Source organism: Mesorhizobium sp. B2-3-7, assembly GCF_006442695.1.
GTDB lineage: Bacteria > Pseudomonadota > Alphaproteobacteria > Rhizobiales > Rhizobiaceae > Mesorhizobium.
The window spans coordinates 55013-110662 of sequence record NZ_VFVV01000017.1 but is presented as its reverse complement, the minus strand read 5'-3'; the positions used below and the strand labels follow the sequence as shown (position 1 = coordinate 110662).

Sequence of the window (55650 nt, the reverse complement as noted above, 5' to 3'; positions counted from 1 at the left end):
AGCATCAGCGCGACATAGAGCAGTGCCACGGCCGCACGCTCGCCGGCATCAGGCGTGCGTCCGACCAGCCGGCCCGAACGGCCTGGCATCGGCCCGCCCGGCGCGAAGCTCGGTAATGCCATCATGCCGGCATCGATCGCCCGCTGCACCGCCGCGCCTTCGACCGGGCCTTGCCAGCCGTCGCTGATGGCGGCGAATTCGCGCCCGCCCATGAAGCGGATGGTCGGCACCGGGCCGCCGTCCACATCGACATTGACCAGCATGTCGCGATCGCGGTCGAGCGCCTCGAGCGGACAGTCGGGATTGAGCACGATGACCCAGGTGCCGGTCGAAACCACTGTCACCGAGCCCAGCCCCTGCCGCCGATAGGCATGGAGCGCGGCATTCGAGTCGTGGACGCCGTTGTGGATGGCGAGCGGCCGCGACGCGCTGCCGAAGTCCTGTTCGCCGATGACAGTACCGGCACGCGCGAAGGCCGGCATCTGGTGGCGCCACCCCTCGGCGTCGACCAGTGAGGAAAAATCGTGACGACGCGGCGCCCACAGATGCGAATGGCAGCCGAGATAGGACACTTCGCAAACCGGCCTGCCGCCAAGGCGCCAGCTCCAATATTGCGGATAGCCGAGAATCCATTTCGCCGTCGCGAAAGCGTCGGATGCGGCCTCCTGCAGCCACAGCATGTGGCGGCCGTAGTTGAAACCGAGCGGCAGCCGCGGCGAGAACGTCTCGGCGTAGTCCGGAATGCGGCGATCGATCCGCGCGGCGATTTCGGCCGGCGGCTCCTGCTCATAGTCGAGGATCGGATGCGTCAGCGCCGCGTCGTCCACGAGGGCGAAGGTGCAGCCATGGCCCGACACCATCACCCCTTCCACGCCATGGTTTTCGATCACAGCGGTGACGGCGCCGAGCGCCCAATCGTGGAGGTCGGCCTCATCGAGCACGCTGAAGCCGCCTTGGCGCGCCCATTTCGGCTGGGTCCGGCGCTCGTCGAGAATGCGTCCGTCCTGGCCGAAGACGAACAGCTTCGAATTGGTCTTGCCGAAGTCGAGCACCGCGACCTTCATGCGATGGCTCCCATGGTCGAAGCAATCCGCACCATGACGCCGGCATCCTCCAGCATGCGCGCGTCGGCATCGGAAAGACCGTCGTCGGTGACCAGCGTGCCGATGCGCGACAGGGGCAGCGCGACGTTACGGGCCTGGATTGAAAGCTTGCGGCTGTCGGCCAGCACGACGATCTGGTCGGCGCACTGGCTAAGCTCGACGATCGAGCGCACCAGCAGCGGGTGCGATTCCAGCAAGCCTTCCTGGCCGATGCCTTGCGCGCCGAGAAAGAACTTCGAAGCGTAGAAAGGTGCCGGATGGGTGAGCGAGTGAATGATGCCCGGCTCGCGGTGCAGGTCGCCGCCGGCAACGGTCAGGCTGCAATGGCCATGATCGCTCAGATACGCCGCCAGCGGCATCGAGTTGGTGTAGAGCCGGATGCTGCGCTCGGCGAGCTTGACCCCGAGATGGAAACAGGTCGAGCCGCCATGCACGATGACCGCGTCGCCGTCGCGCACCATGGTCGCGGCTAGGTTGGCGATCTGCCGCTTGGCCTCGACCGCGAGGTCGCGATTCTCGTCATAGGGCCGGGCATAGGCGACGCCGGCCTGCGACGTGCCGTCGAGCGCCGAAACACCGCCATAGACCTTGCGCGCCTCGCCCGCCTCGTCGATCCGGTCGATGTCGCGCCGCACCGTCGCGGCCGAAACGCCGAGCCGCTCCTGCAGCTCCCGCACCGAGGCGAAGGGGCGATCACGCAAGAGTTCGACGATCTGACGCTGGCGGCCGGAGTCGCTCACCTGTTTCCTCCAAAACGCCGTTCTGCGACGGCAATTGGTGTAACTTACTCAACATTAGCTCGATTGCAAGCCGCAACTGACGGTATTCGATCACGGTTGACGGAACTCACTCTTATCTGCGATATCAACCCGTCGAATGCCCGACCACCGCATTCGACGGTTGGCGGATTGTTGGAGGAGATGCGTGATGGCGACCCAGGCGGATGCGCAGGAATTGGCGGCGCTGCGGGCGCTTTCGGCCGCCATCGGACAGGATCCGCATCTGACCCAGGCCGCCGGCGGCAACACCTCGCTGAAAGCCGGAGACACGCTGTGGATCAAGGCTTCCGGGACCTGGCTGAAAGACGCGCTCGCCGATGACATCATGGTGCCGGTGGCGATGGCGCCATTGCTCGAGGCGGTTGAACGACGCGACCCCGCCGCCGACCAGCCTCAGGCCTTCGCCATTGGCGCGCTCAACCCGCGCGGGCTGCGTCCCTCGATCGAGACCACGGTGCATGCCTTGATGCCGCAGCGCGTGGTCCTGCATGTCCACTGCGTCGACACCATTTCGCTTGCGGTGCAGGCCGATTGCGAGGTCCTGGCCGCGCGCCGGCTCGCAGGCATCCAATGGGCCTATGTTCCCTACCGCCGGCCGGGCCTGCCGCTGGCCCAGGGCATCTCCGAAAGGCTGCGGCCGGGCATCGATGTCCTGATCCTGGGCAATCACGGCCTCGTCGTCGCGGCCGAGACCGTCACCGGAGCGGAGGCGCTGTTGCGCCGCGTCACCGGGCTTCTGGCAAGGGCGCCGCGCGAAGCGGCCGCGCCCGACATCGCGGCACTGACCGCGCTTGCCGCAAACTCCGGCTACCGCTTGCCCATCGACACCGAGGCGCACGCGGTCGCCATCGATCCCGACAGCCGCCGCATGGCATCGGGCGGCAGCCTCTATCCCGACCATGTCATCTTCCTCGGCAAGGGTTCGGTGGTGGCTGCGCCCGGCGAGGACGTCGCCGCTGTCGTCAGGCGTCGCGGCGCCCAGCCCCTGTCGATCCTGTTTCCGGGGCTCGGCGTCCTGATGCGCGCCAATGCCAGCGCCGGCGCCGACGCCATGCAGCGTTGCCTTGCCGACGTGACGGCGCGGGTCGATGTCACGGCGACGTTGAATTACCTTACCGAGGCGGAGAACGACGAACTCGTCAACTGGGACGCCGAGCAGTACCGCCAGAAACTGAACGCCTCCGGTGGCTGACATGTCGCCCGTCGCCGGCTCGCCTCTCTCGGATCGCCTCGTCATCGGCGTCGATATCGGCACCTCGGGCGCCCGCGCCGTAGCCATGCGCCCGGACTTTTCAATTGCCGGCCAAGCCGCCGTCCGCCTCGACGCGTTTGGCCAGGATCCGCGCAGCCCGGCGGCATGGTGGCAAGCGGTCCGGGCAGCGCTGGCGGAGTTGATTGCGGGCATCGACCGGACCACGGTCCGCGCCATCGCCGTGGATGGCACCTCGGGCACGTTGCTGCCGGTCGACGGTGCCGGACGGCCGCTCGCCGAACCGCTGATGTACAACGACAAGGTCGCCGGCGACGATATACTGGCCGCGATCGCGCGCGAGGCGCCGGCGGGCAGCGCCGCGCACGGCGCGACCTCAGGCCTCGCCAAGGCGCTTCGCTTCCAGCATCTGCCGGGCGTGGCGGCGGTGCTGCATCAGGCGGACTGGATCGCCGGACAGTTCTCGGGCCGCTTCGACGTCAGCGACGAGAACAACGCCTTGAAAACCGGTTACGATGTCGAGACCCGCCGTTGGCCGGACTGGATCGCGGCGACCGGAATGCGCATGGATTTGCTGCCTGACGTCGTCGAGCCGGGCGACGTCACCGGCACGCTCACCGCGGCGATGGCGGATCTGTTCGGCTTGGGCCGCGACGTGATCGTCGTTGCCGGCACGACCGATGGCTGCGCCTCTTTCCTGGCGACGGGTGCGGCGGGGGTCGGCGACGGAGTCACGGCGCTTGGCTCCTCGCTTACCATCAAGATCCTGTCCGACCGGCCGATCTCGGCGCCGCGATACGGCATCTACAGCCACCGGCTGGGCAATGCCTGGCTGGCCGGCGGGGCCTCGAATTCCGGCGGCAAGGTGCTGGCGCAGCATTTTCCCCTCACGCGCATCATCGAGCTCAGTGCCATGATCGACCCGGCGACCGAGACCGGCCTCGACTATTATCCGCTCGCCACATCGGGCGAACGCTTCCCGATCGCCGATCCGGCGCTCCCCCCGCGCCTCGTCCCGCGCCCGGTGGATGATGCCGACTATCTCAAGGCGATGTTCGAAGGCATGGCCGCGATCGAAGCGCTCGGCTATCGCCGGCTTGGCGAGCTCGGCGCGCCGGCGCTGACTTCGGTGCGCAGCGTCGGCGGCGGCGCGGCAAATCCGGCGTGGAGCGCGATCCGGCAGCGTAAGCTCGGCGTTGCGTTCTTGCCGGCTTTGTCGGACGAGGCCGCTGCCGGAACGGCGCGGCTGGCGTTGAAGGGTGCGAACGAGGCGGGGCTGCTATGAGCGGGAAACTGGCTGAACGCCTCGACGGCATCGGAGCGCTGGCGGAGCGCTACCAGGTCTTCCTGGTCGACCAGTTCGGCGTGCTGCATGACGGCTCGGCCCCCTATCCCGGCGCGGTGGCGGCCTTGGCGGCACTGAAGCGCGCCGGCAAGACCGTGGTGCTGGTCTCCAACTCCGGCAGGCGCGCCAAGCCCAACGAGGACCGTTTGCTGAGGCTCGGCTTCGAGGCCGGAAGCTGGGATCATTTCGTTTCCTCCGGCGAGGTGGCGTGGCGATCCTTCCACGAAATGGCGGGGACCGGAGCGTTGCGGCCCGGCACGAACTGCCTGTTGATCAGCCGCGATAATGACCGCAGAGCGATCGAGGGCCTGCCTTTTGTGTTGACCGGAGCCGGCGATACCGCCAACCTGGTACTGATCGCGGCCAGCGAAGGCGACCGCTACGACCTGGACCATTATCGCCGCCTGCTGGCGCCGGCGGCGGCGCGAAAGGTGCCATGCTTCTGCACCAATCCCGACAAGATCATGCTGACGGCGGTCGGGCCTCGCTTCGGCGCCGGCGAGATCGCCGATCTCTACGAGAGCCTGGGCGGCAGCGTCACCCGCATCGGCAAGCCCGGCCCGGCGATCTTCGATGCCGCACTGGCGCTGGCCGGCGAGCCCGACCGCGCCAGCGTGGTCTGCGTCGGCGATAGTGTCGAGCATGACATAGCGGGCGGAAACGGCTCCGGCATCGCCACGGCGCTGGTCCTGAGCGGGATATTGGCGGACACTTCGGATCTTGTCGCTGTTTTCGACGAGGAGCAGGCCTGGCCGGACTACGTCACGGGGTCCTTCAGCTTCCGTTGACCGCCTCGAGCATGCGCCTTGCGCTCTCTTCGTCGGTGATCAGGATGGTCGGCGCGATCAGGTTCATGGCGCCGAGCAGCGCCGCTGTCTTCTCTTCGCCGCCGGACGTGAGAATGCGGATCGGCGCCTTGCGCAGCCGATCGACCTCCACTGACATCACATGGCTGTTGACGGGATGGTCGACGAGATCGCCATTGCGGTCGAAGAAATGGAACAGAAGGTCGCCAACGGCGCCACGCGCAACCAAGGCCTCGCGGTCCGCCTCCTTAAGAAAGCCGCCGCGAGAGAAGGTGGTGGCCGAAGCGATGCCGCCGACGCTCAGCAGAACGGCATCGAGCACATTGGCCATCTCAAAAACCTCCTGCAGGCCGCAACGCTCGACCAGCGCGATCTTTGTCTCGACGCTGTCGACGACGGCCGGCGTCGGGATCAGATAGCCGTCGCCCTGGAAGATTTGGGCGAAGCGCCAGGCGAACTCGGCCGGGTTGTAGCGGCGCACGACGCCCACACCGCCCAGCAGCGAAATGACCTTGAAGTCGGTGAGCGATTTGGTGCTGATGAAGGGCAGGCTCGAGAAAAGCGTCTGACCCCAGCCGACGCCGACGCGCATGCCGGATTTCATCGTGTCGGACAGGAAAATCCCGGTCTTCGCGCTGATCGCGGGGATCGGATCGGCATTGGGCGCGGTCAGCGGCGCCACCAGCGCCTGCTTCAGGCCGAACGTGCGCTCCAGCGCGCGCTCCAGCCGCACGATCTCTGACAACTCGCTTTCGATGGTGATTTTCACCTCGTTGCGGGATCTCGCCTCCGCCAGCATGCGCACGATGGTGACGCGGCCGACGCCGAGCACGTCGGCTATCTCGTTCTGCGTCATCTGCTCGACGAAATACATCCAGGCGGCGCGGATCCGGAGGCGGTCCGTACGGCTCTCGTTGACGACCTGTTCGGGCGCCTCGGCCCCGCCGTTTTCGCTATCGCCCTGCCGTCGCCTGCCCAACTGTCTGTCTCCCCGCTCGGCGATGTAGGAGTCCCTCGCCGATTCTCCACGCTGGTTTAATATCGCCTATTGATCTACCAATCGATAGGAACAATGTAGGGTCAGCGGCCGGCTCTCGGCGGCCGAGGCCGGTAGACGTTTTCGAGGCGATTCGCGATGCTCCGACAAATCTCCAGGGATGTCCGCGTCAATTTGAAGGACCGGCTGCGCGACGTCCGCGACATCATTCGCCAGAGCCGCCACGACAGCGACAGCGAGGCCAATCTCGTGCGGGAAGCAACCAGCCATTTGCCGCCGTTCCCGGGCAAAGGCATCGAAGGCCTGCTCGGCCATGCCGCCAGTGCCTTCGACGAAGCCTTGTCGATCGCCGAATCCTTTGTCCCGCATGACCGCCCGACGAAGATCGACGGAACGACTGTGAAAGGCCTTGGCATCTATTTCCCGGCCGGCAACGAGGAACGCCGGTCCAGCGCCGAGCGCGTCTTCCGGCGCGACATGTACTATCTGACCAGGACCGTGCTCGCCGCCCTGAGGATCGACAATGCCCGGATCCACGAGGCGGATTTCGCCGCCGTCCACGCCGCCATGCGAAAACGCCACGCCGGTCTGCTGGCCGCGATGCCCGCCAGACCCGGCCCCGCCGCGCTGCCGGCCGTCGCCGCTGCCTGTGCGGCGCTGCTGGTCGAGTGCCTCAACCACCGTCCTGTCCGCCTTGTCGAAGCCGAACCGGATGCAATCGGCGACCGGGCGCTCGACATAGCTTGCTTGGCCCCCGTCGTCCTGGCCTGCGGCCTGGCCACCACGGCCAGCGACGGTGCGCCTGAGCCCGACATGCTGGAGACCGCTGTTCTGGCGGCCGGCATCCGTCACGACCGCGTCGTCAAGGCCTGTGCCAAGGCGAGCCCGGTCGATGAATTGACACCTGTCTTCGCCACCTTGCTTGCCCATTTGCCGTAGCTGCCGGTTCTGGCCGAGACTATCGCCCGAGCGCCATGTCCGCGATGGTCTTCTTGGCGCGCTGGATCGAGGCCGGGCTCATCGAGAGCTCGGTCAGCCCCATCTTGAGAAAGGCCGGGATGAGGTCGGGGCGTCCGGCCGCCTCGCCGCACATGCCCACCATGATGCCGGCGGCCACGCCGGCTCTTGCCGTCAACTCGATCGCCGACATGACGGCCGGGTTGGCGACATCATTGAGCTTGGCCACGGTCGGGTTGAGCCGGTCGGCGGCCATGATGTACTGGGTCAGGTCGTTGGTGCCGATCGAGAAGAACGACACCTCTTTCGCCAGCGCCGGCGCGATCAGAACGGCGGCCGGCGTTTCGATCATCACACCAAGATCGAACGCCGCATGCGGCACGCCTTGCGCCTTCAGTTCCGCCGCGCACTCGGCAACCAGAACCCGCGTCTGCCGTACCTCCGATATGTCGGAGACCATCGGGAGCATCACCTTGATGTTGCCGTGCACGGCTGCCCTGAGCAGCGCCCTGAGTTGGCGCTTGAAGATATCCGGCCGGTCGAGGCACATGCGGATGCCGCGCCAGCCGAGGAAGGGATTTTCCTCGTCGGGAAATTCGATGCCGGCGATCGGCTTGTCACCGCCTATGTCGAGCGTGCGCACGATGACGGGATAGGGCGCGAATGCCTTGGCCAGCGCCGCATAGGTCTCGGCCTGCATGTCCTCGGAGGGCAGATGCATATGGCGCATGAACAGAAGCTCGGTGCGGAACAGGCCGACGCCCATGGCGCCGGCTTCCTGCGCTGCCGCGATTTCCTCCAGCGAGCCGATATTGGCGGCGACCTCGATGATCCTGCCGTCCGCGAGTTTTGGCGTCACGGTCTTGAAGACGGCCAGTCCGGCGCGCTCCTTGACCGCCGCCTCGACGCGGGCGGCGAAGTCCGCGCGGGTCGCCGCATCGGGATCGACGATCACCTGCCCGCCATTGCCGTCCACGGCCACCTCGCGCGCGCTGCGCAGGGCATTGATCTGGTCGCCAAGGCCCAGCACTGCCGGAATGCCGTGCGAACGGGCGATGATGGCAATGTGCGAGGTGGCCCCGCCATGGCCGCACACCACCCCGCCGATGCGCTTCAGCGGCGCCCGCGCCAGGTCCCAGGCGCCGATGTCGTCGGCGATCAGGATGGCGCCTTCGGGGATATTTTCGAGGCTGGCGTCATCCTGGCCGAGCAGCGCCAGACAGATCTGTCGTCCGACCGCATGGCAGTCGTCGGCGCGCGCGTTGAGATAGTGATCATCGACCGCGCTGAAATCGGCGGCTATGGTGGAGGCGGCGGTGATGACGGCTGAGACAGCGTCATTGCCGCTTTTGATCGCCTTCTCGGCCTCGCCGGTCAGGCTGTCGTCGGCGGCGATGTCCCGCAGCGCCGCGATGATGCCGCGATCTCCGGCGGACAGGGTGTCCTGCGCCAGCGCCTTGTCCATGCGCGCCTGAACGGCGGCGACGGCGGCGCGGAACCTGTCGATCTCGCCGGCGATCTCCTCCGCCTGCAGCATGCGGCCCTGTCCAGCGATGTCAGGCGGAAAATGCGCGAAGGCAGGCCCGATGGCGACGCCCTCGCTCGCCGCGACGCCGCGCAAACCGGCCACGCCTGAAGCAGCCGGTGCGGGTTCGGACGCCGGCACAATGTCCTCGCCCGTATTGGCGGCCGGTTGCGGATCGTCATCGTCGAGACCTGCCTTCGGATTCTCGAGATAGCCGATCAGCGCCTCGATCGCCTCGATGGCGTCCGCGCCATTCGCCCGCACGGTGACTTCCTGGTTTTCCTTCACCGCCAGCAGCATCAGCTTGACCGAGCTCTTGGCGCTGACCGCCTTGCCGTCCTTGACCAGCTCGACATCGGATTCGAAACCCTTGGCAAGCTTGACGAAGCGCGTGGCGGGACGGGCGTGCAAACCTTCATGCACTCTGACGATGGTCGAGCGTTCCATGGCAAATACTCTGTTGTGGCGCCGCGCCGACATGGGTCGCGGCGCGAATGCTTCAGGCGGCGATGGTGATGATCGCGTCTGTCTTCAGGGCGGCCACGAGCGCTTGGGTGTCGACCTGCGAAGCGCAGATCTCGCCCGGCCGCTCGGCCTCGGTGGCGCCATTGAACGAGATGACGACATGCCCCATCTCGAGCACCTTGCTCCAGGCGCTGGAGCCGACCGCCGTGATTGTCGCGGAAACAGGTCCAAGGGTGATCGACGCGCCCTTCTGCGGCGCGCCTTCGCTGGGCCCGAGTTCCGTCTTGTGGAGCACGGAAACCTCGGCAAGCTCCGGCGGCGAGCCATCCGCGAACAGGATGAGCACGCCCCCTTCGGCAAGGTCCGCTACTTCAGGCCCGATGGAAGTGACCCGTGTTCTCAGCAGAACCGTCATATGGCGAACCTCATTTCCTTACTTTCCTCGAGGGGGTCACGGACGCCCGTGAACCCCTCTATCTCCGTGCTTTGGCGCAATTCCCAAGGGAAAGCGCTACGCGCCTTTTTCCGGGAAAGCCGTTTCAGGCTTTCCCGGAATTTGCTTAGAACACGATCAGACTGACGACCCAGGCGATCAGCACCGAGACCGGGCCCATGATCTGGCGGCTGATGAGAACCGCTGGGACGCCGATTTCGATCGTCTTGGGCTTGGCTTCACCGAGCGCCAGGCCGACCGGGACAAAGTCGCAGCCCACCTGGGTGTTGTAGGCAAACAGCGCCGGCAGCGCCATCGCCGGCGAAATCGTGCCGTTGGCGATCTGCGGACCGATGATGGCGACGCCGATGACCTGCGCGATGACCGCACCCGGTCCCAGGATGGGGGACAGGAACGGCAGGCCGCAGATAGCCGAGATGATCAGCAGGCCGACGATGTTGTTGGCGAGCGGTCCCATCGGCTGGGCAAGCACGTCGCCGATGCCGGTGTACAGGATCAGGCCGATGAGCATGGTCACGAAGGCCATGAACGGCAGCACGTTGCGCACCACCTGGTCGATCGTACGGCGGCCGGCATTGAAGAAGATGCCGACCACGCGGCCCATGACGCGGCCGATCGAGCTGATCAGGCCGATCAGCCCGCCTTCGCTCGGCAGCGGCCGTGGTGCCGCGGCCGCGGTGTTGTTGCCTGGACTCATCGATGCTGCTCCCCCCGCAGTGGTGACCGCCTCGGATCCGTCCGCCATCGTGACATTGGCCGGCTTCACGCCCGAAACGTAGATGTCCTCGGTGATGAACTGGGCGAGCGGCCCAGCCTGGCCGACCGGCGTCAGGTTGACGGTCGGGATGCGCTTGCGCGGATAGACGCCGCAGCGTGCGGTGCCGCCGCAGTCGACGACGACGACCGCCATCTCGCTTTCGATCGGCGGCGCCTTGAAGCCGTCGACGGCCGTGGCGCCGGTCATGTCGGCGATGAGCTGTGCCACGGGATGGATGCCGCCTCCGGTGACGGAGACGATCTTGTCGCGCTGTGCGGTCGGCTCGATGACGAGCGGGCCGCCCCAGCCCGTGGAGCCCCGGGAGATCCTTACGGCTTTGTATGTCTTGGCCATGATGTCCTCCCCGCCCTTACAGCTCGATGCCCTGGCGGCGTGCCATGATGGCGGTGATGCGCTCGGTCAGCATGCCCTTGAGCAGGATGACGACGAGGCCGACGATGGCGTACCAGATCGCCACCTTGACGTGATAGCCTCCGGCGACGACACCCCGCTTCTCCAGGTCGAGCAAGGCGACCAGCATGCCGCCCCAGACGAAGTATTCGCCGGGGTTGATATGCGGGAACAGGCCGAGCGGCGGATGCACGTAGGAGACAGCCGCGTCATAGAAGGCGGGCTTGTGCTTTTCTTCCAGGAACGATCCGAAGGTGTAAGCCATCGGATTGGTGAGGAAGAACACCGCCAGCAGAGGCAGCAGTGTATAGCGGGTCAGCGCGATCCTGCCGGCGCCGCGTGCCAGGCCGTGGACGCGCTCCTCGCCGACCAGTTCGGTGACGGCGTAGAAGGCGGTCATCAGCACCACCAGTGTCGGGATGATGCCGGTGACGAAGCCGGCGAACACTTCGCCGCCTTTCTGGAAGATGCCGATGAAGTATTTGCCGATTGCGGTCAGCCAGCCGAGTTGCTCTTCCTGCTGCACATTTTTCAGCTGTTCCTTCAGCTGATCGGCGGTGACAGGCGCGCTGTCGGTCTGCGCCTGCGCCAACACCACGAGATGATCGGTGGCATGCTCGACGCCGAGCCTGCCATGCCAGGCAGCATCCGAGACCATGGTGCCTGCAACATGCAGGTTATGCACGGCCATGTCGGCATGCTGCGCCAATAACGAAAATACAGACATTTCTCCTCCTTATGCCGCCCGCCGGTTGATTCCGGCCGGTGCGCGGCGTCCTCTAGGCCCTTGCTACGTTCAAGCCGGACAAGCCCGGCTTCTTCCCCGGCTCCGACCGTGCTTTGTCGATCTGTTCAATCGCCCGTTTCACGGCCTCGGCCACACCGGGTTCCCCCTCCCCCAAGATCGCAGGGTTGGACCGGAGTTGATCGAGGGGAACACCCTCGAATTGTTGATGTCGTTTGAATTTGGTGAATACCGAGCGCCCGCTCATGACCATCATGCGGCGCACGATCAGGTCCGGCGTCACCACGACGAGCGCGATGGTGCCCTTGGCCAGCCGGCCGCGAAAATTGCCGGCCCCGACGAAGCCATCCTTGTACTGGTCGGTGACGCCCCGGAAGACGTCCGAATAGTGCCGCATCTGCAGCCAGACGCCGAGCGACTGCAGCGCCCACACAATAACCAGCAGAAGCAGTCCCCACTGCCAAATCGCCATTCGGTTCTCCTCCCGAAGCCTTCATTGAACCGCATCTTGGACGGATGCGCGACAACAGCAAAGTGAGAACATTTGTTTCCGAGAATGTCAATATGTATGATATTGACCTCGGTCACGGTCATCCACAGGGCCGTCGGCCGATTTCGGCGACGGCACGGTTGTGCTAGCCTGTCGTCAAACGGGATATGTGAAATGGAACTGCCCTTCAGGGATGAACTGGCCCTTATGCCCGACCTTCGCCATCGGTTGCGGCAATTGCGCTGGTTCCGCGCCACGTTTCGCGGCAGCGCCAAGGTGGTGTCCGACACATTCGGCGTGCGTTTTGAAATCGACGAAGCCAGGCTCACAAGGGCTTTTCTCGACTGGGTCGAGATCATGGAGGCGCAGAAGCGTTTCGCCGCGATCGACCGCGCCGACTTCATCGTCTTTGCCGCCGGCCTCGTGCTGCGCGAACTGATACGGCAGGCGCCGGCCAGGGAAGTCTCCGGCCTCAGCCATCTCGTCGAGACCGAGCAGAATGCCGGCACGCTGGAAATCGTCCGCTTCTGGCCTGAGGGGTTCCTCTACACCAATTATTGCGTTTCGGTGATTTCGGCGATCTACGAGCAGGAATTCGGCTCAGCGCCCAGCATCGACAAATGCGCCGACGACCTGCGCACATGGTGGTCCTATCGCGAGAACGTGACCGAGATGCCGGCCTATGCCGTGGCTTTCCTCGACCGCTTCCTTGGCGCCGAACCGAACTGGATCACGCCGGATCGCGCGCAATCGCGGCAGGCCATGCAAAGGGCGCTTGGGTCGGCCCGGGCCAGCGATGCGCTACGCCAGCTTTGACAGATTTTGGCGCCCGACCACCACGCTATTGAACATTTGACTTTTTGCCGGTAGCAAAGTGCAAAACTCCGGGGAGAAGCGCGTGGCGCGATCAAGGCCTATCATTTTCGATTGCGACGGCGTTCTCGTCGACAGCGAACCGCTGGCCGCGAGGGCCTATGAGCGCGTCTATGAAAAGCACGGCATGCCGGGCGTGCACGGCGGCATCATCGCTCAGTGCATCGGCATGAAACAGTCCGACATCATCGTCAAAATCAGGGAATTGACCGGCCATCAGTTTCCGGCGGCGGCGGATGGCGACATCTGGACCGAGACCAGGATCCTGTTTTCGCAGGAACTGAAGCCGACACCAGGAATCGCCGCGTTTCTGGAGGCGCTTGAGGGCGACCGCTGCGTTGCCTCGTCGTCCTCCGTCGAGCGCATAAACCACAGCCTGGCAGTGACGGCGCTGGCACGGTTCTTCGGCGACGCAATTTACAGCTCCTCGATGGTTAAGAACGGCAAGCCCGCGCCGGACATTTTCCTGTTCGCCGCGGCAAAGAGGGGCGCCAATCCGGCGGACTGCATCGTCATCGAGGATTCGCCCTTCGGTATCCAGGGCGCGGTTGCCGCCGGCATGACGGCGATCGGCTACACCGGCGGCGGCCACACCTATCCCGAGCATGGCGCGCGACTGAAGGCGGCCGGCGCCGATTTCGTCTGCACCGACTGGCAAGAGATCAGCCGGCAATTGTCCGGGCTCGGTGTCCCCGCCTAAGAGCTTGTTCTAGCGAGTGGGTAGTCCAAGCCGAACCCATTCGTCGGGCGGGATTACAGATCCGACACGTAGGCCGAACGACAAAACCCTGGTCACATCGCTGTCGACCTCGCAGCGGAAGCCCAGATGGTACCACGTGCCCGTTGCGCGGAAAGCGACATCCGGGGCGTTGAGAATATTGCCGGCCTTCAGCGGCACGCTTGGGATCAAGTCGGGGAAATAAGAGGCGTCCAGCAATTGCTGCTGCAATGCGCTGGCGCAAAGTTTGGCACCACGCTGGGCGCGCGGCACGCCGCCCATCGAGGTCGTGGCCAGCGCATCGCCGGTAGCGTCTTGCGAATAGAGCTTGCGAACGCCCGGAAGCCCGGAATAGCGACGCGACGCGGCACTGGCGACATCAGGGGAAGCTGGGTCTCCCGCGCTCCCCTTGGGGGACTTCGAGACCTTTGAAGAGCCGGGCTTCGGCGCATTTGCGGGTTTGGGCGTCGGCTTTTCAGCCGATATGGGAAGCTCGACCTCAGTGTCGCCGTCATCGGCGGCCAACGGCGGTGCCGCGGCCGTTTGCTTGTCGGCGTCGGGGGTTTCCGCCTCCTCAGCATCCTTCAGGGACTCGGCATCCTTCGCGGCGGTTGCCGGCTTCTCGCCGGCCTCGGGCAACTCTGCCGGCTTTTCGGTGGCCGCCGGCGCGCCAGACTTGGTCTCCGCAGGCTCAGGCGTCACGGGCGGCTTGGACGTCTCCTCCTTGGCAGGCGCTGGCGAACTGTCTTGAGCGCTGGCTCCGTCCAGGGATTTCCTGGGGCCGGCGTCCTTGTCGCCGAACTGAAAGACAGGTCTCAAGGTCTCGATCGGCGGCGTCTTGCGCGGCTGCTTTGCGGGCGGTTCTTCAGCCTTCGTTTCCGGCGGCTTCTCGGCTTTGGGCTCCTTTGGCGGTGCGGGCGCAGGTTTCGGTTTTGGCTGATCGGGCGGAGGCACGAGCGCGACATTTACCGGCTGGTCCTGCTGCGGCTCTTGGGCTGGCCTCGGCAGGTTGTAGAACACCAGCGCTGCGAGGAGCGCATGCAGGATCAGCGATGCGGGCAGCGCCCACAACAGATCCCGACGCCGCTCTCGTGCCTCGTCCTTCATGCTGACCGATGTGGAATGAAATAGCGGCGGCTTCAAGCATCGGCTTTGGATTGACGCAATTTAACCGCTGCACAGCTCGGTGATCTGAATGATCCGCGCCGCCCTCGAGGCGTTGGCACGGCTGGGCGAGCGACCGTGCCGTCCCGAATATCCGCAACGACCCTGTTCTGTGACCAGTGACTAGCCTTGCCGCTGGTGCTGGATCTCGTCCAGAAACTGTCCGTCCAGCCGCGTTTCGCCAAACCAGTTCAGCCGGTTGATGCTGACGAAGCCGGCATCGATCGCCTCGTTCTCGTCGCCCGGCTCACTTGCGTGAGCGCGCCCGCGCGGGACTGTGATGACGGTGCGATCGCCGTCGCTCTCCAGGATTTCAGCCTTGCGGCCGATCTTGTCGCGGCCGATGCGCGGCTGCCGGATCCCGGCCGGCAGCGAAGCCGGCAGGTTGATGCTGAGCCAATGGCCATCCGCCGCCCACACTTCACGCGACCGCCAGAGCGAGGCGATCAACGCGCCGAGCCACTCGTCGTCGGCACCGCTGAAGTCCGGATTCTTCACCCGGGAAAAGCCGATCGCCGGAATACCCCAGAATGTCGCCTCGCGCGCAATGCCCAGCGTCCCGGAATAGGCAAGGTCCTCGGCGACGTTGCGCCCGTCATTGACGCCCGCCAGAACCAGGTCGGGCTTTTGGCCATCCGCGAACAGCCAGGCCATCGCACTCACCACGCAGTCGGCCGGAGTACCGGAACACGAATACCAGCCGGGCTTGACGCGCCGCATGATCAACGGCCGCGCGATCGTCAGCGATGCGCCCGCGGCGGTGCGCTTGCCGTCGGGTGCCACCACCCACAAATCGTCGCTCAGGCCGCCGGCCGCCTTGACCAGCCGGACAAGGCCCGGCGCCTCGATGCCGTCATCGTTGCAGATCAGGAGTCTCATGTCTCTTTTCCTCGGCGCACCGTTATGCTCTGGCCGGTGCGGCATTGCGGGCGCAGCGACGGAATATGGGCTTTCAGGTCGTCGAGGAGTTCGCTCGCGCAGGAATGACCGAGCGCCTCCGGGCGCCCTGCCTTCTCCCAGATATCGACATTGCCCGACAGCGTTGGGTGGGTGGGCATGCGCACCCAGTCCGCCCGGCCGGCTTTGTGCAGCAGATCGCCGGGGGAGCCGGAGGGCAGATGCCCGGTCAGCAACACCGGAAAGCCGGCCCGGTCGGCGCGCGGCAGCAGGCGGGACGAAGGCCCGGCCTCGCCCATGCCGTCATCGGCCAGCAAGGGCAGCGAGGGCAGCGGGTCGGCGTCGGTCCAGTCTGCGGCACTACCCAGCCGCAAGCGCAGGATCTCGGATACGCCAGGTAGCAGCGCTGAAGTGGCGGCGATCTGCGCTTCGAGCGAAGCACGCATGCCGGCGTGGATGGCGAAGGGTCCCGGCAAGGCCGCGATCAATTCCAGCGACCGCCCCGACAGCGGCGTCGGCAGAAGGCATCCGTTCGAATGGCGCGCCACCCAGCCCGAAATGGCCTCGGCGCGCGCCGCACCCGGCACGGGATCGGCGCCATAGGACGCGTCGAGAACGAGAAGATCGCATTCGGGGATCGCGTCCATCACGAAGACATTGCTGTCCGGCACCACGTCGGCCGAATAGACGACGCGGCTCTTGCCATCGTCGACGGCAAACCAGACGCCGCCGACGACATGTCCCGACCTCCCCGTCCTGACCCTGAGATTGCCGCTCTTCAGCAAATCGCCGGGTTCGAAAATCTCGATGCGATCTTCCGGAAAGGGAAATCGCTTGAGATCCCCGGGATCGGCATAGCCGGCGAGCGTGGCCGGAGCCTCGGCGCGGGTTTCGGCCGTCATGAAAATCGGACCGGCATAGCCGCGCGACAAAAGCCAGCTCAGAGCACCGACGTGATCCTCGTGCGCATGCGAGACAAACAACGCGTCGATGTCGGCGATCGACCCGTCAAGTGCCGGATAGTACTCCGCCCCTGTGGCCCCGACCTTGATGCCGATATCGAGCAGGATGCGATCGTTTCCGCTGCGGACGGCAACGCTGGTGCGGCCCTTTTCGCCGAAGCCGCCGGCCAGGTCCAGCTTCATCACGACGCCGCCTCCGCCGGGATTACCCAGCCGGACTTAATGCGCAGGCGCGCCTGGGCTCCGCTCTCCAGCACGACCGGGTCGGGCTGCTCGAAATGCAAGGTAAGATCAGGTCCTGCGGAAGGCGTAAATTCGATGCGCGCCGAGCCACCCTGGTAGATCACCCGCTTGACGAGGCCATCGAAGCCGGGGCCGTCCGACGAGACGTCGAGATCGGCCGACCGGCAGCAGATCCTTGCGCCAGCGCGCGGCCGCTCGCCTGCCCGGCAGCGGACGACCAGCTCGGTTCCGAGAACCCGGACCTTGCAATGACCCGCCTCCTCGGAGCTCAGCACGTCGGCCGGAAGCAGAATGCCCTGTGAAATGAAGGAGGCCACCATTTCATTCGCCGGCTCATGATAGAGCTCGCGCGGGGTCGCGAGCTGGACCAGGCGACCGTGATCCATCACCGCGATGCGATCGGCCAGCGCCATGGCCTCGGCCTGATCGTGGGTGATGTAGACGATGGTCGTGCCGGTGCGCTTGTGAAAGGCGGCGAACTCGTCCTCCATCGAGGCCCTGAGATGCACGTCGAGATTGGCGAGTGGCTCGTCGAACAATACCAGCGAGGGCGCGGCGACCAGGCAGCGCGCCAGGGCCACGCGCTGGCGCTGGCCGCCGGAGAGGTTGGCCGGCCTACGGTCTCCTAACCCCTGTAGATTGACCAGGGCCAGCGCGTCGGCAACCTTCTGGCGGGCGACCGCCTTGTCCAGCTTTGCAACCTTGAGCGAATAGCCGATGTTCTCGGCGACCGTCATGTGCGGCCACAATGCGTAGTTCTGGAAGACGATGCCGACCCGCCGCTTCTCTGGTGGAACGCTGCCGCCTGCACCCGACACGACCTCGCTGCCGACGCGGATTTCGCCCGACGTCACCTTCTCGAAGCCGGCGACAAGCCGCAGCAACGTCGTCTTGCCGCAGCCGGAAGGCCCGAGCACGGCAAGGAATTCGCCGTCGCCGACATCGATCGAAACGTCCTTGACCGCATCGAACTCGGCGAAGCTCTTGGTCACATGGTCCAGGGTCAATCGCGCCATGGCAGAACTCCACTCGGAAGGTGAGGGGCAAGCAGGTTGGTCACCAGCATCAGCACGAAGGTGACCGCGACCGTGATGACGGACATCGCCGCCGCGTAGTTGGAATCGCCGCCCTGTTCGAACGAGAACATCACCACGCCGATTGTCTCGGAACCCGACGACCACAGCAGCGCCGAGACCGTGAGCTCGCTGAGCGCCGTCATGAAGATCAGCAGGCCGCCGGCGATCGCCGCCGGCGCCACCAAAGGAAAGACGATGGTGCGCATGCGCGTGAACAGGCCGGCGCCCGCCACTTGTGCAGCCTCCTCCAGCGTCCGGTCGATCTGGTGATAGCCGCTGATGGTCGGCCGCAAGGCCAGCACCAGGAAGCGGGCGAGATAGGCGTAGAGGATGATCCAGACCGTGTTGTAGAGCTGTATGCCGGTCAGCGGGATCGGCCGCAGGAACAGCAGCAGCGATGCGATCGCCAGCACCACGCCGGGCAAGGCATAGGGCAGTTCGACCGAAAGATTGAGCAGCCGCACCCAGCGCTGTTTGCCCCAGGCAATGAGATAGCCGATCGGCACGGCGACGAGGACCGCGAAGAAGGCGGCGGCGATAGACAGCCAGAAGCTGTTGAAGAAGGCGCGGCTGGCGGCAGCGTGCTCGAACAGCACGAAACGGTAATTGTCGAGCGTCGCCGTCTTGGCGCTGAGCGCGATGCCGTAGCCGGGAACCAGCGACGTCAGCACCAGCCCGAACAGCGGCAGGAACAACACCAGTACGACCAGCAGCCACATGCCGGCCTGGACGACCGGACGCCAGCGGCCAAGCTCGTAGGGCTCGGCGGGCAGCGAGGTGGAGCTGATGCGGTAGTCGCGGCGCCGGCTCATGACCTCCTGGGCGATAATGCCGGCCATGGCGATGATGCCGATCAGCACCGACAGGAACGCCGTCTCGCCGAGCACGGCCGGCCCGCCGCCGGCCAGTTTTTGATAGATCAAGGTCGGCAGCACGAGATAATTGGCGGGAATGCCGAGAAAGGCGGGAATGCCGAAATTGCCGACGCAGGACACGAAGGCCAGTGCCGCTGCCGCCATGATCGACGGTGTCATCAGGGGTAGCACGATGGTGACGAGCACGGTGAACCAGCTCGCGCCGCCGGCTCGCGCCGCCTCGACCAGTTCGCGCGGCAGCTTGCGCAGGCCAGCGCGCACCAGCAGGAACACCAGCGGGCCATACTGCACGCCGAGCAGCAGGATGATGCCCGACGTGGAATAGAGCGGGTTCTTGGTGCCCAGCGGCGGTGCGGCGCCGAACAGCTTGAGGAACGGGCTGGCCGGTCCGAACAGTTGCAGCCAGGCAAGCGCCGTGACCTGCGGCGCGATCATCAGCGGCATGACGTAGCAGAGCACCAGCGCGCTTCGGCCGCGTATGTCGGTCAGCGTGATGAGCACCGCCACCAGCGTTCCCGACAGCACGGCAAGCACCGTGCCGCCTATGCCGACGACAAGCGTGTGCCAGGTGGCGATCCAGGTCGCCGGGCTTCTCAGTCCAGCCTCCAGGGCCATCGTCGACACCGTGCCGCCGGGTGCCACGATTTCCTTGATCAGGCGCAGCATCGGCAGCAGGGAGAGCAGCACGATGACGACGGCTACCGCCGCCGTCAGGACCATTTCCTGGCCCCGGCTTTCCCTGATCGTTGATGGCATCGTTGCTTTCCTGAAATTCGACCAGCGCGCAGTGGGGATGCCGCCGAAGCGGCATCCCGGCCGGATCGCCGAGCCTTGTCAGCCGCCGAACAGTTCCGAGAACTTCGCCTTGTCGGCGTCGGTCTTGGCGACGATTGCCTTGGTGTCGAACGACATTACCTTGACCTTGACGCCTTCCGGCAGCCATTCGGGCCGGCCGACCGAGGCCCGTGCCGGCAGGTAGCCCATCGAAAGCGCCAGCTTCTGGCCTTCGTCCGAAAGAATGAAGTCGACGAACTTCTTGGCGCCGTCGACATTCTTGGCCGTCTTCATGATCGCGACCGGTTCGGTCACGGCCGGAACGCCTTCCGAGGGGAACACGAATTCCACCGGCGAGCCCTTCTTCTTGGCGTTCATCGCCATGAAGTCGACGAGGATGCCATAGGGCTTCTCGCCTGATGCCACGGACTTCAGCACCGCGCCATTGCCGCGCACGCTGACGGTGTTGTTGGCCTTCAGCTTCTGGAAGAAATCCCAGCCGTAATCGGCATCGCTGGCGAAACCCGAAAGCAGGTAGGCGGCGGCACCTGAATAGAGCGGGCTCGGCATGACGAGACCATCGGCATAGGCCGGCTTGGCGAGATCGGCCCAATGCTCGGGTTTTTGCGCAGCCGCGGTGTTGTAGACGATGCCGGTGGTGATCAGCTTGCTGCCGAAATAGGTCTTGTCGGCGTCGTAAGCATCCGGCTCGATGCCGTCGAGCTTTGCCTCGGGATAAGGCAGCAGCCGGCCATCCTTCTTCAGCAACTCCATCGAGACCGCATCGGCGATCAACAGCACGTCGGCCTGCGGGCTGCCGGCGGCGAATTCGGCCGCCATCTTTGTGAGGATGTCGCTGGTACCGGAACGATAGATTGCCACGTCGATGCCGGGCTGCGCCTTCTTGAAGGCCTCCACGGTCTTGGCCGCATCGGCTTCCGGCTGGGATGTGTAGAGCGTCAACGTTTCGGCACTTGCCATGCCGGCAAACAAAGTTGCCGCGAGCGCCAGCTGGCTGCCCAGCAGCTTGATGAATAGCGTCTTCATAAGACCTCCTGTCCTGTCTGTGCACGACTGGTCCGGCCCCGGCCGGTTCCCTGTCTCTTCCTCCCTGCACGGCGCATATGACTGGTGGATGACACAGCGCGTGAGATATACAAAATATGTTCATATGTTCGATGTCAATTACAAATGAACAAAACTGTGCAACAATCGACACGCCGGACATCCGGTGCCAGTTGACACGCGGCCGGCCTTGCTCCGAAGAGGCGATGCGGGGCCCAGGCCAAGGCTCATGAGGACGAAAAGCGATGCCCGTGGAAAAACCGAGACCGGCCCGCTCCGGATTGCCGATGGTGTCGTCGGATCTCAACGTCAAGACGGCGTGGCTCTATTATGTGGAGGGCTTCACGCAGGAGCAGATCGCCGAGAAGCTCGATGTCTCCAGGGTTAAGGTCATGCGCACGCTGGCCGCGTGCACGGCCGAGGGCATCGTCGTCACCATGATCAACGCGCCGACCGCCGAACAGGTGGCGCTCGAACGTGCACTCGAGAAGCGCTGGGGCCTCGATGCCGCCGTCGTCATCCCGACGCCTTCGGCGCAAGAGCACCTGGAGAAGGCGATCGGCCACGCCGTGGCGGCCTATCTCGGCGAGCAGATGCAGGACGGCATGACGCTGGCAATCGGCGGCGGCGCGACCCTGCATGCAAGTTTGGGCTTTCTCGCCCGCCGGCAGCTGAAGCACGCCTCGGTCGTGGCGCTCGTCGGCAGCCTGCCGCATTCGCAATGGATCAATCCGTCGATCGTCGCCGCCAAGGTCGCCGATGTCTTCGAGGTCGACAGCTACCAGATCACTGCGCCGGTGACGGTCGACAACCCCTCGCTGCGTGACCTGCTCTGGGCGCAGCCGGCGCTGCAGGACGTGCGGCAGCGCGCTGCCGCCGCCGATATCGCGCTGCTTACCGTCGGCGACATGTCGCCGGACGCGACCATCTTCCGCCACGGCATCGTGCCGTCGTCGCTCATCGCGTCGCTGAAAGCGAAGGGCGCGGTCGCCAACATGCTGTGCTATTTCGTCGATGCCTCAGGCAGGCTGGTCGACCACGAAGTCAACGGCCGCGTCATGGCCATCGACCTCGATGTCGTCGGCCAGGTGCCGAATGTCGTGCTGGCCGCCGGCGGAAAACGCAAGGTGGCCGCGATCCTCGCCGCGCTGAAGGCCGTCAGCACCAATGTGCTGATCACCGACAGCGATACGGCGACGGCGCTGCTGGCAAAGGCTGGCTGACGCTGCTTCCAGTGCCGCTTAGATCAGGCCGCGTTCGCGCAAGAAATCCTCGACGCCGACATGGGTCATGGATTCGAATTCGGCGATCGCCTCGGCCACCCGCCTGCGCTGGGCCGCCAGCAGCGTGAACACCTGCTTCATCTCGCCGGAAACGCCGAAGCGGCCCCAGCGCTCCGCGATATGCGCAGGCAAGCCGATATCGGCGCAGAACGCATCCAGGCTCTCATAGCCGAGACTGGCGACGAGTTGCTTGGTTTCGTCCGCCGACATGCGCGGCTCGAAAGCGTGATCGTGCAGGCGCTGCGCCACCAGCTTGATGTCGGACGGAGACGCGCCCATCACCTTGCCGAACAGGGTCTTGACGTCGGATGGATCGAATGCGGGCATGCGGACCTCCCTTGATCACAGTCCACCTGAAACATGGGCGAAGGGTTCGCGCCTGACAAGTCGATTCTGTGGTGAGCCGGCGCATCATTCGACGCCGGCTCACGTCAACGTGACCTACACCAGCATGCCCATCGGGTTCTCGATCAGCTTCTTGAAGGCGACCAGCAGTTCGGCACCGAGTGCTCCGTCCACGGCGCGATGGTCGGTCGACAGCGTCACCGACATCACGGTGGCGATTCTGATCTCGCCGTTCTTGACCACCGCCCGCTCCTCGCCGGCACCCACCGCCAGGATCGTCGCATGCGGCGGGTTGATGACGGCGGCGAAATCCTTGATGCCGAACATGCCAAGGTTCGACACCGCCGTGGTGCCGCCTTGATATTCCTCCGGCTTCAGCTTGCGGCTGCGCGCGCGGCTGGCCAGGTCCTTCATCTCGTTGGAGATCACCGACAGCGTCTTTTCGTCCGCCTTGCGGATAATCGGCGTGATCAGACCGCCGGGGATCGACACGGCGACGCCGACATCGGCATGCCTGTGCTTGACCATGGCGCTTTCGGTCCACGAGGCATTGGCATCCGGCACCGCTTTCAGGGCCATGGCCATCGCCTTGATCACCATGTCGTTGACCGACAGCTTGTAGGCGGGCGCCTCGCCCTTGTCGGTCTTCTTTACCGGTGCGGCCGCATTGAGCTGCGTGCGCAGCGAAAGCAGCGCATCGAGCTCGCAGTCGAGCGTCAGGTAGAAATGCGGGATGGTGGTCTTGGCCTCGACCAGCCGGCGCGCGATGGTCTTGCGCATGTTGTCGTGCGGGACGAGTTCATAGGAGCCTTCCTCGAACAGGCGCAGCACGTCCCCCTCCCCCTTGAGGGGAGAGTGGCCGGCCGCAGGCCGGTCGGGTGGGGTCGCTTCGACGGGGCTCGGCGCAAAAGCGGTGCCTCCTGAGACGACCCCCTCCGTCCGCTTCGCGGACACCTCCCCCTCGAGGGGGGAGGAGAGTACCGCATCGATATCCGCCTTCACGACGCGGCCATGTGGGCCTGTGCCTGATATGCCGGAGAGATTCAGTCCTGCTTCACGAGCCAATCGACGCGCCAAGGGTGTAGCGCGGGTTTTTCCCTCCCCCTCGAGGGGAGGGTGGCCGGCCGAAGGCCGGTCGGGTGGGGTCGGTTCGACCGGGCTCAGCGCGAGGGCGGTGCCTTCTGAGGCAACCCCCTCTGTCGACTTCGTCGACATCTCCCCCTCAAGGGGGGAGATTGGCGCCTTGTCCTGCTTGGCCCCGTAGCTTTCATCATCGGCATAGATCCACGCAACCGGCGCGCCGACGGGGATATCGACGCCTTCCTTGCCGGAGACATCGCGCAGGATGCCGCTGGCCGGCGCGTCGATTTCCATCGCCGCCTTGTCGGTCTCGATCTCGAACAGCACGTCGCCCTTCTTGACCCGGGCGCCTTCCTCGGCGAACCAGCGCGAGATCTGTCCGGTCGCCATGTCCATGTCGACCTTGGGAAGAATGACTTCGGTCGGCATGTCTCAGCGAACCCCTCTCACGAGGTCGCGGGCGGCGGTGATGATGCCGGGAACCTGCGGCACCGTCGCCTTCTCCAGCTCCGGATTGTACGGGATCGGCGTCTCCGCGCCGCCCAGCCGCACGATCGGCGCGTCGAGATAGTCGAACGCCTCGCTCTCGGCGATCATGGCGCTGACCTCGGCGCCGATGCCCAGCGTCTTGACCGCTTCGTAGACGCACATCAGCCGCGACGTCTTCTTGACGCTGTCGATGACGGTCTGCTTGTCCATCGGCCGGATCGTCCTGAGGTCGACGACTTCGACGTCGATGCCTTCCGCTTCCAGCGCGGCCGCGGCGTCGAGCGCCTTCTGCACCATGATCGAGGTGGCGACGATGGTGAGATCGCGCCCTTCGCGGCGGATATCGGCCTTGCCGATCGGCACCGTGTAGTAGCCTTCCGGAACCGGGCCCTTCATCTTGTAGAGCAGCTTGTGCTCGAAGATCATCACCGGATCGGGATCGGCGACGGCAGCCAAAAGCATGCCCTTGGCATCGTGCGGCGTCGCCGGCTGGATGACCTTTAGGCCCGGCACATGGCCGAGCCAGGCCTCCAGGCTCTGGCTGTGCTGCGCGGCGGCACCGGTGCCGGAACCGGCGGGAAAGCGCATCACCACGGGAACGGAAACCTCACCGCCCAGCATGAAGCGCATCTTGGCCGCCTGGTTGACGATCTGCTCCATGGCGAGCGTGGCAAAGTCGGAGAACTGGAACTCGAAGATCGGCCGCATCCCGGTGAGGGCCGCACCCACCGCGACACCCGCGCCGCCCAGTTCCGAGATCGGCGTATCCATCACCCGGTCCGCGCCGTAGCGCTCGACCAGATCGCCGGTCACCTGGAAGGCGCCGCCATAGACGCCGATGTCCTCGCCCATCAGGAAGACGCGTTCGTCCATGTCCATGGCGATCGCCATGGCTTCCTGGATCGCCTGGGCGTAGCTCAGTTCACGCACCATCGCGTCCATCACGCCTGCTCCGTATACACGTAATTTCCGGTCTCGCTGACATCAGGCGACGGGCTCGCCTTGGCGAACTCGATGCCGTCGGCGATTTCCTTGGCCACCGCTTCGCGGATCGCCTCGATGCCCTTGTCGTCAATGAACCCGAAGTCGCGCAGCTCGCTTTCGAACAGGGTGATCGGATCGCGGTTCGACATCCAGTCCTCGATCTCCTCCTTGGTGCGATAGCGGTTGCGGTCGCTCTTGGAATGGCCGCGATGGCGGTAGGTCTTGGACTCGATCAGCGTCGGCCCCTCGCCCGCGCGTGCGCGCTCGACGGCCTTGTAGGACGCCTCGGCGACCTCCGAAAAAATGTTGCCGTTGACGATGACGCCGGGCATCGAATAGGCGGCGGCGCGCTCGGCGATGTTCTTGACCGCGGTCGAGCGGGCCGTCGACGTCGACATGCCGTAGCCATTGTTCTCGCACACGAAAATCACCGGCAGCTTCCAGATCGCCGCCATGTTCAGCGCCTCGTGGAAAGCGCCCTCATTGTTGGCGCCGTCGCCGAAGAAGGAGACCACGACCTTGCCGGTCTTCATCATCTTGGAGGAGAGCGCCGCCCCGACGGCGATCGGAATGCCGCCGCCGACGATACCATTGGCGCCCAGATTGCCCTTGGCCACGTCGGCGATGTGCATCGAGCCGCCGCGTCCCTTGCAGTAGCCGGTGGTCTTGCCGAAGAACTCGGCGAACATGCGCTTGACCTCGGCGCCCTTGGCGATGCAGTGGCCGTGGCCGCGATGCGTCGAGGTGATCTGGTCATCCTCGCCGAGCGGCATGCAGATGCCCATGGCGCTGGCTTCCTGCCCGATCGACAGATGCATGGTGCCGTGGATGAGGCCGCGCGTGTAGCTCTCCTCCGCGCCCTCTTCGAAGCGGCGGATGAGGTACATCTTGTAGAGCACCTGTCTGAGCTGCTCGGCGCTGTACTGGCGATAGACGAAGGGCAGGTTGGCACGGCTGTCCGCGACGGCTTTGCTGGCTGCGGCCATGATCACACCTCCACGGTTCCGTAGACGAGCTTGTCCTGGCGCGCGCGCAGTTCGGCGATCTTGGAGCCGGGAGCCGGGGCGGCATTGGCGTAGGTGATGAGCTCGCCCTTCTTGATCGGCGCCGTCACCGAACCGCCTTGCAGCAGACCGCAGGGAATGGCCCTGGCGGCATGTGCTTCCGGCGCCGTCATGATCCAGGCGCGGTAGCAATATTCGCCGATCGCATCGAGCTTCTCGCCCGGCTTCATGTCCTTCTTGGCCACGGCTGCGACTTCGGCCACCGGCTTTGCCAGCGGCACCATGTCGGCCTTGCCGTAGAGCACGACGCGGGCGCAGGTCAGGGGCACTTCGAGCGAGGTCAAATGGTAGGGCCGATGGAAGGTGAAGTACGGGCCCTTGCCCATCTTCAAATCTTCCATGCGCTCCGAAATGCGCGGATGCGACATGTCGGCGACGACGAACACGCCGGGCGCGACACCCTTGCCGATCGAATAGTCGACGACGCCGACCTTCGACAGCACGCCGCCGTCCTTCTGCGGCACCAGCACCTTGGACAATTCGCCGAGCGTCGCCGCCGGACCATGCATGCCGGCCTTGTCGGGCACCAGCCCGGTGGCGTTGGCGATCGCCGCCATCTCGACCATGGTCTTGGAGCCGTCGACGAACTCGACCAGCATACGCACATTCATGTGCCGGCGCTTGGCTTCCTCTTCATAGTCGGGCGGCGTGGCGTCGATGTTGAGCGGATTGTTCTTGCCCTTGCCGGCGGCGACGATCGGATGGCCCATGGCCGAGACGAATTCGATAAGCTCCATGCAGGAAGACGGCTCGTCGCCGGCGCCCAGCGAATAGGTGACGCCGAGCCGGTCGGCCTCGCTCTTGAGATAGGCGCCGATGGTGACGTCGGCCTCGACATTCATCATCACCAGGTGCTTGCCGTGCTCCATGGCGCGCAAGCCGATCTCGGCGCCGACGGCGGGAACGCCGGTGGCGTCGATGACGACGTCGATCAGGTCATTGTTGATGACCAGGCTGGCGTCGTTGGTGACCGCCACCTTGCCGGCCTCCATGGCGGCCGTCATCGCCGAGGCGTTCGACACTTCGCGCGCATGCCCGGTTTCCTGGAAGGCGATATCCACGGCCTTACTGGCGGCGGGCAGGTTCAGCTCGGAAATGGCGCCGATCTCAATACCGGACATATGGGCGACGCGGGTGACGATGTCGGTTCCCATCTCGCCCGAACCGATCAAGCCGATGCGGATTGGCTTGCCCGACCTGGCCCGCACCTCGAGATCACGGGCAAGGCCCGTCAACGAAACATTGGAAGCCATACCGCTCATTCCTCCCGTAATGCTGCTATTCAATCACCTGACGGGTATTGAACATCTGTATTTCTGTCAAGACTAATGTCCAGATTTGATGCGCTTTTGCGGCACTTCCCAGCATCACGAGCAAGATGGGAAAGCCGGCAAATCCGACAACCAAACGGCTCGCGACGGTTCGACGCATTCGGGCCCGGAAAAACTTCAACCGTGAGCGCACTTGATGGCGAGAGAAGGGGCGCCCCCTGCTTAAGTGCTAGCCAACCGGAAAATCGTGGAAATGGATGATGGTGCTGACCGGAATGCCGCGCCATTTGCCGGCGATCAGCCGGTGGACACGTCCGGCGAAGATGTGACGGACACTGCCATGGCGTTGGAATAGCTCTTGAAGGGCATCGGCGTCGGTTAGCGTGACCTCGTCGAGCACCGGCATGTGGATGCCGAACGGCGGGTGGTGCATAAAAACAGGAGGACCGACCGGTCCTGTGCCTATTGCAACCGCTTGCCGGCGCCTGCGGCATCAGCCGGGAACAGAACGCCTCGCCTGGGCTTTACTGTGCCGTCCAGCCGCCGTCCATCGGCAAGGTCGTGCCGGTGATCTGCCTGGCTGAATCCGAGCACAGGAACAGCGCCAGGGCGGCAAGGTCCTCGACGGCGACGAATTCCTTTGTCGGCTGTGCGGCCAGAAGCACATCGCGCTTGACCTGTTCCTCGGTCATGCCGCGCGCCTTCATGGTGTCGGGGATCTGCTTCTCGACCAGCGGCGTCCAGACATAGCCGGGCGCGATCGCGTTGACGGTGATGCCGTCCTGCGCGACTTCCAGCGCCACCGTTTTGGTCAGGCCTGATATGCCGTGCTTGGCCGAGACATAGGCGGATTTGAACGGCGAGGCGACGAGCGCATGCGCCGAAGCCGTGTTGATGATGCGGCCCCATTTGCGGCTCTTCATGCCGGGCAGCGCCGCTTTTATCGCGTAGAAGGCCGACACCAGGTTGATGCGGATGATCGCTTCCCATTTGTCGTCCGGGAATTCCTCGATCGGCGCGACATGCTGGATGCCGGCATTGTTGACCAGGATGTCGAGGCTGTCGAACGCCTCTTCCGCCTCATGCACCATGGCGCTGACCGCCGCGCCGTCCATCATGTTGGCGTCGGAGTAGCGGCATTTGACACCGAAATCCTTCTCGATGCCGGCGCGCTCCTGCTCGATCGCCGTGGCGTCGCCCAGGCCGTTGATGGTGAGATTGGCGCCTTCGGCGGCGAAGGCGCGGGCGATAGCCAGGCCGATGCCGCTGGTCGAGCCGGTGACGAGCGCATTCTTCGAAGACAGGAAACCCATGGGTGATCTCGATATGGTGGGAGGGAACACGAAAGATAGGGCGCGGTCTTGTGCGCCGCAACATGACGATGCCACAGCCATATATCCGCGCATGCCCGACTCGACCGGCTTCGGCGACTACACCGAGACCGGTCACGTCATTCCGGTGCGCTACAAGGCCAGCATGGCGGCTATGTCCACTCGATGTACGTCGACGACGCGCCGATCACCGGCGCGAGCGCGGTTTTTCCTCCGGAATTGCCTGGAAACCGAACCGCCCTGATGGTCCGTCAGGGTCGCTTGGCCCGGGCAGGGCCAACATTGGGCGATCCGGCGATTTCCAGCAGCGACGACACCAGCAATTGCCGCTCGTCTGGGGAAAGCACGTCCGCGTCGAACAGGTTCATGCTGCGCAGGCCCTCGATGGCGAGATAGCAGACCAGCAGCGACTTGAGATCCGGCGTCTCGCTCTTCAGTCGTTGGAAGAGTTGTCGCTTGAACGTCTTTATCGGCGACATGAAGTCCGGATCCTCGGCGATCGCCGAAAATATCCACGACGCCGATGGCTGCTTGTCCTCGCAATCCTTGGCCGAAAGCCTGATGTAGACGGCGAGCGGATTTGCGCCATTGTCGTTGCTGCTGGCGGTCTCTAGCGCCTGCTCGAATTCGCGCAGATAGCCTTCGACCAGGCCCTGCATCAATTTGGCCTTGGTCGGGAAATTGTAGAGCAGTCCGCCCTTTGATACGCCGGCGCGGCTGGCGACGGCATCCAGGGACAGGCTACCGGGACCGGATTCCCGTGCGACGTCCGCCGCCGCAGCGAGAATCCTCTCGCGCGAGTTCGTTCGTTGGGCTTTCATGGCGCCTCCCATCGCAAGCTTAGGCCCAATTGACAAGACCGTCCAGACGGTACAGTAAGACCGCGGTCATTTGAAATCGGGGCCCGCAGTCGATATGTGTCCCGATATCCGCGCTTCGCGCCGGATTTCGACTGAGGGGACTTCCTTGTTCAAGCGCATACTCCGTTTCGTTATCATCATTGTTGTGTTGGCCGTGCTCGTCATCGTGGTCGGCGGCATCGTCGGGTTCAATTTCCTGCGTGACAACGGCATCAAGCAGTATTTCGCCACGATGAAGCCGCCAGCGGCAACCGTGTCGACAACTATCGTCAAGCCGTCGAACTGGACGCCGGGCATCGAGGCGATCGGCACGGTCCGCGCCGTGCGCGGTGTCGACCTGACGGTTGAGACCGCCGGCATCGTCAAGGAGATCCCCTTCCATGCCAACGAGAAAGTGGCGGCCAATGCGGTGCTGCTGCAGCTCGACGACGCCGTAGAGCGTGCCGATCTCGCGGCACAGAAGGCGCAGGCGGCGCTCGATCAGACATCGCTGACCCGTGCACTCGAACTGACCAAGCGCGGTGTCGGCTCGGACTCGACCTTGGACACCGCACGTGCGGCCGCGTCCGCCTCGGCATCCCAGGTCAACAGGCTTCAGGCAGTGCTCGACCAGAAGCAGCTGACGGCGCCCTTTGCTGGAACCGTCGGCATCCCGAAGATCGATCTAGGCCAATATCTGGCGCCCGGCACCGCCGTGGTGACGCTGCAGGATCTCGACACGATGCGGGTCGACTTCACGGTTCCCGAACAGCAACTGCCGCTGCTCAAGATCGGGCAGACGGTTCGGCTTGGCCTCAGCGGCGGCGACATGCCTTTTGCCGGGACCATTCGCGGTATCGATCCCAAGATCGACCCGTCCAGCCGGCTGGTGAACATCCGGGCGGAAGTCGCCAATCCCGAAGGCAAGCTGACCCCCGGCCAGTTCGTGCAAGTGCGTGTCGAACTGCCCGAGGAGCAGAATGTGCTGGCGCTGCCGCAGACGGCGCTGACCACCAGCCTCTATGGCGACTACATATTCGTGGTGCACCCGGCAAAGCCCGCCGAGGCGCAGCCGACCAAGCCGGAGACAAACCCCGCCGCGGCGGCGACCGACAAGCCGGCGGACGCCAAGCCCGCGGCCGATGCCAAACCGGTCGAAGCCGCGAAGCCTGCCGCCGATGCGGCAAAACCAGCGGACAAGGCCGCCGCCGATCAGGCCAAGCCGGCCACGGGGGGCGAGCAGCCTGCCCTGGTCCTGTCGCAGGTATTCGTCAAGCCCGGCCGCCGCAACGAGGGCATGGTCGAGATCGTCGAAGGCCTCAAGGCGGGCGATGAGGTTGTCACGGCAGGTCAGAATCGCCTCTTCAACGGCATGTCCGTCAACGTCGACAACACCATCGACCCAACCAAATCGGCGAACAAGCAGGCCGACCAGCAATGAGCGTTTCCGATCTCTTCATTCGCCGGCCCGTCCTCTCCACGGTCCTTGCATGCATGATCCTGCTCCTGGGTTTCCAGGGCATATTCAGCCTGTCGATCCGCCAGTATCCGAAGGTTGACGAAACCGCGATCACCATCACGACGGCCTATCCGGGCGCCAGCGCCGACCTGATCCAGGGCTTCATTTCCGCTCCGATCGCGCGCGCCGTCGCCTCGACCGAGAACATCGATTACGTCACGTCGTCGAGCCGACCGTCCTCCAGCACCGTGACTGTGCAGATGAAGCTCGGCTCCAACCCGGACGTCGCGCTGACCGAAGTGCTGTCCAAGGTCCAGGGCGTGCGCGGCACCTTGCCGGACGCCTCCAAGGATCCCGTCATCGTCAAGGGCACGGGCCAGCAATTCGCGATGATGTACATCTCGATGCAGAACCCGAACATGACCAAGGAGCAGCTGACCGAGTATATCGAACGCGTCATCAGGCCCCGCATGTCGACGGTCGAAGGCGTCGCCGACGTGCAGATCTTCGGTGCCCAGGAATACTCGATGCGGGTCTGGATCGATCCGGTCAGGCTCGCCGCGCGCGGTGTGACCGCATCGGAAGTGCTGACGGCGATCAACAACTCCAACTTCCTGTCGGCGCCCGGCAACACCGAGAACGAATATGTCGTCTCCTCGATCACCGTGCGCTCGACGCTCCAGACGCCGGAAGCCTTCGCCGAACTGCCGCTGCGCTCGACCGACGGCAATGTGGTGCGGCTGCGCGATGTCGCCCGCGTCGAACTGGGCGCCGAGAATACCGACACCAGGGTTTCCTTCAACGGCAAGCCAGGCACCTTCCTCGCCATCTTCCCGACCCCGGCTGCCAATCCCCTGACCACGGCGGCGGCGCTCACCAAGCTGGTGCCTCAAATCCAGGAGACGTTGCCGAAAGGCATGACGATCGAGATCGTCTACGACGCGACCGGGCAGATCAGCGCCTCGATCGACGAAGTGTTCAAGACCATCGGCGAGGCCGTTGCCATCGTCGTCGTCGTCATCCTTTTGTTCCTTGGCTCTTTCCGTTCGGTGATGATGCCCATCGTCACCATCCCGCTGTCGCTGATCGGCGTCTGCTTCCTGTTGTTCGCGGTGGGCTATTCGATCAATCTTCTGTCGCTGCTCGCCATGGTTCTGGCGATCGGCCTCGTCGTCGACGACGCCATCGTGGTGGTGGAGAATATCCACCGCCACATGGAAGAGGACCACATGTCGCCGATGCAGGCGGCCTTCAACGGCATGCGCGAGATCGCCACCGCCATCGTCGCCATGACCATGACGCTGGCCGCGGTGTTCGCACCATTGGCCTTCACCGGCGGCCTGACCGGCGCGCTGTTCCGCGAATTCGCCGTCACGCTCGCCGGCTCGGTGGTGCTGTCGGGCGTGATCGCCATCACCATCACGCCAATGATGTCGGCGCGCCTGCTGAAGTCCGGCACGCCAGGCCGTTTCCAGCGCATTGTCGACGGCACTTTCGCGCGGGTCGAGCACGTCTATGAGCGGGCCGTCACCGGGTCGCTCAACTATCGCCCGCTGACGCTGATCATCGTGCTGGCGCTTGTCGGGGTGACCGGCTTCATGTTCACCAAGACCTCAACCGAACTGGCGCCGGAAGAAGACCAGGGCTTCCTGCTCTCGCTTGTAACGGCGCCGCGTTATGCGACATCCGATTACACCGAGACTTACGTCAACCAGATGCTCGGTCTGGTGAAGGATATTCCCGAAACGCGGGCGCAGTTCTCGGCCGTCGCGTTCGGCGGCACGACGAACAGTGCGTTCGTCGGTTTCGCCTTCAAGGACTGGGCGGAGCGCAAGCGCAACTCGAAGGAGCTGCAGGCCGACATCACAGCCCGTCTCGCCAAGGTGGCGGGCGTCCAGGCCTTCGTCTTTGCGCCACCGACGCTGCCGGGCTCCGGCGGCGGCCTGCCCATCGCCCTGGTGGTGCGATCGACCGGCGACTCCTCGGAAGTGTACGACGTGGCCGAGAAGATCAAGAACAAGGCACAGGCCTCCGGCCGCTTCATCGTCGTGCAGAATTCGATGGCCTATGACGCGCCGCAGGTGACGGTGACCATCGATCGCGACCGCGCCGCGGCGCTGAACCTGCCGATCGCCGATATCGGCCGGACGCTGACGCTGCTGGTCGGCGGCGCCGAAGTGGCGCAGTTCGACCGCGACTCCAACAGCTACGACATCATCCCGCAGGTGCCGAAAGAATTCCGCGACAATCCCGAAAAACTCGGCGAGTACTTCGTGCGCAGCGTAACGGGCGAGATGGTGCCGCTGTCGGCGGTGGTGAAGATCTCGACCAATGCGTCGCCGGCCGCGATCGAGCAGTTCAACCAGCTGAATTCGTCGACGATCTCGGCGCTGCCGCTGCCCGGCGTCACCACGGGCGATGGATTGAAAGTCCTCGAGGACATAGCCAGGGAGAGCCTGCCCGACACCTTCTTCATCGACTATTCGGGCCAGTCCAGGCAGGAGAAGGAACAGGGCAACACGATCCTGATCGCCTTCGGGGCGGCCGTCATCGTCATCTATCTGGTGCTGGCGGCGCAGTTCGAAAGCTTCCGTGATCCGCTGATCATCATGATGGCGGTGCCGCTGTCGATCTTCGGCGCCATCGTGCCGCTCAATCTGGGCCTCGGCACACTCAACATCTACACGCAGGTCGGACTGATCACGCTGATCGGCCTGATCACCAAGCACGGCATCCTGCTGGTCGAGTTCGCCAACCAGCAGCGCGAGATCCACGGTATGCGGCGACGCGACGCCATCATCGCTTCGGCCAAGGTGCGGCTGCGGCCTATCCTGATGACGACGGCGGCGATGGCGCTTGGCGTGGTGCCGCTGATCACGTCCAGCGGCGCCGGCGCCGCTGCCCGCTATTCGATGGGCCTGGTCATTTTCACCGGCATCCTGGTAGGCACCATGTTCACGCTCTTCGTCGTGCCCATGTTCTATACCTTCATTGCCAGCAAGGACTTGCCCCAGCTGGCCGAGAAGCCGGATCCCAAATTGATGCCGGCATTGCCGAGCTGATGGAAACGGCATTGCCGAACTAACAAAAACTAACAAAGAAAAGAGGCCGAAACGTCCCGGCCTCTTTCTTTGGCTGTGCTCGATTTACCGCGGGAAAATGTTCCGGCGGGAGCCCTGAACGGATATGGCTGCTGTGCCGATCCGTTGCCAGCCAGCTACTTGACGATGACGATGCTGGTGTTGGCCGGCCCGAAGGTTTCGACGAGCTGGTAGAAATCGGCGGCATTGTCGGGATGCAGCCGCACGCAACCATGCGAGGCCGGCCGGCCAAGCCGCTTGATGGCATAGGTGGCGTGCACCGCATAGCCGCCGCTGAAGAACACCGAATGCGGCATCGGCGCGTTGTCGTACTTCTTCGAATACCACATTTCATGCATGCGCGTCGGCTTAAACGAGCCGGTCGGCGTCACATGCGCCCTGTCGCCGGTGGAAACCTTCCAGGCGAAGGCCGGGCGGCCGTCGACCGAGACTTCCATCACCTGTTGCGAAAGCGAGACGCGCGCCACGATCTTGTTGGCGGCATGCGCGGTACCCGTGCTGGCGCCGAACAGAAGCGCCGCACCCGTCAGGGCAGCGGCGGCGGTGATGTTGATGAGCTTGGCGGAAATAGCAGTATGCATGATGTCCCTCTCTCTGCCGGGCTGGCCGGCCCCAAATTCGATGAGCGGCTTATCGATGCATCATGTTTCGGAGAGATTTCGTGAAATGCTCGTTTGTGTTTCGAATATGTTTCCTCTGGTTAACGGGCCAAAGTTTCCAAATGGCGAACATTGACGCTGTCACCCTGGACAGGAGTAGGCACATAGGTATCCAGCCCGAAACGAAAGTTCGGATTGGTCAAATTTGAAAGGTTGGAGCCCTATTTCGAAACAGAATCTGCAACAAAGCGCATTTTCGGCGGCATGAAGCGGATACAGGCCGCCGGCAGAGTTGACGTAACGAAAGCAGACGGCAACGACCACGGGAACGAAAACGAACATGCGGTCCTGGTTTCTCGGGATCAGCATCGCAGCAGCAGCCATTAGCGGCGCCGGCACGGTTGCCGACGGTTCCATGGCCAGCCTCGCGGCGATAAGTTCGAGTGAGATCTCAACCCTCTATACCGTCCTGTTTTGTGCCACGGTCTGGATTGTTCCAGCCTGCGCATCGTCCGGCTCAAGGCCCACTGGCGGGTTGGCCTTCGGCTGCTGGCATTGCGCGGCCCCTCCGGCAACTTGCTGCTGAGAGGACCGAAGGCCCGCGCCGTGACGGGGGGCTCCGTAGACGGCGCGGGCACTTCGGGAGTTCCTGAAGTATGCCGAGGCGTCACGCGCCCACCCAAGACGGGCGTTGGTCTTCGGAAAACAAGCCGCCGCAACATGAATTACTGGGGATTGACGCAATGAAAACGAAACTTGCAGCCTCTGTGCTTTCGGCACTGCTCTACGCACAGGGCCTGCTCGGCTTTGCCGGGCTCGCCACCGTGCTCTTGAAAGAGCGCGCGCAAGCAGGCGAGTTCACGGCAGGCAGCGACATGTCGCCGGGGCCATCGCTACTGGTGGTGCGCTGAGCACAGGGCAATCGGGCCCGAGGTGAAAACCGGTTTGGAAATCCGATGCTCAACCAGAGGAACTGCGTGAGCGCCCGGCCGTCAATCGGCGAATTGCGCCGGCGGATCGAAACGGTAGCCGGCGCCGCGTATGGTGATGATGGCTTCCGTATCGAGTTTGCGGCGCAGCCGCACGATGCGCGAATCGATCGAGCGGTCGAAAGCGTCGACATTCTCGGCCGGCGCCGCCGCGATTATGTCGTCGCGCGTCAGCACCTTGCGGGGACTGGCCAGGAACAGCCGAAGCAGCGCCACCTGGCCGGGCGAAAGCTGCTCCTCCGTGCCCGAGCGGTGCATGACGATGGCCGACCTCAAATCGACGGTCGCGTTCTCCAACACGATCAGTTCCTGGGCGGCCCTGCCCCGCCGCGTCAGCAGGCCGCCGACGCGGGCGGCGAGTTCCCTGACATTGAGCGGACTTTCGATGACGTCGGCCGCACCGAGCTCGAGCGCCAGCACCTTGTCGACGAGGTCGCACGGCCGGCAGATCAGGATGAAATCCGGTCCGCCTTCACCGCCCCCCCCTTGGCTGCCATAACGTCTGAGCAGATCACGTCCCTCCGCCTGGCTGAGGCTGTCACCGACGACGACGACGTCGACGCCCTTTCCCGCCAGCATAGATTCCGCTTCCCAGGGCTGGCGCGCCTGACGCACGTCGTGGCCTCGCCGCTCAAGGTGATCGGCGAGTTCGGTCGCCACCACTTCGGCGACGCAGATAAGCCCGATAACGGCGCGTGCAGCCATGTTTTCCAACCATATCCTGGCAACCCGATATGAGTGCTGGACATCATGTTTATACCCAATCTACTTTCCACCGAAAGTGGGAGCGAGCGCATCGTGCGGGCAAGAATTTTAATTGTCGAGGATGAGCCCGATCTAAGAGAGGCGGTCGCCGAATATCTCGGCGCCGCCGGCTATGACGTGGCGACCGCCGAAACCGCGGCCGCCGCGCGCAGCCTGGTCGAAACGCAATCATTCCACCTCGCCATCCTCGACATCGCCATGCCGGGTGAGGATGGGCTATCGCTCGGCCGCTGGTTGCGCTCGAGACTGCCGATCGGCATCATCTATGCCACCGCCGCCGGCACCGCGCTTGATCGCATCGTCGGACTTGAGCTCGGCGCCGACGACTACATCGTCAAACCCTACGAGCTGCGCGAGGTGCTGGCCAGGGTCCGCAGCGTGCTGCGCCGGGTTCCGCAGCACGCGCCGATGCACGGCCAAAAGGCGAGCGATCCCCGCCGCTCCGTCGCTTTCGGCTCCTTCCAGGCTGATCTCGACGGCAGGCTGGTCACCGGCGCCAACGGCGCGGTGATCGACATGGCCAAGAGCGAGTTCGACGTGCTGGAGGTTTTCCTGACCCGCGCCAACCGGCTGCTGACACGTGCTGCCATTTCCGAAGCGATCGGCCTCACCGAAGATCCGGAATCCTCGCGCGCGGTCGACATTCGCATCATGCGCCTGCGCAAGAAGATAGAAACGGATCCGGCCAGCCCGAAATTCCTGCGCACGGTGCGCGGCGAAGGCTATATCTTCTCGCTGCCGGCCGGCGACGGCCACTAAGTGGGCGCGGGGGATTGCTCCCGCGCCTGTGCTGGTCTGTGGACGGATCCGTCGCAATACTTGTCGCCCAAAAACGCTCTTGGTTTTGGGACAAGGCATAAAAACAAGGATTTGAGACGCGGCGCATGAAATCCGCTTGGCACCGCAACAATGGCTGAAAATGACCGCTGAAGCAGCAGGCACGGACATGCAAGACGGCCGGCAAGGCGCGGCGATGGCGGCCGTGCGCGTGGTGCGGCGGCTGCGCGAGGCCGGCGACTGGCAGCGCGAGATGGAAGCCATACTGGAAACGCTTTGCCGCGCAATGGACTGCCAGCGCGGCATCCTGTTCCGCCTGCGCGAACTGCCCGGCCAGGGATTTGCCCAGTCGGTGGCCGCCTACTGGATCGATCCCGTGGTCGGTGGCGAGCTGGCCTCGCCGACGGTGATCGTGCAGTCGATCATCAACGCCGATCCGCTGCTGGAACGGCTGCAGGAGGATGAACGGCAGGGCAAGATTTTCGCCGGCCATACGCGCGACCTCGAGGGCTTCCTGAGAGCCGACTTCGAGAAACAGAGCATTAAGTCGTTCCTGTCGGTGTCCGTATTCGCGCATGGCCACCTGTGGGGGACGCTGGCGGTCAATGACTGTATCGAGGAGCGCGAATGGACCGATGAGGAAGAAGCGACGCTGCATATCATCGCGCTGGCCATCGGCGACGCGATCGAACGCTCGCCCTCCGACGCCCACGCCAGCGAGGTCATCCGCCGCACCATGCTGCAAGCCTCGCTCGATGCCATCCTCGTCATCGACGAGACCGGCTCGATCGTCGAATTCAATCCGGCCGCCGAGAAGATGTTCGGCTTCCTGCGCAGCGATATCCTCGGCAAGGACCTGCTCGACACCATCGTGCCGATCTATTACCGTAAGGGCTATGCGTCGGGGGCCGAATACATGTCCGGCCGCGGCGCGCCAATGGTCGGACAGCGGCTCGAGACGGTGACCCAGAACGCCGCCGGCGAGATTTTCCCCATCGAACTGACGGCGACCGAGATGCGGGTCGCCGACCGCCGCCTGATCTTCGGCTCCATCCGCGACCTGCGCGACAAGCTGCGCGCCGAGGAGGAGATCAACCGCCAGCGCGAGAAGCTGCACCAGAACGAGAAGATGGCGGCGATGGGTTCGCTGCTTGCGGGTGTCTCGCATGAACTCAACAACCCGCTGGCCGTGGTTGTCGCCCAGTCGACGCTGCTGCACGAATTCGCCTCCGATCCGCAGACCAAGGTTCGCGCCGAGAAAGTTCGCGCCGCCGCCGAGCGCTGCGGCCGTATCGTCAAGAGCTTCCTGTCGATGGTCCGGCTGCATCCGACCGAGCGGGCCGAGACGGACCTTAACCAGGTGATCCGCGCGGCGCTCGAGGTGACCGCCTACGGCGCGCGCTCGAGCGGCATCATCATCGACACCGATTTCGCGCCTGGCCCGTTGCTGGCCATGGCCGACGCCGATCACGTCACCCAGGTGGCCGCCAATTTCCTCATCAACAGCCAGCATGCGCTGGCAGGCATAGGCGGCGACCGGCTGATCAAGGTGCGGACCTTCCGCAGCGAGCGCGGCGATCCTGGTTTCTCGGTCGAGGACAATGGGCCTGGCGTACCGGAAGCGATCCGGTCCCGCATCTTCGAATCCTATTTCACCACCAAGCCGGTCGGCGTCGGAACCGGCATCGGCCTGTCGATCTCGAAATCGATCATCGAGCGGCACAATGGCAATGTCTGGTTCGAGGAAGTGCTGCCAAGTGGCGCCCGTTTCGTCGTCCAGCTGCCGGCCATTGTAGCCGGCGTCGCCATCGCCGGCGAGAGCCAGCCGCGATCGAGCGGGCTGCGCCACGCCTTGATCATCGATGACGAGCCCGACGTCGCCGGTTCGCTCTCCGACATACTCGAACTGATGGGCATCAAGTCACGGATCGCGCCCCTCTGGGACACGGCCACAGCCATATTGGCTGGCCACATGCCGCCCGACATCGTCTTTTCGGACCTGCGCATGCCTGGAACAAGCGGCATGACCATCTATCGAGAGTTGCTTGCCGAAAGACCGGAACTGGCGCGGCGTTTCGTGCTGGTCACTGGCGACCTGATCGGCGCCAAGGCCGAAATCGAGGCGCTGCCGCTACTGCAGCGTCCGCAGATCCTGGAGAAACCGTTCAGCACGCTGGATGTGCGCAGCGTCCTGTCCGCCATTGCCGACCAGGTGGTTTCGAAGGGATAGACCGCACCAACCGGTAAAAAAAGCCCCCGGCCGACATGCGGCGGGAGCCGAAGGGAGCGCTGGACGCGCTCGGGGAGCGCCGCGGCACGTTCCAAAGCGGAGCCGCTTCGGAACCATGTTTCAGTCGAACTCAGAAAATATTCGGCGTATTGGTCAGCGGCGCGGCATTGGCGATCATCCGGACCGCACGGGCTTTGTGGGCTCCGGACTGCTCGGCTATGGCCCGCAGGCAGTCGACGCTCTCGGCGCCCCAGGCCTGACCCTTGCAGGCAAAATCGACCATCGGCATCGGCAGGCGTGCGGTTCTGGTGGTGGTCATTGCGCCGCCGACGACGTTGGCCGGTGGATTGAGCGAAGCAAAGGCCGGGCCGACCGTCGGCGCGAACGCCATGCCGGCGAAGGCGCAAGCAGCCAGCGCCATGAACATCGCCATGGGGTGGTCGCTGGCGCGCTGGCGCAACGCCAGCTTCGGGCGGCGGCCAACGCGCTCCGGAGCCTGGGACCGGCGGTCATTGCTGGCAATCTGAACTTTCGCATGCATCATCATCCCCTTCGTTGACTTTCTTTTTTTGATAAAACGAACTTAGTCGCGCTCTGTATCAGCGGAAAGCTGGCGTGAATCTGATATTGTAACCGCCTTGAAACGGCACCCGCGGCAGACCCCACCAACTGGGCATCACGCGCCCGCTTGCCGATCTCGGCTCGGCGGATCGGCAAGCGGGCAAGACGCGCGGCGACGCCTTTTGCCTCGGCTTCCGCCGTGGCAGGATTTGCTTCGAAACCCTGCCGGAACCAAGCTTTGAAACCCGGGCTAACGCCCGGATTCTCCGGGGTTTTCGGGGCCAGCCGTCGCATCGGATTGGATTGAAATCGGCGCGCCAATTTTCTTTCGAAAATATGCTTGTCTCCACAAGCCATTGCATTTCAATGAAAAATATGATTATATTGAACGGATATTCAATAAAAAGAAGAGACGTTTTATGAACCCGCATCTCCGTGACGTGGCCATTCCCAACGATTGGGACCGGCGGGGACTGCCTGGCTGGAGCTACCATTCCGATGCCCTCCTCGAACTCGAGAAGGAGCACGTTTTCCGCAACCATTGGCAAATCGCCGGACATGTCAGCGACATCCCTGACGCAGGCGACTACCTGGCCATGGACGTCGTCGGCGAACGCGCTCTGATCGTGCGCGGCAAGGACGGCGTCGTGCGCGGTTTCAACAATATGTGCCGCCATCGCGGCAGCCGTGTCGTCGCCGACAGCCAGGGCAACTGCAAGAACGCGCTTGTGTGCCCATTCCACGGCTGGGTCTACAATCTCGATGGCACGTTGCGCGGCGCTGCCCGCCCGCGTTCCTTTCCCGATCTCGACAAGACCGAGTTCGGCCTGATGCCGCTCGATCTGGAGGTCTGGATGGGCTTTATCTTCATTCGCTTCCGCGCTGGCGGCCCGCAGCCCTCCGTCGCCGAGCTGATGAAGCCGATCGAGCCCGAATTCTCGCACTACAAGGCCGCCGACATGGTGCCTTCCTGGGGCATCTGGACCCAGAAAACTCCGGTCAACTGGAAGTCGGTGCGCGACGTCGACAATGAGGGCTATCACGTCGCCATGGCGCACCCGGCTCTGCAGGACCTCTATGGCGCGACCTATTTCGACGAACCCTTCGTCAACGGCGTGTCGCGCTCCTTCGCCAGCTACAACCCGCATGCCGGCCGTCGCTGGAGCGTAAGGAACTACGTCAAGATCGCGCCGGAGCCGGCGCATCTGCCGGACTATCTGAAGAAGGCCTGGGTCTATTATGGCATCTTCCCCAATGCCGTCCTCTCGGTGATGCCGGAATCGGTGCAGTTCTATCAGGAGTTCCCGCTGTCGACGGGTGAGACCCTGCTGCGCGGCGCCATTTACCGCTATCGCGACGAAAGCCGCGAGCAGGCTGCGGCCCGCTATCTCTCCTTCCGCATCGACCGCGACACCATGTCGGAGGATGTCCAGCTTTCGGTGTGGTCGAACGAATCCATGCTGTCGGAAGCCTTCGAGGGTTTTTACCTCTCCGACCTAGAATACGGAGTGCGCACCCACCACGACCATCTGCGCAGGCAGATCCCCGTGCTTGGGCTCGAAACGGCGCCGGAGGAGAACGACATGTGGAACTTGAACGACGCGCTGCGGTCGCGTGGATAGGCGACGCCGATAATTGGCGAAACCATCGGTGAGAGCGCTCCTCTCCCCGTCCTATGCGGGGCGAAGAAAGAACGTCATCCCCGCCACACCCCTTCTTTCCTGAGATCATCCATCGTGCGCGAAATGCCCTCGCGCAAAATGCCGACCATGTCGTCGATCTGCTCGCGCGTGATGACCAGCGGCGGCGACATCACGCACATGTTGATCAGCGGCCGCACCAGCAGGCCGAGCTCGTGGCAATGCGCGTCGATGCGTTTGCCGACATCCTTGTCGAGCTGCAGCGGGTCCTTGCTTTCGCGGTCGGCGACACATTCGACGCAGCCCATCAATCCCAGCCCGCGCACCTCGCCGACCAACGGCAATTCTTCCAGCGTCTTCATCTGCGCCTGGAAGTAGGGCGCGACCGCTTGCGTGTGGGCAAGTACGCCCTGCTCCAGAAGGTCGAGATTCCTGAGCGCCACTGCGCAGCCGACCGGATGGGAGGTGTAGGTCAGGCCATGGCCGAACATCGCGTCGGGATGGTTCGACCGGCGCAGTTCCTCCAGCAGCCGTTCCGATATGATGACGCCGCCGAGCGGGAAATAGCCTGACGTCACACCCTTGGCGAAGGTGATCATGTCGGGATCGATGCCGAACACATCGCCGGAGGCGAAGACATGGCCCAGCCGTCCAAAGCCCGTCACCACCTCGTCGGAGACATAGAGGATGTCGTTGTCGCGGCAGATCTCGCGGATGCGCTTGAGGTAGCCGTCCGGCGGCACGATAACGCCGCCGGAGGCCTGCACCGGCTCGCCGACGAAAGCGCCGATCCGGTCAGCACCGACTCGCGCGACGGTGTCGCGGAACTGGTCGACGAGGAAGTCGGTGAAATCAGCCATGCTCATGCCCTGCGGACGACGGAACGGATCGGGCGAGGACAGCTTGATCACCAGCTCGTCGGCGCCGTCCATCCAGTCGCGGTCACGCGGGCGGCCATTGAGCGAGGCCGACAGATAGGTCGAGCCGTGATAGGCGCCGCCGCGCGACAGGATCAGCTTCTTCTCCGGCCGGCCCCGCACATTGTTGTAGAACTGCATGAAGCGCAGCGCCGTCTCCACCGCCGAGGAGCCGCCTGTGGTGTAGAAGACGTGGCTGAGATCGCCGGGCGCATGACCGGCTATGCGACCGGCAAGTTCCGCCGACGGCGCGTTCATCGTGTACCAGGGCGTATTGTAGGACAGTGCCATCGCCTGGTCGTACATCACCCTGGCGAGCGCCTCGCGCCGATGGCCGACATTGACGCACCACATGCCGGCCGGCCCGTCGATCAACCGCTTGCCGGTGCCGTCGGTGATGTAGATGCCGTCGCCTTCGCCGATCAGCGCGCGCGCTTCCGCGCCGACCGAACCGGCATACGGCCAGGGCTGGACGAGATGGCGCCTGGCCAACTCGACGGCATCGGCGGCTCCAGCTTCGGCCATTTCGCTCGCCTTCAGGTCCCTCGCAGCCGCCATTGTCATCTCCACATCATTCGTCGAATTCAGGATTTCGAAATTTGGCCGGCAGTGCCGGAAATTTCCGGCATAATCCGCACCATTTTGAATGTCTGTTCAATCAATATCTCAGAAATAGCGCTTGATTTCAATCCGCGGATGCGGGCATGATGAAAGAAAGCCGGCAAGCTCGGAGCGCGATCAGCAAAACTGGTCACCGGTTTTGCGTTCGATCGCGCTCCAAAACAAAATTGGGAACAAACAGCCGGCGCCAGTCCAATGGGATACCGCATGGCGGGACGCTCCAGGCCAGCAACCGAGACCACAGCCGGAGCCCTGCCCCCCGGAGCCTGGCAATGACGGCGGCGGCGGAAGGGTCGCCCCCGTTGCGCATGACGCGGGCCAGACGAAATGCCCTTCTGCAATCCGAACCCGTGCAGGGCTTTGCCCTGATCAGCCCGACCTTTCTCTACGCGCTCATCCTCCTGGTCCTGCCGATCCTGGTGGTCATCGCCCACTCCTTCTGGACGCAGAACTATCTGACCATCGACCGCACCTTCACGCTGGAAAACTACCGCGTCGCCCTGACCGAGCCGATCTATCGCGATCTGTTATGGCGCTCACTGTATATCTCGCTGACGGTCAGCTTCTTCACCGTCGTCCTGGCTTATCCGATCGCCTATTTCATTTCCTTCCACGGCGGCCGCCACAAGAGCCTGTGGCTGTTCCTCATCACCATCCCGTTCTGGACCAGCTATCTCCTGCGCGTGATGTCGTGGAAGGTCATTCTCGGCTATAATGGCGTGTTGAACTCCGGGCTGATCGGCCTCGGCATCATCAACGAGCCGTCGACGGCGCTGCTCTACAATTCGAGCGCCGTCATCATCACGCTGACCCACGCCTGGGCGGCCTTCGCCATCCTGCCGATCTTCGTCTCGCTGGAGAAGATCGACCGGACCCTGGTGGAGGCGGCTACGGATCTCGGCGATGGTCCCTTTCGTTCGTTCCTTCGCGTGACTTTGCCGCTGTCGGCGCCAGGCATCATCTCGGCGGCGCTGATCGTGATGATCCCGACGGTCGGCGACTATGTCACCCCCAAGCTCGTCGGCGGCAAGGACGGCGTCATGATCGCCAACGCCATCCAGGCGCAGTTCGGCAAGGCCTCGAACTGGCCGCTGGGCGCCGCCCTTTCCGTCACCACCATGCTGGTCGTGACGTTGATGGCCGGCGCCACGGTGCTGGTCATCCGTGCCGCCCAGAGGCTTGCGCGATGAGCGCGGCGCGACGTCTGCTGCCGGGCGGCTGGCTGTCGGCCTACGCCTTCCTTTATGTCGGCTTCCTTTATCTGCCCGTGATCTTCCTGCCGATCTTTTCGATCAACACTGCGGCCACACCGAAATTCCCGCTGACCGGCTACACCCTCAAATGGTACGAGGACCTGCCCAACACGCCGGCGCTGCTCGACGCCACCTGGAACAGCCTGATCGTCGGCGTCTCGGCGTCCGTCCTTTCGACGGTTCTCGGCATCCTCGCTGCCCGCTCGATCACCCGCTACCGCTATCCCGGCCGGCGGGCCATCAACGGTCTGATCATGGCGCCGCTCGTGCTGCCGGAAGTCATCGTCGCCATCTCGATGCTGCTGGTGATGCTGCAGCTCGGCTTGAGCCTCTCTCTGTTTACCGTCGTGCTCGGCCATGTCCTGGTCTGCATCCCCTATTCGATGACGGTGCTGACCTCCGGCTTCGAGGGTTTCGATCGCAGCCTCGAGGAGGCCTCGGCCGACCTCGGCGAGAGCGCCTTCGGCACCTTCCGGCGGGTGACGCTGCCGATGGTGGCGCCGGCAATCATCTCCAGCCTGCTGGTCTGCTTCACCATTTCGCTGGACGAGTTCATCATCGCCTTCTTCCTGACCGGTACCGAGGCGACGCTGCCTATCTATATCTGGGGCCAGTTGCGCTTCGCGGCCAAACTCCCGGGCGTGCTCGCGCTCGGAACGCTGCTGCTGGTCGCCTCCTTCCTGCTGATGACCGTCGCCGAAATCCTGCGCCGCCGCGCCGCCAGACGCACGAAGAACGAGGGAGGGCTTTATGCCTGAGCAGGCCCCATCCGCACGAACCCTGTCCGAACGGACGATGATCGAGATCAACGGCGTCACCCGCAGCTACGGCGCCTTCAAGGCGCTCGACGATGCCTCCTTGAGCATCCGCGAGGGCGAATTCTTCTCGCTGCTCGGCCCGTCCGGCTGCGGCAAGACCACGCTGTTGCGCATGATCGCCGGCTTCGACAACCCGACCAGCGGTTCGATTTCGGTCGGCGGCCAGCCGATGGAAGGCATTGCGCCCAATCGCCGACCGACCAACATGGTGTTCCAGAGCTATGCGATCTTCCCGCATCTCAACGTCGAGCAGAACGTCGCCTATGGCCTGAAGCGGCTGAAATTGCAGGGCGGCGAGGAGAAGCGCCGCGTCGAGGAAGCCCTGGCGCAGGTCTCTCTCACCGGCCTCGGCAAGCGTCTCGCCACCGAGCTGTCCGGCGGCCAGCGGCAACGCGTCGCGCTCGCCCGCGCGCTGGTGATGCGGCCCAAGGTGCTGCTGCTCGACGAGCCGCTGTCGGCGCTCGACAAGAAGCTGCGCGAACAGATGCAGGTCGAGTTGCGCCGCCTGCAGCAGGCCGTCGGCATCACCTTCGTGCTGGTCACCCACGACCAGTATGAAGCGCTGGCCATGTCCGACCGCATCGCCGTGATGTTCGGCGGCAAGATCGCGCAGGTCGCCTCGCCCAAGGAGATCTACCAGCGGCCGGTCAACCGCCAGGTTGCCGACTTCCTCGGCGGCATGAATTTCGTCAAGGCCGAGATCGTCGAGGAGAACGGCGCCTCGCTGGTCGTCGACACGCTGGGCTTCGGCCGTGTGAAGACCGACAAGCCGAAGGCCTTCGTGCGCAATGGCGGCGGCGCCACGCTCGGCATCCGCCCGGAGCGCCTGCGCGTGTTGTGGGACAATGCGACGGCCAAGTTCGAGGTTGCCGGAAAGGTGGTCGAACGCCACTATTTTGGCGAGATCACCCATTTGATCGTCGAGATCCCCGGCCTGGAAAAGCCGCTGTCGGTAACCGAGACCAACGATTTCGGCGCCGACGATATTCCGGTCGGCACTTCGATTCGCCTTGCCTACGATCCCGAAGCCCTGGTGGCGATGGCGGATTGACGGTCCGCGATGATCTTTCGCGCCGCTATGCGACCGGCAACGATCGCCCCTTCGACATAGCCGGGAAATGACGGCGACAGCTCCGACGATGCGAAATGAACAGGCGGCGCGCCGGCCAGGAGCACAGGTTCGGCATCGGTCGCCGCGACGTCGACGATGAGGTCGCTGTAGCCGCCGCCGCTCCAGCGGTCATGCGTCCAGTCGCGCTGGCTGAAACCCGCGATTTCGGCCGCGCCGGGGCCGAGGGCTTCCACCAGTTTCCCGGTCACTTCGGCGCGCAGTGCCGCCTCGCCAAGCTCACCCCAGCGCAAGGCGAGCGGGCCGCCGACGAAGACGACCAGCGCCGCGTGGCCTTCATCCGGACTGGCATCGCAAGCGAACAGCCCCGGCGGGTCGCGCCACATCACCATGCCGCTCAAGCCGCGGCGGCGCCAGAAGGCAGCGGGGTAGCGCACCAGCACCTTGATCACGGCGCCGCTTTCCCAAACGCCGAGTGCCTTCGCCAGGGATTCGGGCAGAGCGGGTGCGAAGTCCAGTTTCGCCGCCATGACCGGCGGCACCGCGACAAGTGCCGCCCGCGCTTCAATGACACCCGCCGCCGAGATGATGCGAACGCCTTGCGGTCCATGCTCGATGCATGAAACGGCCGCGTTGAGCCACAGCCGGTCGCCGAGATCGCTGGCCAGGTCCTCGGCCACCGACTGCATCGTCTCGCGCAGGAAATACTGGAGCTCCGGCACCTCATTGGTGATGCGCCGATCATTGTCGATCAGGTGCCAGAGCGGCAGTTTCTCCAGCGTCAGGCACCACAGGCCCTCGATCATCGAGCGGAAGGCTGCCTTGGCGGCATCGGCATCATCCTGCCGGTCGAGCCAGGCGGCAACGGTCAGCCCGGCAATCGAGGGATCGTCCGGCGCGATCGCGTTCATCCGCTCGCGGATCGCCATCGAACCAGAATAGGTTCGCCTCGCCTCGGCGGCGGAGATCGGCGGCTGGGCGATAAACGCGCCCTCGACATGGGTTTCGACCAGCGTCTTGCCGCGCGCTTCGACAAGCGCCATCAGTTCCGGCATGTCCTCGCACAGGAACTGGCCGCCACTGTCGATGCGCTCGCCGGAGCCGATCTCCACCGATTCGACGCGCCCGCCGACACGGGCACGCGCCTCGAGCAGCACGAAATCGACGCCGGCCTTTTTCAGCTCGAGCGCCGCCGACAGCCCGGTGAAGCCGGCGCCGATGATGACGACATCGGCTCTTGTGGATTCGCTGTTCAATAGCCGGCCTTGATCTTCTCGAACTCGGCGACCATGCGCTGCTTGAGCTCCGGCGCCACCGGCTGTTGGAACAGCGTCTTGTCGAGGAATTTGTCGAGATCGTCGAAGCCGCGATCGGCCAGAACCGTGTGGTCGACTACAGCCATGCCGGCGCTGTTGCCGTGGCCGTAGCCGAAGGTCTTCACCAGATAGTCCGAAACGGCAGAAGCGTTGACTGCATTCAGAAAGTCATAGGCCTGATCGAGCTTGCCGGGTGCATCCTTCATCAGCACATAGCCGCACACCCAGGTCGAGATACCCTCCTTGCTGTCGCGGTTCATCGCGATCGGCAGGCCTTGCCCCTTCAGCGTCACATAGGTCTCGTTCCAGCCCCAGACGAGATCGACCTCATTGCCGATGAAGGCCTGGTTGAGATCAGTGTCGTCGGTCCAGTAGAAACGGATGTTCTTGTGCACGTCGCGCAGGAAGGCGGACGCCTCCTGGAACTGGGCATCGGTCATCCTTGTCCAATTCTTGAGGCCGATGACGAGGCTCGCCAGCGCGTAGGCGTCGTCGACATTGTCGCCGATGGTGACGCGGCCCTTGAACTTCGGGTCGGCGAAGATCCTGAGCGACTGCGCCTGCTCCGGCGTCACCTTGTCGGTGCGGTAGAGAAGCGAGGTGTTGCCCCAGTCGAAAGGCATGAACCACGCTTTGCCGTCGTTGGTGGTGGCGAGATCCTTCATCGCCATGATGCCGGGATTGAGGTCTTTCCAGCCAGCTATCCTCGACGTGTCGAGCGGCTGCAGCAAGCCCGCCTCGCGCCACTTGACCACGCTTTGCGAACAGGGATGCGCGATGTCGGCCTGGAAGCCCGCACGCATCTTCTCGAAGGCCTCGTCCTCGTCCCCGAAGAAGGCGAAGGTCGGCTCGGCGCCGTATTTGGCAGCATAAGCGGGGTGCAGCAGCGGGTCCTCATAGCCGGACCAGTCGAACACGACGAGGTCGCCGCCACCTTCCGCCCAGGCATACACGGCGCCGGCGCCGATCACGCAGGCGGCGGCAAGGGCAAGACGGCGTAGCACTGGCTTCATGGTGCGAATTCCCCGTCGCAAAAAGGCTGCCGCGAGGTTAGGAGAATTCGCCTCTCTTGGCGAGCCCGTCCAACCACCATCTCCGCAGGCGGACGGGCGGCCGAACCGGCTCAATATCCGGCTTTGATCTTCTCGAATTCGGCGATCATCTTGAGCTTGAGCTGCGACGGCACCGGCGACTGGAACAGCGTCTTGTCGACGAATTTCTGCACGTCGTCATAGCCTTTTTCCTTCAGCACGGCCTGATCGACGCCGGCCATGCCCTTGGCGTTGGCCTGGCCATAGCCCCAGTCCTTGACCAGCACCTTGGCGGTTTCGGGATCGTTGACGGCGTTCAGATAATCATATGCCTTGTCGACATTGCCGGGCGCATCCTTGAACAGCACATAGCCGCAGACCCAGGTCGAAATGCCTTCGTCCGTGTCCTTCTTGGCCTTGATCGGCACGCCGGCGGCGACCGATTGCACGGTGGCGTCGTTCCATGCCCAGGCAAGATCGACCTCGCCGCCGCTCAAAAGCTGCACCACGTCCGTTGTGTCGGTCCAGTAGGAGCGCACGTTCTTATGCACCTGGCGCAGGAAATCCGACGCCTGCTTGAACTGGTCGTCGGTCATCTTGGTCCAGTCCTTGACGCCGATGGCCAGGCTTGCCAGCGCATAGGCGTCGTCGACATTGTCGCCGATCGAAACCCGGCCCTTGAACTTCGGATCGGCGAACGCCTTCAGCGACTGCACGTCCTTGGCGTCGACCTTTTCGGAATTATAGGTGAGCTGGGTGTTGCCCCAGTCCCAGGGCATGAACCAGGCCTTGCCATCGGCGGTCGTGGCGAGATCCTTCATCGCCATGATTCCGGGATTGAGATCTTTCCAGCCTGTTATCTTCGATGTGTCGAGCGGCCGCAGCAGGCCGGCCTCGCGCCATTTCACCACGCTCTGCGAGCAGGGATGGCCGAGATCGGCCTTGAAACCCGAGCGCACTTTTTCGAACGCCTCGTCCTCGTCGCCAAAGAAGGCGAAGGTCGGCGAATCGCCGTTCTTCTCGACATATTTCGGATGGAAGCTCGGATCCTCATAGCCGGACCAGTCGAACACGACCAGGTCTTTGTCGGCGGCAACCGCCAGGGCTGCGGCCGAGGCCGCCAGCACGCCGGTCAATGCCAGGGTCAATGTCAGGCGTCGGGCCAATGTCAGCCGCTGGATTGATGTCTTCATTGCTGTTCCATCCTCTTTTATTTATCGATTGCTTCATGCCTTGCGACGGGTGGCGGCTGCTCCCTGGTAATGTTTAGGGAATGCGGCCGACAGGAATTCGTTGGCTGCCTGCAAGGCGCTCTCGCGGGTAGTGTCTTCGGTGCCCATCATCAAGCGCAGCCACAGTCCCTCCAGCATCGCGCTGAGCGCCAGCGCCATGACCTGCGGCTCATAGGCATAGCCGCCGCTTTGCTTGAGCGTCGCGCAAAGCTCGATGAAGATGTTCTGGTAAACGGCATCGCGGGCGCTGCTCAGCGCCTGATAGGTCGGCCGCGACTTGGCCTCGCCCCAGAAGGCGCACCAAGCCGCCAGCTTGCGCTTGTTGCAGATCGAACGGTCGAAATCGGCCGCGACCAGGGTCCGCAACTGGTCGGCGGGATCGTTCCCCGCTTTCTCCAAGGCATTGCGCCAATGCGCCGAGTACTCGTCATACATATGCTGCAAGGTCGCGATCAGCAGTTTTTCCTTGCTCTCGAAATGGAAATTGACGATGCCGCGCGACAGGCCCGCGCCATCGGCGACGTCGGCCATCGTCGTCTCCGAATAGCCGCGCTTGGCCAACGAATCGATCGTCGCCTCGATCAGCTGAAGCTGCCTGACCTCCTTGGAAGCCTTACGCCCGCGTTTCTCGGGTTCGCTCGATGCCTCGGCGGACTGCTCTTGGCGTGCTGCAATTTTCATGGGTGCGGTCATGCTCCACATCGCCGGCTAGCCGACCATCTTCGGTTTTTGCCCGCGAAGATGAGTGGGACGGTGCTCGCCACTGTCAAGCACCTTCTGCATGGCCTCCCAGGTTCGTATGTTCTTGTCGACATAGGCGGCGCCCACTGCCGCCGCGACCGTCGGATAGAGCGGCCCCTTCAGCCTTTCCAGTTCGCCCCGCGCCACCTCGCGGTACCAGGGATTCCGGTCGCGAACCGCGATCTCGGCAAAGCCCGCCTGGCGCATCGCCTGTGCGTAGCGCGCCGGCGAGGCCATCGCGAAGGACAGCCCTTCGGCGGCGACATAGGCCTTCATCTCCGGTGATGGTTCGCCGTCATGCGAGATCATCCAGTTGATGCCGCAAAGGCGCCGCCGGCCTTGAGCACGCGGAATATCTCCGCAAACAGCGCATCCTTGTCGGCGACATGCAGCAGCGCATCCTTGGAGAAGACGACGTCGAACGACTGATCCTCGAAAGGCAACCGCCCAGGCGGCGCCTGGATGAAGCTGGCGCGGTCGGCAAGCCCGCGGGAGGCTGCCCGGCGCCTGGCCATTTCGATCACCGGCCGCTCGACATCGAAGCCGGTGACGTGCGCGGCGCCATGCCGTTCGACCAGATGCAGCGTGATGCCTCCGGACCCGCAGCCGATGTCGAGCACGGTCTTGCCTGCGAGCGAAAGTCCCTCGAGCACGCGGTCGACTTCGTCGGGCCCGCCCGGCGACAGGTAGCCGTCGCCCCACAGCGCCTCGAGGAAGCGGATGGCGGCATCGTCATACTCCGGCTCGGCCTCGGCCGTTTCGATCATCAACCCTCGATCCCCAATCGATGAATGTCCGTCTCGAACGCCTGCAAAGCCTAGCCCATGTCTGGGAAAACGCAACATCATTTGTTGAACATTCATTCAATATGGCTGGACAAAACGACGCCTGCCATGCCAAATTTCGCGCATTGAGGGGACGGGCTACGCCAAAATGAACAGCGGATCGCATGGAAAGACTGGGCCAAAATGAAAGCTTGGGATGCGATCGTCATCGGCGGCGGACACAACGGACTGGTCAACGCCTGCTACCTCCAGCGCGCCGGGCTCGACGTGCTGGTAGTGGAGAAGAATCCCTGGGTCGGCGGCGCCGCCACCAGCCGGGAATTGACGTCGGGCTTCCTCTATTCCAACTGTTCCTATGTCTGTTCGCTGTTTCGCCCTGAAATCATGCGCGATCTCGAACTACCGCGCTTCGGCCTGCAGGTTATCTCCTATGAGGGCGGCGCGGTGTTCACCAGGGATGGCGATTATCTCGCCAATTACCGGGACCATGATGCACACCGGCGCGAATTTGCGCGCTTCTCCCCGCGCGATGCCGAAGCCTACGACCGTTATGCGCGCGACGTGACGCGCCAGTGCCGTTTCATCCAGCCGCTGTTGATGCGCACCGCGCCCGACCCGACCAGTCTGCGCCCGCGGGATCTGGGCGAGCTCCTTTATCTGGGCAAGAAATTCGCGGGCCTGTCGGCGGAGGAAATGGCGCTGACGCTGCGCTTCTGGACCATGTCGATCTCGGACTTCCTCGATGAATATTTCGAGACCGATGTCATCAAGGCCAATTTCGCTTTGTCCGGCATCATCGGCACGGCGCTCGGTCCGATGTCGCCCGGCACGGCTTATGTGCTGCTGCACCACTATATGGGCGAGGTCGACGGCTCGGTCGGCGCCTGGGGCTATGCGCGCGGCGGCATGGGCGCGGTGACAAAAGCGCTGGCGGCATCCTTCAAGGCGTCGGGTGGAACCATTCGCACCGGCGCCGAGGTCGACCATGTTCTGGTGAGCCGCGGCAAGGCCAAGGGTGTGGTGCTGGCTGGCGGTGAGGAGATCCGTGGCAAGCTCGTCGTCTCCAACGCCGACGTGAAACGAACCTTCCTGAAACTGGTCGAGGAAAAGGAACTGCCCGAGATTTTCCTGCGCCGGGTCAGGAACTTCAAGATCCGAGGTTCGTCCGGCAAGGTCAACATCGCACTGGACTCGATGCCCGAATTCCCAGCTCTGCCGAAGGATTCGCCGGTTTATCGCGGCGACATGCATTTCACCGATTCGATGGAGCGGATGGAGCGCGCCTATGACGACTGGAAGGCCGGGCGCTGGTCGGCCGACCCCTTCCTCGACATGGTCATCCCGACGACGCTCGACCCGACGATGGCGCCGCCGGGAAAACACTTCATGAGCTGCTTCGTGCAATACGCGCCGCCCAAGGTGAACGGCCATGAATGGACCGACGCCGATCGCGACGGATTCGCCGAAAGCGTGATTGCGCAGATTGCCGACTACTCGCCCGGCTTTCGCGACCGCATCGTCCACATGGAGGTGCGCACGCCGCGCGAAATCGAGGCCGAGGTCGGGCTCACCGAAGGCAACATCTTCCAGGGCGAACTGACCTTCGACCAGCTCCTGTTCAATCGCCCGGTGCCGGGCTACGCGCAATACCGCTCGCCGGTCGGCGGTCTTTATATGTGCGGCTCCTCGACCCATCCCGGCGGCGGCGTCATGGGCGCGCCCGGCCGAAATGCCGCGGCCGAGATCCTGCGCGATCTCGCCAAATCGACCTCGCATATGAGCCCGGCCCATGACGTCATATGATGCAATCGTCATTGGCGGCGGCCATAATGGCCTCGTCACTGCTGTCACGCTGGCGAAGGCAGGGCGCAAGGTGCTGCTGCTGGAAGCGGGAGCCGATCTCGGCGGCGCCGCGCGCACGGAGGAATTCGCGCCGGGTTTTCATGTCTCGTCGATCGCCCATCTGCTGAACCGCCTGCATCCCGACGTGGTGAAGACGCTGGAGCTGGAGAAGCATGGCTTGCGGATCACCCCAGACGACTTCGCGCCGTCGGTTGCGCTGTCGATGGACGGCTCCCCGCTGGTCCTGCACCGCGCCTATGGCGAAATGCTGACCGGCGCAAGTTCGTCGGAGCAATCGGCGTGGAAGCAGTTGCGCGCGCAGCTGCTGCGCTACGCCGGCATCCTGGAACCCTTCCTCTCGCGTCGTCCGCCCGAGCTGGCCGGCATGTCGCTGCTGGAGACAGCGGCGCTCGGCCAGGCCGCACTGGCGCTGAAAAGGCTCGGCAAGGAAAACATGCGCGATTTCCTGCGCGTGCTTTTGATGAACGTCGCCGACCTGCTCGACGAGCAGCTTGCCGACATCAGGCTGAAAGGGCTGCTTGCCTTCGACGCGACGCTCGGCAGCCATCTCGGTCCGCGCTCGCCCACCTCGCTGCTCGGCCTCTATTACCGGCTGGCCGGCGAGGCCGGCGGTGTGGCCGGCGCGCAGATAGTGCCGAAGGGCGGCATGGGCGCGGTGATCGCCGCCATCCGCGCCTCGGCCGAAAAGGCCGGCGTGAACGTCCGCACATCGGCGCCTGTCGCAAGGATCATTGTCGAGAAAGACCGCGCCGTCGGTGTCGCATTGGACAATGGCGAGGTGCTGCGCGCCAGGACGATCGTCTCCGCGACAAATCCGGCGACGACTTTGCTCGACCTTGTCGGTCCACGCGAACTCGACACCGGCTTCGTGCGCAAGGTGAACAACATCCGCATGAAGGGTGATGTCGCCAAGCTTCACCTGGCGCTCGACAGGCCGCCGCAATTCACAGGTGTCGATGCCGCCGGCCACAGGGGGCGGCTGGTTATCGCCCCCTCGCCCGATCATGTCGAGCGCGCCTTCAATCCATCCAAATACGGCGCGTTCTCGCCCGAACCGGTGATGGAGATCACGCTGCCAAGCCTCGCCGATCCATCGCTCGCGCCCGACGGCGCCTGCGTGCTGTCGGCGGTGGTGCAATACGCGCCCTATGCTCTGAAAGAGGGATGGGGCGCCGGCAAGGCGAAATTCCTGGAGGCAATCATGGCTCAGCTCGAAGCCTACGCGCCAGGCATCGGCAAGACGGTGCGCCACACCGAGCTCTTGACGCCCGCCGACATCGAAACGCGCTACCGCATGCCGGGCGGCCACTGGCACCACGGCGAGTTGCAGGCCGACCAGATGCTGATCTCGCGCCCGGTCTCGGGCTGGTCCGGCTACGACACACCGCTCGACGGGCTGTTTCTCGCCGGTGCCGGTTCACATCCCGGCGGCGGCGTCTCCGGCGCACCTGGATTGAACGCCGCTCGACGTATCATTGCGATGAAGGGGTAAGGCGATGTTTCAGTTGGCGGCAGTCGCATTCTACGGCGAAGGATCGCCAGCATGAATCAGCAACCATCATCCGCCCGCATCGAAGCCCAATCCCACTTCCGCACGTTGCGTCTCGGCACGCCGTTCCAGCCGCGCATCGATGCTCTGGCCAAGACCCAGGATTGGTACAACTGGGCGGGCTACCGCGCCCCCCATTCGCTGTGGGACGAGGAGCTCGAATATTTCGCCATTCGCAGCCAGTCGGCACTCTTCGACATCTCGCCGATGACCAAGTACCGCGTCGAGGGACCGGACGCCGAGGCCTTCCTCGACCGCGTCATGCTGCGCGACGTGACCAGGCTGAAGCCGGGCCGCGTCCATTATACCGCGTGGTGCGACGACGAGGGCTTCGTCCTCGATGACGGCACGCTGTTCCGGCTCTCGCCAACGCGGTTCCGGCTGTGCTCGCAGGAGCGGCATTTGCCTTGGCTGCTCGACAGCGCCATCGGGTTCGATGTGACGGTGGAGGAAGAGACCGAAGCCGTCGCGGGCCTGACACTGCAAGGTCCGACCTCTTTCGCCGTGCTGCGTGATGCCGGTTTTGCCAATGTCGAAAAGCTGAAGGCATTCGACCTCGCCGAATTCCCGCATGATGGCGAAACCGTCACCATCTCGCGCACCGGCTTCACCGGCGACCTCGGCTATGAATTGTTCATGCCGGTCGACAAGGCGCTGAGCCTGTGGGACCGGCTGATGGCGGCCGGCGAACTGCGCGGCATCCGCGCCATCGGCTATACCGCGCTCAACCGCGCCCGGATCGAGGCCGGGCTGATCGTTGCCAATGCCGACTTCACGACAGCCGAACACGCCATCCGTGCCGACCGCTTGCGCATGCCCGACGAGATCGGGCTCGGCTTCATGATCGACCTGGAAAAGGCCCATTTCAACGGCCGTCGCGCCATCTTCGAGGGACGCGCCAAGCGCACGCTGCGGCATGTGCTGGTCGGGCTGGAGATCGAAGGCAACATCCCGGCC

Annotated in this window: 52 protein-coding genes and 2 pseudogenes (2 of these 54 only partly in view); 20 read left to right on the top strand and 34 right to left on the bottom strand. The window is 64.2% G+C overall.

Features of this window, described 5'->3' with window-relative positions:
• Both FJ940_RS26230 and FJ940_RS26225 read right to left on the bottom strand, forming a co-directional pair.
• Window positions 1-1064: the 5' portion of an FGGY-family carbohydrate kinase gene (locus tag FJ940_RS26230; RefSeq protein WP_140658332.1), read on the bottom strand. The gene continues 304 nt to the left of window position 1, outside the view; only the first 1064 of its 1368 coding nucleotides appear in the window; it begins with the start codon at window positions 1062-1064; its stop codon lies off the left edge, out of view.
• A complete protein-coding gene (locus FJ940_RS26225; RefSeq protein ID WP_140517930.1) occupies window positions 1061-1843 on the bottom strand; it encodes a DeoR/GlpR family DNA-binding transcription regulator in 783 nt (260 codons plus the stop codon). The genes FJ940_RS26230 and FJ940_RS26225 overlap by 4 nt, the downstream gene beginning before the upstream one ends.
• A gap of 187 nt (window positions 1844-2030) precedes the next feature.
• On the opposite strand from FJ940_RS26225, the gene FJ940_RS26220 reads away from it, so the two are divergent.
• The 3 genes from FJ940_RS26220 to FJ940_RS26210 are packed head-to-tail and all read left to right on the top strand — an operon-like array spanning window position 2031 to window position 5225.
• Window positions 2031-3074, top strand: coding sequence for a class II aldolase/adducin family protein (locus tag FJ940_RS26220; RefSeq protein WP_140517929.1), 1044 nt, complete (start codon window positions 2031-2033; stop codon window positions 3072-3074).
• Between the two features lies 1 nt (window position 3075).
• A complete protein-coding gene (locus FJ940_RS26215) occupies window positions 3076-4377 on the top strand; it encodes an FGGY-family carbohydrate kinase (protein WP_140658330.1) in 1302 nt (433 codons plus the stop codon).
• The gene (locus tag FJ940_RS26210; RefSeq protein ID WP_140658328.1) at window positions 4374-5225 is read left to right on the top strand and encodes a TIGR01459 family HAD-type hydrolase; all 852 of its coding nucleotides are present in this window, start codon (window positions 4374-4376) and stop codon (window positions 5223-5225) included. The genes FJ940_RS26215 and FJ940_RS26210 overlap by 4 nt, the downstream gene beginning before the upstream one ends.
• Here the strand turns inward: FJ940_RS26210 and FJ940_RS26205 are convergent.
• Window positions 5212-6222 (bottom strand): sugar-binding transcriptional regulator, encoded by a 1011-nt coding sequence (locus FJ940_RS26205; protein WP_140501598.1) that lies wholly within the window; start codon window positions 6220-6222, stop codon window positions 5212-5214. The genes FJ940_RS26210 and FJ940_RS26205 overlap by 14 nt on opposite strands.
• Before the next feature lie 156 nt (window positions 6223-6378).
• On the opposite strand from FJ940_RS26205, the gene FJ940_RS26200 reads away from it, so the two are divergent.
• Window positions 6379-7179, top strand: coding sequence for a hypothetical protein (locus tag FJ940_RS26200; RefSeq protein ID WP_140658326.1), 801 nt, complete (start codon window positions 6379-6381; stop codon window positions 7177-7179).
• A 19-nt stretch (window positions 7180-7198) separates the two neighbouring features.
• Here FJ940_RS26200 and ptsP read toward each other — a convergent pair whose 3' ends face one another.
• The 5 genes from ptsP to FJ940_RS26175 all read right to left on the bottom strand — a co-directional run bounded on the left by ptsP (window position 7199) and on the right by FJ940_RS26175 (window position 12026).
• A complete protein-coding gene (ptsP, locus tag FJ940_RS26195; RefSeq protein WP_140517925.1) occupies window positions 7199-9169 on the bottom strand; it encodes a phosphoenolpyruvate--protein phosphotransferase in 1971 nt (656 codons plus the stop codon).
• Window positions 9170-9221: 52 nt separating this feature from the next.
• Window positions 9222-9602, bottom strand: coding sequence for a PTS glucitol/sorbitol transporter subunit IIA (locus FJ940_RS26190; RefSeq protein ID WP_140501604.1), 381 nt, complete (start codon window positions 9600-9602; stop codon window positions 9222-9224).
• 145 nt (window positions 9603-9747) lie between these two features.
• Complete coding sequence (locus FJ940_RS26185; protein WP_140501606.1) at window positions 9748-10752, bottom strand: PTS glucitol/sorbitol transporter subunit IIB; 1005 nt, start codon at window positions 10750-10752, stop codon at window positions 9748-9750.
• Window positions 10753-10768: 16 nt separating this feature from the next.
• Window positions 10769-11536, bottom strand: a complete 768-nt coding sequence (locus tag FJ940_RS26180; protein ID WP_140501608.1) for a PTS glucitol/sorbitol transporter subunit IIC — start codon at window positions 11534-11536, stop codon at window positions 10769-10771.
• A 52-nt stretch (window positions 11537-11588) separates the two neighbouring features.
• A complete protein-coding gene (locus FJ940_RS26175; protein ID WP_140517924.1) occupies window positions 11589-12026 on the bottom strand; it encodes a transcriptional regulator GutM in 438 nt (145 codons plus the stop codon).
• 192 nt (window positions 12027-12218) lie between these two features.
• Here FJ940_RS26175 and FJ940_RS26170 point away from each other — a divergent pair, with 192 nt between their 5' ends.
• Together FJ940_RS26170 and FJ940_RS26165 are read left to right on the top strand one after the other, a co-directional pair.
• A complete protein-coding gene (locus FJ940_RS26170; protein ID WP_140517923.1) occupies window positions 12219-12860 on the top strand; it encodes a hypothetical protein in 642 nt (213 codons plus the stop codon).
• A gap of 82 nt (window positions 12861-12942) precedes the next feature.
• The gene (locus FJ940_RS26165; RefSeq protein ID WP_140525806.1) at window positions 12943-13617 is read left to right on the top strand and encodes an HAD family phosphatase; all 675 of its coding nucleotides are present in this window, start codon (window positions 12943-12945) and stop codon (window positions 13615-13617) included.
• Window positions 13618-13626: 9 nt separating this feature from the next.
• On the opposite strand, the gene FJ940_RS26160 is transcribed toward FJ940_RS26165, so the two are convergent.
• From FJ940_RS26160 to FJ940_RS26135, 6 genes are all read right to left on the bottom strand, one after another.
• Entirely contained in the window at window positions 13627-14742 is a 1116-nt protein-coding gene (locus FJ940_RS26160) for a DUF930 domain-containing protein (RefSeq protein WP_140658324.1), read from the bottom strand.
• 180 nt (window positions 14743-14922) lie between these two features.
• Window positions 14923-15678, bottom strand: coding sequence for a 5'/3'-nucleotidase SurE (locus tag FJ940_RS26155; RefSeq protein ID WP_140658322.1), 756 nt, complete (start codon window positions 15676-15678; stop codon window positions 14923-14925).
• Window positions 15675-16841 carry an MBL fold metallo-hydrolase gene (locus FJ940_RS26150; RefSeq protein ID WP_140500642.1) on the bottom strand — a complete coding sequence of 389 codons (1167 nt, stop codon included), beginning with the start codon at window positions 16839-16841 and terminating at the stop codon, window positions 15675-15677. The genes FJ940_RS26155 and FJ940_RS26150 overlap by 4 nt, the downstream gene beginning before the upstream one ends.
• Entirely contained in the window at window positions 16841-17917 is a 1077-nt protein-coding gene (locus tag FJ940_RS26145; protein ID WP_140500632.1) for an ABC transporter ATP-binding protein, read from the bottom strand. The genes FJ940_RS26150 and FJ940_RS26145 overlap by 1 nt, the downstream gene beginning before the upstream one ends.
• Window positions 17905-19608: an iron ABC transporter permease gene (locus FJ940_RS26140; RefSeq protein WP_140517918.1), complete on the bottom strand. Its 1704-nt coding sequence runs from the start codon at window positions 19606-19608 to the stop codon at window positions 17905-17907. The genes FJ940_RS26145 and FJ940_RS26140 overlap by 13 nt, the downstream gene beginning before the upstream one ends.
• Window positions 19609-19686: 78 nt before the next feature.
• The gene (locus FJ940_RS26135) at window positions 19687-20673 is read right to left on the bottom strand and encodes an ABC transporter substrate-binding protein (RefSeq protein WP_140525497.1); all 987 of its coding nucleotides are present in this window, start codon (window positions 20671-20673) and stop codon (window positions 19687-19689) included.
• 263 nt (window positions 20674-20936) lie between these two features.
• Here FJ940_RS26135 and FJ940_RS26130 point away from each other — a divergent pair, with 263 nt between their 5' ends.
• A complete protein-coding gene (locus tag FJ940_RS26130) occupies window positions 20937-21914 on the top strand; it encodes a sugar-binding transcriptional regulator (protein ID WP_140525496.1) in 978 nt (325 codons plus the stop codon).
• Window positions 21915-21932: 18 nt separating this feature from the next.
• Here the strand turns inward: FJ940_RS26130 and FJ940_RS26125 are convergent, their stop codons facing one another.
• The 7 genes and pseudogenes from FJ940_RS26125 to FJ940_RS26095 all read right to left on the bottom strand — a co-directional run bounded on the left by FJ940_RS26125 (window position 21933) and on the right by FJ940_RS26095 (window position 28520).
• A complete protein-coding gene (locus FJ940_RS26125; RefSeq protein WP_140500628.1) occupies window positions 21933-22301 on the bottom strand; it encodes a hypothetical protein in 369 nt (122 codons plus the stop codon).
• 114 nt (window positions 22302-22415) lie between these two features.
• A complete protein-coding gene (locus tag FJ940_RS26120) occupies window positions 22416-23828 on the bottom strand; it encodes a pyruvate dehydrogenase complex dihydrolipoamide acetyltransferase (protein ID WP_140658320.1) in 1413 nt (470 codons plus the stop codon).
• Window positions 23829-23831: 3 nt separating this feature from the next.
• The gene (locus FJ940_RS26115; protein ID WP_140558466.1) at window positions 23832-24830 is read right to left on the bottom strand and encodes an alpha-ketoacid dehydrogenase subunit beta; all 999 of its coding nucleotides are present in this window, start codon (window positions 24828-24830) and stop codon (window positions 23832-23834) included.
• Window positions 24830-25858 carry a thiamine pyrophosphate-dependent dehydrogenase E1 component subunit alpha gene (locus FJ940_RS26110; RefSeq protein ID WP_140500625.1) on the bottom strand — a complete coding sequence of 343 codons (1029 nt, stop codon included), beginning with the start codon at window positions 25856-25858 and terminating at the stop codon, window positions 24830-24832. Before FJ940_RS26110 ends, FJ940_RS26115 begins: the two co-directional genes overlap by 1 nt.
• 2 nt (window positions 25859-25860) lie before the next feature.
• Window positions 25861-27189 (bottom strand): NAD(P)H-dependent oxidoreductase, encoded by a 1329-nt coding sequence (locus FJ940_RS26105; RefSeq protein ID WP_140500624.1) that lies wholly within the window; start codon window positions 27187-27189, stop codon window positions 25861-25863.
• A gap of 283 nt (window positions 27190-27472) precedes the next feature.
• Window positions 27473-27562, bottom strand: a pseudogene (locus FJ940_RS29095) (phosphodiesterase); the annotation flags it as partial.
• Between the two features lie 169 nt (window positions 27563-27731).
• Window positions 27732-28520 (bottom strand): 3-hydroxybutyrate dehydrogenase, encoded by a 789-nt coding sequence (locus FJ940_RS26095; protein WP_140500623.1) that lies wholly within the window; start codon window positions 28518-28520, stop codon window positions 27732-27734.
• Window positions 28521-28602: 82 nt separating this feature from the next.
• Here FJ940_RS26095 and FJ940_RS28930 point away from each other — a divergent pair.
• A pseudogene (locus FJ940_RS28930) lies at window positions 28603-28733 on the top strand (acetoacetate decarboxylase family protein); the annotation flags it as partial.
• Between the two features lie 56 nt (window positions 28734-28789).
• On the opposite strand, the gene FJ940_RS26085 reads toward FJ940_RS28930, so the two are convergent.
• Entirely contained in the window at window positions 28790-29359 is a 570-nt protein-coding gene (locus tag FJ940_RS26085; RefSeq protein WP_140500622.1) for a TetR/AcrR family transcriptional regulator, read from the bottom strand.
• A 145-nt stretch (window positions 29360-29504) separates the two neighbouring features.
• Between FJ940_RS26085 and FJ940_RS26080 the strand changes: the two genes are divergently transcribed.
• Together FJ940_RS26080 and FJ940_RS26075 are read left to right on the top strand one after the other, a co-directional pair.
• Window positions 29505-30818 (top strand): efflux RND transporter periplasmic adaptor subunit, encoded by a 1314-nt coding sequence (locus FJ940_RS26080; RefSeq protein ID WP_140650641.1) that lies wholly within the window; start codon window positions 29505-29507, stop codon window positions 30816-30818.
• Complete coding sequence (locus tag FJ940_RS26075) at window positions 30815-33898, top strand: efflux RND transporter permease subunit (RefSeq protein WP_140525490.1); 3084 nt, start codon at window positions 30815-30817, stop codon at window positions 33896-33898. The genes FJ940_RS26080 and FJ940_RS26075 overlap by 4 nt, the downstream gene beginning before the upstream one ends.
• Window positions 33899-34053: 155 nt before the next feature.
• Here FJ940_RS26075 and FJ940_RS26070 read toward each other — a convergent pair whose 3' ends face one another.
• Complete coding sequence (locus FJ940_RS26070; protein ID WP_140561605.1) at window positions 34054-34518, bottom strand: L,D-transpeptidase; 465 nt, start codon at window positions 34516-34518, stop codon at window positions 34054-34056.
• Between the two features lie 761 nt (window positions 34519-35279).
• On the opposite strand from FJ940_RS26070, the gene FJ940_RS26060 reads away from it, so the two are divergent.
• Window positions 35280-35447 carry a hypothetical protein gene (locus FJ940_RS26060; protein WP_140658318.1) on the top strand — a complete coding sequence of 56 codons (168 nt, stop codon included), beginning with the start codon at window positions 35280-35282 and terminating at the stop codon, window positions 35445-35447.
• An 81-nt stretch (window positions 35448-35528) separates the two neighbouring features.
• On the opposite strand, the gene FJ940_RS26055 is transcribed toward FJ940_RS26060, so the two are convergent.
• Entirely contained in the window at window positions 35529-36230 is a 702-nt protein-coding gene (locus tag FJ940_RS26055; RefSeq protein ID WP_140558460.1) for a response regulator transcription factor, read from the bottom strand.
• Between the two features lie 45 nt (window positions 36231-36275).
• Between FJ940_RS26055 and FJ940_RS26050 the strand changes: the two genes are divergently transcribed.
• Both FJ940_RS26050 and FJ940_RS26045 read left to right on the top strand, forming a co-directional pair.
• Window positions 36276-37049, top strand: coding sequence for a response regulator transcription factor (locus FJ940_RS26050; RefSeq protein ID WP_181167426.1), 774 nt, complete (start codon window positions 36276-36278; stop codon window positions 37047-37049).
• Between the two features lie 160 nt (window positions 37050-37209).
• Entirely contained in the window at window positions 37210-39297 is a 2088-nt protein-coding gene (locus FJ940_RS26045) for a sensor histidine kinase (protein ID WP_181170962.1), read from the top strand.
• 130 nt (window positions 39298-39427) lie between these two features.
• Here the strand turns inward: FJ940_RS26045 and FJ940_RS26040 are convergent, their stop codons facing one another.
• Both FJ940_RS26040 and FJ940_RS26035 read right to left on the bottom strand, forming a co-directional pair.
• Window positions 39428-39838 (bottom strand): hypothetical protein, encoded by a 411-nt coding sequence (locus FJ940_RS26040; RefSeq protein WP_140558459.1) that lies wholly within the window; start codon window positions 39836-39838, stop codon window positions 39428-39430.
• A 2-nt stretch (window positions 39839-39840) separates the two neighbouring features.
• Window positions 39841-40215, bottom strand: a complete 375-nt coding sequence (locus FJ940_RS26035; protein WP_140558457.1) for a hypothetical protein — start codon at window positions 40213-40215, stop codon at window positions 39841-39843.
• Between the two features lie 62 nt (window positions 40216-40277).
• Between FJ940_RS26035 and FJ940_RS26030 the strand changes: the two genes are divergently transcribed.
• On the top strand, window positions 40278-41480 hold the full coding sequence (locus FJ940_RS26030) for an aromatic ring-hydroxylating dioxygenase subunit alpha (protein WP_140558455.1): 1203 nt from the start codon (window positions 40278-40280) through the stop codon (window positions 41478-41480).
• 74 nt (window positions 41481-41554) lie between these two features.
• Here the strand turns inward: FJ940_RS26030 and FJ940_RS26025 are convergent, their stop codons facing one another.
• Together FJ940_RS26025 and FJ940_RS26020 are read right to left on the bottom strand one after the other, a co-directional pair.
• Window positions 41555-42973, bottom strand: a complete 1419-nt coding sequence (locus tag FJ940_RS26025; protein ID WP_140658316.1) for an aminotransferase — start codon at window positions 42971-42973, stop codon at window positions 41555-41557.
• 26 nt (window positions 42974-42999) lie between these two features.
• Window positions 43000-43245, bottom strand: a complete 246-nt coding sequence (locus FJ940_RS26020; protein WP_140625037.1) for a hypothetical protein — start codon at window positions 43243-43245, stop codon at window positions 43000-43002.
• A 63-nt stretch (window positions 43246-43308) separates the two neighbouring features.
• Between FJ940_RS26020 and FJ940_RS26015 the strand changes: the two genes are divergently transcribed.
• The 3 genes from FJ940_RS26015 to FJ940_RS26005 are packed head-to-tail and all read left to right on the top strand — an operon-like array spanning window position 43309 to window position 46158.
• The gene (locus FJ940_RS26015; RefSeq protein ID WP_140625036.1) at window positions 43309-44226 is read left to right on the top strand and encodes an ABC transporter permease; all 918 of its coding nucleotides are present in this window, start codon (window positions 43309-43311) and stop codon (window positions 44224-44226) included.
• Window positions 44223-45047, top strand: coding sequence for an ABC transporter permease (locus FJ940_RS26010; protein WP_140658314.1), 825 nt, complete (start codon window positions 44223-44225; stop codon window positions 45045-45047). The genes FJ940_RS26015 and FJ940_RS26010 overlap by 4 nt, the downstream gene beginning before the upstream one ends.
• A 37-nt stretch (window positions 45048-45084) precedes the next feature.
• Entirely contained in the window at window positions 45085-46158 is a 1074-nt protein-coding gene (locus FJ940_RS26005; RefSeq protein WP_140658336.1) for an ABC transporter ATP-binding protein, read from the top strand.
• Here FJ940_RS26005 and FJ940_RS26000 read toward each other — a convergent pair.
• The 6 genes from FJ940_RS26000 to FJ940_RS28920 form a co-directional block, all read right to left on the bottom strand.
• Entirely contained in the window at window positions 46122-47432 is a 1311-nt protein-coding gene (locus FJ940_RS26000; protein ID WP_246671091.1) for a flavin monoamine oxidase family protein, read from the bottom strand. The genes FJ940_RS26005 and FJ940_RS26000 overlap by 37 nt on opposite strands.
• A complete protein-coding gene (locus FJ940_RS25995; protein ID WP_140658310.1) occupies window positions 47429-48505 on the bottom strand; it encodes an extracellular solute-binding protein in 1077 nt (358 codons plus the stop codon). The genes FJ940_RS26000 and FJ940_RS25995 overlap by 4 nt, the downstream gene beginning before the upstream one ends.
• 110 nt (window positions 48506-48615) lie before the next feature.
• Window positions 48616-49716, bottom strand: coding sequence for an ABC transporter substrate-binding protein (locus tag FJ940_RS25990; RefSeq protein WP_140525481.1), 1101 nt, complete (start codon window positions 49714-49716; stop codon window positions 48616-48618).
• Window positions 49717-49749: 33 nt separating this feature from the next.
• Window positions 49750-50436, bottom strand: coding sequence for a transcriptional regulator BetI (betI, locus tag FJ940_RS25985; RefSeq protein ID WP_140525480.1), 687 nt, complete (start codon window positions 50434-50436; stop codon window positions 49750-49752).
• Window positions 50437-50463: 27 nt separating this feature from the next.
• Window positions 50464-50805, bottom strand: coding sequence for a hypothetical protein (locus tag FJ940_RS28925; RefSeq protein ID WP_246671090.1), 342 nt, complete (start codon window positions 50803-50805; stop codon window positions 50464-50466).
• Window positions 50802-51263, bottom strand: a complete 462-nt coding sequence (locus tag FJ940_RS28920) for a class I SAM-dependent methyltransferase (protein ID WP_246671089.1) — start codon at window positions 51261-51263, stop codon at window positions 50802-50804. Before FJ940_RS28920 ends, FJ940_RS28925 begins: the two co-directional genes overlap by 4 nt.
• A 201-nt stretch (window positions 51264-51464) precedes the next feature.
• Here FJ940_RS28920 and FJ940_RS25975 point away from each other — a divergent pair, with 201 nt between their 5' ends.
• The 3 genes in view from FJ940_RS25975 to FJ940_RS25965 are tightly spaced (at most 51 nt apart) and all read left to right on the top strand, a layout consistent with a single transcriptional unit that may run on beyond the window.
• Window positions 51465-53084, top strand: coding sequence for an NAD(P)/FAD-dependent oxidoreductase (locus tag FJ940_RS25975; RefSeq protein ID WP_140658308.1), 1620 nt, complete (start codon window positions 51465-51467; stop codon window positions 53082-53084).
• Complete coding sequence (locus tag FJ940_RS25970; protein ID WP_140658306.1) at window positions 53071-54636, top strand: NAD(P)/FAD-dependent oxidoreductase; 1566 nt, start codon at window positions 53071-53073, stop codon at window positions 54634-54636. Before FJ940_RS25975 ends, FJ940_RS25970 begins: the two co-directional genes overlap by 14 nt.
• A 51-nt stretch (window positions 54637-54687) precedes the next feature.
• Window positions 54688-55650, top strand: partial view of an aminomethyltransferase family protein gene (locus FJ940_RS25965; protein WP_140658304.1) — the 5' portion only. Its footprint extends 261 nt past the window's final position; only the first 963 of its 1224 coding nucleotides appear in the window; it begins with the start codon at window positions 54688-54690; the stop codon falls past the right edge of the window.

What these genes read in the sequence shown, in the direction of transcription:
- FJ940_RS26220 (WP_140517929.1), top strand. Translation starts at nt 2,031, where the DNA reads ATGGCGACCCAGGCGGATGCGCAGGAATTGGCGGCGCTGCGGGCGCTT.
- FJ940_RS26215 (WP_140658330.1), top strand. Translation starts at nt 3,076, where the DNA reads ATGTCGCCCGTCGCCGGCTCGCCTCTCTCGGATCGCCTCGTCATCGGC.
- FJ940_RS26210 (WP_140658328.1), top strand. Translation starts at nt 4,374, where the DNA reads ATGAGCGGGAAACTGGCTGAACGCCTCGACGGCATCGGAGCGCTGGCG.
- FJ940_RS26200 (WP_140658326.1), top strand. Translation starts at nt 6,379, where the DNA reads ATGCTCCGACAAATCTCCAGGGATGTCCGCGTCAATTTGAAGGACCGG.
- ptsP (WP_140517925.1), bottom strand. Translation starts at nt 9,169, where the DNA reads ATGGAACGCTCGACCATCGTCAGAGTGCATGAAGGTTTGCACGCCCGT.
- FJ940_RS26190 (WP_140501604.1), bottom strand. Translation starts at nt 9,602, where the DNA reads ATGACGGTTCTGCTGAGAACACGGGTCACTTCCATCGGGCCTGAAGTA.
- FJ940_RS26185 (WP_140501606.1), bottom strand. Translation starts at nt 10,752, where the DNA reads ATGGCCAAGACATACAAAGCCGTAAGGATCTCCCGGGGCTCCACGGGC.
- FJ940_RS26180 (WP_140501608.1), bottom strand. Translation starts at nt 11,536, where the DNA reads ATGTCTGTATTTTCGTTATTGGCGCAGCATGCCGACATGGCCGTGCAT.
- FJ940_RS26175 (WP_140517924.1), bottom strand. Translation starts at nt 12,026, where the DNA reads ATGGCGATTTGGCAGTGGGGACTGCTTCTGCTGGTTATTGTGTGGGCG.
- FJ940_RS26170 (WP_140517923.1), top strand. Translation starts at nt 12,219, where the DNA reads ATGGAACTGCCCTTCAGGGATGAACTGGCCCTTATGCCCGACCTTCGC.
- FJ940_RS26160 (WP_140658324.1), bottom strand. Translation starts at nt 14,742, where the DNA reads ATGAAGGACGAGGCACGAGAGCGGCGTCGGGATCTGTTGTGGGCGCTG.
- FJ940_RS26155 (WP_140658322.1), bottom strand. Translation starts at nt 15,678, where the DNA reads ATGAGACTCCTGATCTGCAACGATGACGGCATCGAGGCGCCGGGCCTT.
- FJ940_RS26150 (WP_140500642.1), bottom strand. Translation starts at nt 16,841, where the DNA reads ATGAAGCTGGACCTGGCCGGCGGCTTCGGCGAAAAGGGCCGCACCAGC.
- FJ940_RS26145 (WP_140500632.1), bottom strand. Translation starts at nt 17,917, where the DNA reads ATGGCGCGATTGACCCTGGACCATGTGACCAAGAGCTTCGCCGAGTTC.
- FJ940_RS26140 (WP_140517918.1), bottom strand. Translation starts at nt 19,608, where the DNA reads ATGCCATCAACGATCAGGGAAAGCCGGGGCCAGGAAATGGTCCTGACG.
- FJ940_RS26135 (WP_140525497.1), bottom strand. Translation starts at nt 20,673, where the DNA reads ATGAAGACGCTATTCATCAAGCTGCTGGGCAGCCAGCTGGCGCTCGCG.
- FJ940_RS26130 (WP_140525496.1), top strand. Translation starts at nt 20,937, where the DNA reads ATGCCCGTGGAAAAACCGAGACCGGCCCGCTCCGGATTGCCGATGGTG.
- FJ940_RS26125 (WP_140500628.1), bottom strand. Translation starts at nt 22,301, where the DNA reads ATGCCCGCATTCGATCCATCCGACGTCAAGACCCTGTTCGGCAAGGTG.
- FJ940_RS26120 (WP_140658320.1), bottom strand. Translation starts at nt 23,828, where the DNA reads ATGCCGACCGAAGTCATTCTTCCCAAGGTCGACATGGACATGGCGACC.
- FJ940_RS26115 (WP_140558466.1), bottom strand. Translation starts at nt 24,830, where the DNA reads ATGGACGCGATGGTGCGTGAACTGAGCTACGCCCAGGCGATCCAGGAA.
- FJ940_RS26110 (WP_140500625.1), bottom strand. Translation starts at nt 25,858, where the DNA reads ATGGCCGCAGCCAGCAAAGCCGTCGCGGACAGCCGTGCCAACCTGCCC.
- FJ940_RS26105 (WP_140500624.1), bottom strand. Translation starts at nt 27,189, where the DNA reads ATGGCTTCCAATGTTTCGTTGACGGGCCTTGCCCGTGATCTCGAGGTG.
- FJ940_RS26095 (WP_140500623.1), bottom strand. Translation starts at nt 28,520, where the DNA reads ATGGGTTTCCTGTCTTCGAAGAATGCGCTCGTCACCGGCTCGACCAGC.
- FJ940_RS26085 (WP_140500622.1), bottom strand. Translation starts at nt 29,359, where the DNA reads ATGAAAGCCCAACGAACGAACTCGCGCGAGAGGATTCTCGCTGCGGCG.
- FJ940_RS26075 (WP_140525490.1), top strand. Translation starts at nt 30,815, where the DNA reads ATGAGCGTTTCCGATCTCTTCATTCGCCGGCCCGTCCTCTCCACGGTC.
- FJ940_RS26070 (WP_140561605.1), bottom strand. Translation starts at nt 34,518, where the DNA reads ATGCATACTGCTATTTCCGCCAAGCTCATCAACATCACCGCCGCCGCT.
- FJ940_RS26060 (WP_140658318.1), top strand. Translation starts at nt 35,280, where the DNA reads ATGAAAACGAAACTTGCAGCCTCTGTGCTTTCGGCACTGCTCTACGCA.
- FJ940_RS26055 (WP_140558460.1), bottom strand. Translation starts at nt 36,230, where the DNA reads ATGGCTGCACGCGCCGTTATCGGGCTTATCTGCGTCGCCGAAGTGGTG.
- FJ940_RS26050 (WP_181167426.1), top strand. Translation starts at nt 36,276, where the DNA reads ATGTTTATACCCAATCTACTTTCCACCGAAAGTGGGAGCGAGCGCATC.
- FJ940_RS26045 (WP_181170962.1), top strand. Translation starts at nt 37,210, where the DNA reads ATGACCGCTGAAGCAGCAGGCACGGACATGCAAGACGGCCGGCAAGGC.
- FJ940_RS26040 (WP_140558459.1), bottom strand. Translation starts at nt 39,838, where the DNA reads ATGCATGCGAAAGTTCAGATTGCCAGCAATGACCGCCGGTCCCAGGCT.
- FJ940_RS26035 (WP_140558457.1), bottom strand. Translation starts at nt 40,215, where the DNA reads ATGGCTTGTGGAGACAAGCATATTTTCGAAAGAAAATTGGCGCGCCGA.
- FJ940_RS26030 (WP_140558455.1), top strand. Translation starts at nt 40,278, where the DNA reads ATGAACCCGCATCTCCGTGACGTGGCCATTCCCAACGATTGGGACCGG.
- FJ940_RS26025 (WP_140658316.1), bottom strand. Translation starts at nt 42,973, where the DNA reads ATGGCGGCTGCGAGGGACCTGAAGGCGAGCGAAATGGCCGAAGCTGGA.
- FJ940_RS26020 (WP_140625037.1), bottom strand. Translation starts at nt 43,245, where the DNA reads ATGCGGTATCCCATTGGACTGGCGCCGGCTGTTTGTTCCCAATTTTGT.
- FJ940_RS26015 (WP_140625036.1), top strand. Translation starts at nt 43,309, where the DNA reads ATGACGGCGGCGGCGGAAGGGTCGCCCCCGTTGCGCATGACGCGGGCC.
- FJ940_RS26010 (WP_140658314.1), top strand. Translation starts at nt 44,223, where the DNA reads ATGAGCGCGGCGCGACGTCTGCTGCCGGGCGGCTGGCTGTCGGCCTAC.
- FJ940_RS26005 (WP_140658336.1), top strand. Translation starts at nt 45,085, where the DNA reads ATGATCGAGATCAACGGCGTCACCCGCAGCTACGGCGCCTTCAAGGCG.
- FJ940_RS25995 (WP_140658310.1), bottom strand. Translation starts at nt 48,505, where the DNA reads ATGAAGCCAGTGCTACGCCGTCTTGCCCTTGCCGCCGCCTGCGTGATC.
- FJ940_RS25990 (WP_140525481.1), bottom strand. Translation starts at nt 49,716, where the DNA reads ATGAAGACATCAATCCAGCGGCTGACATTGGCCCGACGCCTGACATTG.
- betI (WP_140525480.1), bottom strand. Translation starts at nt 50,436, where the DNA reads ATGAAAATTGCAGCACGCCAAGAGCAGTCCGCCGAGGCATCGAGCGAA.
- FJ940_RS28925 (WP_246671090.1), bottom strand. Translation starts at nt 50,805, where the DNA reads ATGATCTCGCATGACGGCGAACCATCACCGGAGATGAAGGCCTATGTC.
- FJ940_RS28920 (WP_246671089.1), bottom strand. Translation starts at nt 51,263, where the DNA reads ATGATCGAAACGGCCGAGGCCGAGCCGGAGTATGACGATGCCGCCATC.
- FJ940_RS25975 (WP_140658308.1), top strand. Translation starts at nt 51,465, where the DNA reads ATGAAAGCTTGGGATGCGATCGTCATCGGCGGCGGACACAACGGACTG.
- FJ940_RS25970 (WP_140658306.1), top strand. Translation starts at nt 53,071, where the DNA reads ATGACGTCATATGATGCAATCGTCATTGGCGGCGGCCATAATGGCCTC.